Here is a 57671-nt window from a genome sequence, read left to right as displayed (position 1 = left end):
GGCGATCTGCACATCGGTGTCGCGGCGCAATTTATTGCGCGTGGTAAAGCATGATGATAGCAGCAGAAATGCGCGATGAATCGCGCCGCTACAATGCGCAGCGGCGCGACGGGTTACGCGAAATTACAGAATCGATTTCGCGGTTTTCACCACGTTGGCCACGGTGAAGCCGAACTCTTCGAACAGCTTCTCAGCTGGCGCTGACTCACCGAAGGTGGTCATGCCAACGATGGCACCGTGCAGGCCGGTGTATTTGAACCAGTAATCCGCAATACCGGCTTCGATAGCAACGCGTGCGCCAACTGCTTTCGGCAGCACAGACTCACGATAAGCCGCATCCTGCTTATCAAACGCATCGGTAGACGGCATGGACACCACGCGCACCTTACGACCTTCCGCGCTCAGCTGCTCGTAAGCGCCGACCGCCAGCTCAACTTCAGAACCGGTCGCAATCAGAATCAGCTCCGGCGTGCCGTCGCAATCTTTCAGCACGTAACCACCGCGCGCCACGTTAGCCAGCTGCTCAGCGCTACGATCCTGCTGCGCCAGGTTCTGACGCGAGAAGATCAGGGCTGATGGACCGTCAACGCGCTCGATAGCGTATTTCCACGCCACCGCAGATTCCACCTGGTCACATGGACGCCACAGGCTCATGTTCGGGGTGGTGCGCAGGCTGGCCATCTGCTCAACCGGCTGGTGCGTCGGGCCATCTTCACCCAGACCGATAGAGTCGTGGGTATAAACCATCACCTGACGGATTTTCATCAGCGCCGCCATACGTGCCGCGTTACGCGCGTACTCGACGAACATCAGGAAGGTTGCGGTGTACGGCAGGAAGCCACCGTGCAGCGCAATACCGTTGGCGATGGCAGTCATACCAAACTCACGCACGCCGTAATGAATGTAGTTGCCTGCGGCATCTTCATTGATCGGCTTCGAGCCAGACCACATGGTCAGGTTGCTTGGCGCCAGGTCAGCCGAGCCGCCCAGATATTCCGGCAGCAGCTTACCGAAGGCTTCGATGGCATTCTGCGACGCTTTACGGCTGGCGATTTTTGCCGGATTAGCCTGCAGCTGCTCGATGAACTTCTGCGATTCCGCCTGCCAGTTAGCGGGCAGCTCGTTGTTCACGCGGCGTTTGAACTCTGTGGCCAGTTCCGGATGCGCAGCGGCGTAAGCAGCAAACTTCTCGTCCCAGGCTTTCTCTTTCGCCTGGCCGGCTTCTTTGGCATCCCACTGTGCGTAGATATCAGAAGGAATTTCAAATGGCGCGTAGTTCCAGCCCAGCTGTTTACGGGTCAGTGCGATTTCGTCGTCACCCAGCGGGGCACCGTGCGAATCGTGCGTACCGGCTTTGTTCGGGGAACCGAAACCGATGATGGTTTTGCACATCAGCAGCGATGGCTTGTCGGTGACCGCTTTGGCTTCTTCTACCGCTTTTTTGATCGCGTCGGCGTCGTGACCGTCTACGCCACGCACCACGTGCCAGCCGTACGCTTCGAAGCGTTTGGCGGTGTCGTCGGTGAACCAGCCATCCACGTGACCGTCGATAGAGATGCCGTTGTCGTCATAGAACGCCACCAGCTTGCCGAGTTTCAGGGTACCGGCGATGGAGCACACTTCGTGCGAGATGCCTTCCATCATGCAGCCGTCGCCCATGAACACGTAAGTGTGATGGTCTACGATGTCATGGCCCGGACGGTTGAACTGCGCCGCCAGCGTGCGCTCAGCAATGGCGAAGCCCACGGCGTTCGCGATGCCCTGACCCAGTGGGCCGGTAGTGGTTTCCACGCCTGCGGTGTAGCCGTATTCCGGGTGGCCTGGGGTTTTAGAGTGCAGCTGACGGAAGTTCTGCAGCTCGCTCATCGGCAGGTCATAGCCGGTGAGGTGCAGCAGGCTGTAAATCAGCATCGAGCCGTGGCCGTTGGACAGCACGAAACGGTCGCGATCTGCCCACAGCGGGTTAGTTGGATTGTGGTTCAGGAAATCACGCCACAGCACTTCAGCGATATCGGCCATGCCCATTGGGGCACCCGGATGTCCCGATTTCGCTTTCTGTACTGCATCCATACTTAACGCGCGAATGGCGTTGGCAAGCTCTTTACGAGAGGGCATCTTCTACTCCAGGTCGGATTAATGCTCCGCCACGCTTAACTGATTGTAATTAATGAGTTATAAGGCGAAGCGAGAAAAAAGTCGCACATCAATGTACATGAAAATCGGGGCAAAAGTACATGTATCAGGATGCTAAATCTGCGGTTCAGGGTTGCATTTCGGGGCCTGTCTGCTAGCCAATCCGCCCCTGGCACGCTATAACCAATGCGTTTAAACACCTGCGTGGTTTTTCAGGTGTTTGTTTTCTCTACTTGTTACTCAAAGGATGCTGATATGAAAATTCGCGCCATGGTTGTCGCGCTGGGAATGGTTTCGCTGCTGAGCGGCTGCGAAGGAATGGATAATAACGCACTGTTGCAGTCTGGCGCGCAGGCGTTTCAGGCTTACTCGCTGAATGATGCCCAGGTTAAAGAGCTGAGCGATCAGTCATGTGCCCAGATGGATAAAGAGAACCAGCTGGCGCCAGCCAACAGCAGCTATCAGCAGCGGCTGAACAAAATCGCCGCCGCGCTGGGCGATAACATCAACGGCGTACCGGCCAACTACAAGGTGTATCTGACCAAAGACGTCAACGCCTGGGCGATGGCCAATGGCTGTATCCGCGTTTATAGCGGTCTAATGGATATGATGAGCGACAACGAAGTGGAAGGCGTGCTCGGCCATGAAATGGGCCACGTCGCGCTCGGCCATACGCGCAAAGCGATGCAGGTGGCTTTCGCGACCACGGCGGCACGCAACGCTGCGGCGTCGGTGGGCGGCGTGATTGGTTCGCTGTCGCAGTCACAGCTGGGCGAGATGGGCGAGAAACTGGTTAATGCGCAGTTCTCACAGACTCAGGAGTCGCAGGCGGATGACTATTCGTACGATCTGCTGAAGAAGCGCGGCATTAATCCGCTTGGTCTGGCGACCAGCTTCGAGAAGCTGGCGAAGCTGGATCAGGGCCGCCAGAGTTCGATGTTTGACTCGCATCCGGATTCTGAGTCGCGCGCACAGCATATTCGCGACCGCATCGCGGCGGATGGGAAGTAGTCGCCGGTCTTCCCCTCACCCCAGCCCTCTCCCGCTCGCGGGAGAGGGAGCAGTCCGTGCTGTTCTCACCTCCCGCTCGATTGGTTCCCTCTCCCGCATGCGGGAGAGGAAGCGGTCCGTGCTGTTCTCACCGCCCGCTCGATCGGTTCCCTCTCCCGCACGCGGGAGGGGGAGCAGTCCGTGCTGTTCTCACCGCCCGCTCGATCGGTTCCCTCTCCTGGGGGAGAGGGTCAGGGTGAGGGCAGCCGCCCGCACCGCCGCTTAACCTTTATTCGCCGCCTGCACGTGCAGCATATCCAGCGCCAGCGTCGCAGCGGCCAGTGAGGTCAGGTCGGCGTGATCGTAGCCCGGTGCCACTTCCACCAGATCCATCCCCACAATGTTCATGCCCTGCAGGCCGCGGATCAGCTTGGTGGCTTTATCGCTGGTCAGGCCGCCAATCACGGGCGTACCGGTGCCTGGCGCATGGGCCGGATCGAGGCAGTCGATATCAAACGTCAGGTACACCGGCAAATCGCCCACGGTGCGCTTCACTTCGGCCAGGATGTCGTCCACGCTGCGGTCATTAACCTGCGCGGCGTCCAGCACGTTGAAGCCCAGGCTCTTATCGAACTCGGTACGGATACCAATCTGCACCGAATGCTGCGGATCGATCAGCCCTTCCTGCGGCGCAGTGTAGAACATGGTGCCGTGGTCAAAAGTCGGGCCGTTGGAGTAGGTATCGGTATGCGCATCGAAGTGCACCAGCGCCATCTTGCCGAAGTGTTTGGCGTGCGCGCGCAGCAGCGGCAGCGTGACGTAGTGATCACCGCCAAAAGTCAGCATGCGCTTGCCGTTCGCCAGCAGCTTTTCCGCGTGCGCCTGCAGCTTATCGGACAGATCCTGTGAATCGCCGAAGGCGTACACCAGATCGCCACAGTCCACCACATTGAGGCGCTGACGCAGATCGAAATCCCACGGCCAGCGGCAGCCTTCCCACGCCAGGTTAGTAGAGATCTGACGGATCGCGCCCGGCCCTAAACGGCTGCCCGGCCGGCCTGACGTTGCGGCATCAAACGGCACACCGGTAATCACCCACTCGGCGTCGCTGTCGTAAGGCTGGAAGTTCAGCGGAAAGCGCATGAAACCGAAGGCGTTAGAAACCAGGGAGTTGTCGTACTGATTGCCCAGCGTGTTGTACATAACGAGTCCTCTTAAATCCTTAAATCGGTTAGCCAGTTAAGGTATAGATGAAAAAAATCCCCTCCGCGTCGTTAGGCCCGACGAGGAAGGGATTGATGGGCGTGATTATCGCCGAGATTGCCGCGCATCGCAATTAGCGCTCGCGCATCGCCTCTTTGGCCTTGTTAAACGGTTTGACCAGATAATCCATGATGCTCTTCTCGCCGGTTTTGATATCCACGGTGGATACCATGCCCGGGCTGATGGCAAAGCGCCGGCCAGCCTTGTTCTGCACATAGTCGTTATCAGTACGAATAAACACGCGGTAGTAGTAAATCTCCGGTTTGACTTCGTCCTGGATGGTATCCGGCGAAATGCTTTCCACCACGCCGTTCAGGCCGCCGTAGATGGCGTAATCGTAAGCGGAGATTTTTACCACCGCGCGCTGGCCGGGATGGATAAAAGCAATATCGCGCGGCGACAGGCGCGCTTCAATCAGCAGCCGATCGTTCATCGGTACGATGTTCATCAACTCACCGTTGGGCGGAATCACCCCGCCCACCGTCGAGACTTTGATGTTTTTCACGATGCCGCGCATCGGCGCGCGGATGGTCAGACGCGTTACGGTATCTTCGCGTCCTTTAATCACCTGCGCCAGGCTGTCGGCTTCGGCGCTGGCCTTCGCCAGCTCTTCGCGCGCCTGCACGTAATACTGCGAGCGCATATCGGTGAGCTTCAGCTCCAGGTCGGACTTATCGCGCTGTAAGCGCAGCACTTCCACGCTGCTGGCGGCACCGGTTTTCGCCAGCCGCTGGGTGATCGCCAGTTCGCGATTAGCCAGCGCCAGCGACTCTTTAAACTGCCGGGTTGCATCATTGAGCTGGGCGCGTTTAGTGTTATACAGCCGGGTTTCCGCCGCGATAAGATCCGGGTAGCCCTTCAGCTCGGCGGGAAACGTGAGCGGATCATCGTTCACTTCCGCACGCAGGCGCGAAGCCGCTGCCAGTGCGGCCCGGTAGCGCGCCGCGCTCTCGCCGACGCTGGACTGCGAGCGTGTGGCATCCAGTTTCGCCACGATCTGCCCGGCCTGCACGCGATCGCCCTCATGCACGTACAGTTCCGTGAGAATGCCGCCCTCCAGCGACTGCAGCACCTGCTCGCGCGAACTGGGGATCACCTTCCCGGTGCCGGTTGAGACCTCATCCAGCATGCCAAACCACGCCCACACCAGCGCCACCACGATCAGCGCGGTGCTGATGACGATCAGCCGCACTGCGCCGGTGTAGTGGCTTTCCGATTTCAGTTCACCGAGCAGATCGTCGGACGAATCCACTTCCGCGGCGGTCACCAGCCGCAGTTTTGCCGGCAATTGTTTCATCATGCCTGTCCCTCCCCCGCCGCTCCGCTGGCGCGCGGTGCCGGCAGCGCGTTCTCTTTCGGGCTGTCCATTACCAGCTGCCCCTCTTTCAGCACCAGTATGCGATCCACCAGCGACAGAATCGCCGCGCGGTGCGTCGCCACGATCAGCGTGCGGCCATTCAGCCAGGCGCCCAGCCGCTCAATAAAATCTTTCTCGGTATGATCGTCGAGCGAAGCCGTCGGCTCATCCAGCAGCACGATATTAGGATCGCGCAGCAGCATGCGCGCCAGCAGCAGCGACTGGCGCTGGCCGCCGGACAGCCCGACGCCGCCCTCCATTACCGGATGATCGAGCCCGAGCGGCAGACGACGAATAAAATCGGCCCCGCCACTGACCGTCAGCGCGGCAAAAATCGCTTCGTCGGTGGCGTGCGCCGCGCCCATGGTGAGGTTTTCCCGCAGCGTACCGTGGAACAGCCGCGCGTTTTGCGTCAGCAGCCCGACGTTGCGCCGCACGTCCGCGACATCAATATGCGGCAGGCTGAGGTTATCCAGCCGCAGCTCGCCGCCCACCAGATCCATGCCGCCGGCCATCGCCTGCAGCAGCGTGGATTTGCCGGAGCCGTTGCGCCCCAGCACGGCGATGCGCTCGCCTGGCTTGATGGTCAGCGTCCTGATGCGCAGCGCCACGGTCAGCGAATCGCTGTAGTAGCGGAACATGGCATCGGTGAACTGATAGTGACCAAACAGCACCGGACAGTGAATGCGCGTTTCGTCTTTACTGTTCTCCACCGGCAGATTCATCAGCGCATCGAGGCTGCTCTTCGCCGCTTTTACCTGCTGCCAGCGCGCCAGCACGCCACACAGCGTCGCCATCGGCGCAATCATGCGTGAGGACAGCAGCGACGCGGCGACAATCGCCCCGGTGGTGATATCGCCGTTGATCACCATCGGCGCACCGACCACGATCACGCTGGCGTACACCAGCCCCTGAATGGTGACGCCCCAGCTGATCAGCGCATGCATCACTTTGCGCATCTCGACGCCCGACTGCGCGGTGATGCGGATATAGCTGTTCCACTGCTGCAGAAAGCGATCCTCCGCCTGCATCAGCTTGATATCTTCCAGCCCCTGCACGCTCTCCACCAGCACCGCGTTGCGCAGCGTCGACTCCTTCAGGTTTTGCTGCGCCAGCTTCGCCAGTTTTTTCTGGCTCAGCACGCCGGGCAGGATCATCAGCAGCACTGCCACCGGCGCGATCCACGCCAGCTGCGGCGCGATGATCGCCATCACCAGCATAAACAGCAGGAAGAACGGCATATCGACGATCGCCGTCACCGTGGTCGACGTCACCATTTCGCGCACCGCTTCCAGCTCGCGCAGCTGCGAGATAAAGGTGCCGGTCGATCGCGGCACCGCGCTGTTACGCAGCCGCAGCGCGTGGCCGAACACGCGATCGGAGACGCGCATATCGGCGCGCTTGCCGAGCAGATCGGTGACGTGATCGCGACCGACGCGCAGAATATAGGTGAACACCACCGAGAGGATCACCCCGATATATAGCACGTACAGCGTGGGGTACGACTGCGCCGGGATCACCCGATCGTACACCTGCATCGAGAAGATGATGCCGACCAGCGCCAGCAGGTTGATCAGGAACGATCCCAGCATCACGTAGCCGTAAGGACGCATGTCGTGCAGCACCAGACGGCGCAGCCAGTCGGGTCTGACCGTGGCGAGATAGCGATCGACACGGCTATCTTTGGCGGCCGTCACCGGGCGCAGCGCCGCGGCGTAGCGGATCTGCGGCAGCAGCGTGTTCAGCGCGATCGGCGCCGGTTGTTCATCGCCGGCCAGGTGCACGCGCACCGTGTCATCGCCATCAAAGCTGGTGATGACGCCAACCTGGCCGTCGCTCAGTTCCACCGCCAGCGGCAAGCGCCAGCTGCTGATCTCCCACTGATGCTCTTCATACAGCTGCAGCGACAGTCCGGCCTGACGCGCCAGATGGCGCAGCGCTTTATCACGTGACTGTTTGCCCTGCCATTCGCTGGCAGCCATGATCATGCCCGGCGAGCACGGCAGGCGATAATGGGTCGCGATGAGAATAATGGCGGTGGCCCAGCCGTGTAGCGGCACCTCGCCACCGGCGGCGCTGGCGGGATTGCCATTGGGTGCGTCCGGAATCTGTAATTGCGTCATGGCTGGATCTCCACGGACTGGATGCGCTGGTTATTCAGCGCAAACGCTGACCGCATCTGCCCGGTGCTGTATAAGCAGTCGAGCTGCAGTGAACGTAACTGACTAATGGTTTGCTGCATGGCGAAGCGCGTCTGAAACACTTCCTGTTCGGCGTTGAGCACGTCCAGCAGCGGACGGGTGCCAAGCTGCAGATACTGATCCTGATACAGCTGCTGCGTCTTCTCGCCCAGCGTCTGCTGACGGGACATGATCGCCAGGCTCTGCGACAGGCTCAGCGCTTCGGTTTGCGATTCGCTGAGCTGCTGCTGCGCTTTGAGGCGCGCCGAGTTCACCGCCGCATTGGCCGCCTGCAGCGCGCTGGCCGCCGCATCGCGCGCCGCGGTAATGCCGCCGCCCTGATACAGCGGCATCTCAACTTTGACGAACGCGGAATACTGGGTGCGGTCGAGCGTTTCGCTGCCGGAGTAGTGATTGTTGAGGTAATGCGTGACCTGCGGTTCCAGCGAAATGGTGGGTAAATTCTGCGCGTTGGCGTTATCCAGTTTGGCCTGCGCCTGCCGCGCCTGCGCCCACGCCGCCAGCACCGCCGGATTGGATTTGTCGTCAGCTTTGCCCACCGCGCAGGCGCGCGTCAGGCTGGGCGGAAACGCATCGCTGACCTTTTTCACCAGTGGCCAGCCGAGATAGCTGGCCAGCGTGGCACGCCAGCGGTTGAGGCTGGCCTGATACTGGGTCAGCGTGGTGCGCGCGCCTTCGATACGCGCGTCGGTCTGGGTGGCGTCCGAGAGCGATGCCGCCCCCTCTTCATTGCGCTGACGCGCCAGATCGCCAATCTTACTCAGCGCAGTCAGCTGATCCTGGGCGATCTTCACCAGCTGCTGATAGCCCTGCACCTGCACCAGCGCGGCGGCGGTGTCGTGCGCGACGGTATCGATACTCACCAGCACGCTGGCCTGCTCCTGCGCCACCCCGGCTTCGGCGGAGCGCACCGAACTGCTGACTTTGCCGAAGTCATACAGCATCTGTGATACCGACAGCACAAATGACGGGCTGAAGCCTTTCTCGCTGTAGGCGTTGCTGTAGCCGTTGTTCATGCCGGCGCTGATTTGCGGGTAGTATTTGGCCTGCGCCACATCGACCTGGCTGGCCTGCTCCAGCATTTTGCCAATTGCCTGGGCGATGTCCGGATGCCACTGGATGGCGCGCTGTACGGCCTGGTTAAGGGTTAAGGTATCCGGCACGTTAGCCAGCGCGGGTTCGGCCACCTGACCGGTTAAGGAGGGAAGATCCTGCTGCTGCGCCAGACCGGCTGAGGTTATGCGCCCCGCCTGCGTCACGGCATCACTGGCAGCCATAAGATGAGAACTGTGAAAAAACACAATGCCAGCACACAGGGCGCTGAGCTTACAGGTACGGCGAGTTGTTGCGCCTGATTGCATCAGATCCATCGATTGTTCACCAGTAAAAGAGAGAAAGGGGCACCTCCCTGTGCCCGTTATGCTTCCCTGCGTTACACCCACTAAGCCGTGTGGTTTTGATGCGGTTGCTGCAGCAACTCCTCCAGTGAGACGTTTACGCCTTCCAGGGTAATCAGCTGCGTACTGCTGTACCCCGTGCCGCTGCCGTCACGGTCAATCGACAACACCGTATTGCCGTCCGCGGTATGATCCACTTTCACAAAGTCATTGATATTACTGGTGGAATCATTCCAGCCGATCAGCAGACTGCTGACGTCGATCTTGTCACCCTGCGCGACGCTGAAGTCGGTCCAGGTGTCGTGACCGTTGCCGCCGGTGGCATCTGCGCTGCTCAGCAGGTGATAAACCAGCGTATCTGCGCCGGCACCGCTGGTGATGGTGTCGTCGTAGGCGCTGCTGGTGAGGCTGTCAGCCGCGGCGCTGCCCGTGATGGTCGGGTGAAGCTCAATGGTAAAGGTGTTGCTGGTGATGGTGCCGTCGGACGACGCCAGGGTGTAGGTAAACACCTCCTTATGCGTGATGTTCTGGATATTCACATCCGCGTTCAGGGTATAGGTATAGCTGCCGTTGGCGGCGATGGTCAGCACACCAAAGTCCCCGGCCACCGCCGTGCTGCCCACGCTGCTCACGGTGGTGAGATCGCCGTGCTCATTGAGGATGCTCAGCGTGCCGCTGTGGCTGACGTTGCTGTCTCCCCAGATGCTGCCGCTGGCATCATGCTCGCTGCTGGTGGTGGTTTCCGCCGCCAGACTAGTGGTGGCGAACAGCGCGGTGGCCGCACCGTTATGCAACGTCACCGTCAGCGTCGCCGAGGTCACTGCACCGCTGGCATCCCGCACCGAGTAGGTGAAGGTGTCTGCGGATGGCAGGGTATCGATATCCAGCCCGGCCTTCAGCGTGTAGGTGTAGTTACCCTTCGCATCAATGGTCAGCGTACCGTAGGTGGTGTTGATCACCGTATTGCCGCTGGACGCCACCGCGCTGCTGCCCACCGACGCCACTGCCGTGCCGGACGGAATCGTCCCGGCGATGGAGCTGGTGTCGTTGGTCAGCAGGTTACCGGTGACCGTCGCGGCGGTGGTGACCGCCAGCGTGGTGAAATCCGACACCGTACTTACCGTGGTGGTTGGCAACACACTAATGTTGGTGGTGGCTGCGACCACCACCGCATAGTTGCCGGTCCCCAGTCCGGTATAGGTGACGTTTGCCCCTTTCAGCGTACCGATCGTCAGCAGCGCGTTAATGTAGTTGGTCTTGATACTGATCAACTGCCACGAGCCGTTCGCCTGCTGTTCGTACAGGTTTAACGAATAGTTGGCGGCCACGCCGAGACTGGTCACCGAACCGTTGAGCGTCACGTTACGGCTGTCATCGTTACCCACGCTGAACAGGTAAGCATTACCGTTGTTCAGTACGCTGGCATTGAGCACCGTACCCAGCCCCACGGTCAGCAGCGCGGTGTGCGACGAGCTGACCGTACCGTTGTTCACCGTTGCCTGCGTGCTGGTGTAATCCACCTCGTTGCTGTCGTTGGTCGCCACGATGCGAATCGCACCGGTCAGCGAGGCCCCCGGCGAGACGTTACCGGCGCGATCCGTCTGGATCACCGAGAGCGGCGCACCGGTGATCTGCGCGGTAGTGAGCGTCACCGACCAGTTGCCGCCGCTGCCGACCGTGGTGGTGCCGAGCGCGTTGCCGCTGGCATCGCGCACCGTCACCGTGGCCCCCACTTCACCGCTACCGGTGACAAGGGTACCGGCGCTGTTGATCGCCAGCCCGCTTACCGCCGCCGGAGGCAGGGTATCAACGTTCACCGTCGCCGTGATGTTGCCGGTGCTGACGTTACCTGCCGCATCGGTCACCGTGGTGCTCAGCGTGTGCGCGCCGTTCGCCAGCGTGGCGGTGGTGAAGCTCCAGCTGCCATCACTCCCCGCGGTCACAGAACCAATGGCGCTGGCACCGTCGTAGATAGTGACCACGGCACCTGCTTCGGTGGTGCCGCGCAGCGTTGGCGTGGTATCGCGCGTAAAGGCACCGTTCGCCAGCGTCACCGGCGTACCGCTGATGTCATCAATGATGGTCAGCGTACTGGCGACCGGCACCACGGTATCGACGATCAGCGTGGTCGACACCTGCGGGCTGACGTTGCCCGCCGGGTCGGTCTGCGTCACGTTCAGCGTGTGGCTGCCGTTGCTCAGCGCGTTGCCCACCACGAAGCTCCAGCTGCCGTTGCTGCCCACCGTGGTGCTGCCCAGCAATGTGGTGCCGTCGTACACCGTGATGCGCGCGCCCGCCTCACCGTTGCCGCTCAGCAGCGGCGTGCTGTCGTTGGTGACGCCGTTATTCGGAATGGTCACCGCCGTGCTGCCGTTGTTGTTGAGCGCCAGCAGATTGGTGATGGCCGCCGGTGCCGTGGTATCGATGATCACCGTGGCCGCGGTGGTGCCGCTGACGTTACCTGCCGCATCCGTTACCGTCACCGTGATCGGGTGCGGCCCGGCGCTCAGCGCCGCCAGTGGCGTGAAGCTCCAGCTGCCGTCCGCCTGCACGATCGCCGTGCCCAGTGCCAGACCGTTGTCCAGAATGGTGACGCGTGCCCCGGCCTCCGCCGCGCTGACGCTGCCGCGCAGCGTTGGCGTGGTGTCGTTGGTCGCGCCGCCGTTGACGATGGTGGCACCGGTCGCATCATTAATAATGGTGAGACTGGTGTTCGCTGGCGCCACCGTATCCACGGTGAGGTTAATCACCTCGGAACGGGGACTGACGTTGCCCGCGCCGTCGGTCACCGTCACGCTCAGCGCATGGGCGGCATTGCTCAGCGTCGGCGAGACGAAGCTCCAGTTACCGCTGGCGTTAGCCTGCACCGTTCCGAGCAGCGTGTTGCCATCGTAAACCGTGACAATCGCGTTCGCTTCCGCCGTGCCCTGCAGCGTCGGCGTGCTGTCGTTGGTGACTCCGTTATTAACGATAGCCACACCGGTGACGTCGTTGGTCAGCGTCAGCCCGGTTGCCGCCAGCGGCGGTGCGGTGTCGACGGTCAGCGCAAGGGACGCTGCGGGACCGGTATTGCCTGCCGCATCGGTGGCCGTCACGCTGAAGGTGTGTAAACCGTCAGACAAGGTGGCGGTGACGAAGCTCCAGCTGCCGTTGCTGGCCGCGGTAACCGAACCCAGCACCGTATCACCATCGCGGATGGTCACGATGCTGTTGGCTTCCGCCGTGCCGCTCAGGCGTGGCGTGCTGTCATTAGTGACGCCCCCCGCCGCAATCGCCACCGGCGTGCTGCCGTTGTTGTTCACCGCTGCCAGCCCGGTGATGGCTACCGGCGGCGTGGCGTCGATCACCAGCGTGGCGCTGGTGGTGGCACTGACGTTACCGGCCGCATCGGTGACCGTGACGTTGAGCGTATGGAGCGTTTCGCTCAGCGCCGTGGCTGGCGTCAGCGTCCAGTTGCCGTCACTGCCCACCAGCGCGGAACCGACCAGCGTGGTGCCATCCAGCACGGTGACGATGCTGCCCGCCTCCGCCCGACCGCTCAGCACCGGCGTGGTATCGCTGGTGACGCCGCCATTCGGGATGACGCTGCCGCTGACGTCGTTGGTGACCACCAGCGTGGCCGCGCCCGGCGCAACGGTATCGACGGTGATGGTCACCGGCGTGGTGCGCGGGCCGGTATTGCCCGCCGCATCGGTGACCGCCACGCTCAGCGCATGCGCGCCGTTACCCAGTGTCGGTGAGACAAAGCTCCATGCGCCGCTGCCGTTCACGAGCGCTGTGCCGAGCAGCGTGTTGCCGTCATACACGCTAACCGTGGCGTTGGCCTCGGCGCTGCCGCTCAGCGTTGGCGTGGTGTCGTTAGTCGCGCCGCCAGCCGGTATGCTGACGCCGGTAACATCGTTAGTGATGGTCAGGTTGGTGGCCACCAGCGGTGGCGTCGCATCAACGATCAGCGTCACGCTGAGCGCCTCGCCGGTGTTACCCGCCGCGTCCGTTTCCGTGACGCTGAAGGTATGGCTGCCGTCGCTCAGTGCCGCAGAGGTGTAACTCCAGTTACCGCTGCTGCCGACCGTCAGCGAGGCCACCACATCGCCATCGAGGCGAATGGTCACCACGCTGCCCGCCTCTGCCACACCGCGTAACAGCGGCGTGTTGTCATTAGTGGTATCGCCGTCAGCAATCGTCACCGGCGTGCTGCCGTTGTTGTTGCTGGCCGTCAGCGTCAGATCGTCCGGCGCCAGGGTATCAACGATCACCGTCGCGCTGGTGCTGGTGCTGACGTTGCCCGCCGCATCGGTCACCGAAACGCTCAGGGTGTGCGATCCTTCACTCAGCGCTGTCGCTGGCGTGTAGCTCCAGTTGCCGCTGGACGGCACGGTCAGCGTGGTCAGCACATCACCATTATTAAGGATGGTGACCGTGCTGCCCGCTTCCGCTACGCCGCTCAGGGTTGGCGTGGCATCGCTGCTGTAGCCGCCGTTGAGCACCGGCTGCGCGGTATCATCGTTGGTGATGACCAGCGTCGAAGCGTTCGGTGCGATGCTGTCCACAGTGAAGCTAAGCGCCGGGGTGCGGTCGCTGCTGTTACCTGCCGCATCGCTGACGCCCACGCTCAGCGCGTGCGCCCCTTCGCTCAATGCAGGCGTGGTCAGCGTCCAGCTTCCCCCTGCGCCCACCACCACCGACGCGATAGCGGTGTTGCCATCGTACACCGTGACCAGGCTGCCCACATCGGCGCTGCCACTGAGTACCGGCGTGTTGTCATTGATGACGCTGCCGTCGCTAATCGGCACCGCCGTGCCGCTGCGATCGTTGCTGATCACCACATCAGCGGCCACCGCCGGCGCGGTGGTATCCACGGTGAAGCTGAGGGTAGCCGAGGGCGTCCCCTCATCACCGCCAGGGTTTTGCGCGGTAATGTAGTATGCGTAGCTGCCTTCAGCCAGCGTCGGCGTAAAGCTCCACTGGCCGTTAGCATCCGCCGTAACGCTGCCGATCACCGTATCCGTGGCATCATCATAGATACGGATGAGTTGACCGGCTAAGGCAGAGCCGCTGAACGTTGGCGTGGTGTCGCGGGTTACCGCGTTGTTTGCCAGCGTAACAGGCATAGGCCCGCTGTCATCTGTGATTTGCAGCGTCGAGGTGGCCGGCGGCAAATCAGCCTGTATGTTCAGGTTGAACACTGGAGTAGCCGCACTGACGTTGCCCGCAGGGTCTGACACGGTGACGGTGAAATTGTGCTCACCGTTACGCAATATACTCGGTGTAAAACTCCAGGCCCCGCCCGAGCCGGCCAGCGCAGTGCCCAGCAGCGTGGTGCCATCGTAGATGCTCACCGTGCTGCCGGCTTCTGCCGTGCCGCTCAGGGTTGGCGTGTTGTCATCGGTCGACGCGCCGTCATCCAGCGGGCCCGTCGTGCCGCCCACGTTATCGGCGACCACCAGGTCAGGAACCGCGTCTGGCACCAGCGTATCGATGGTGACATTCACCGGACCCACCGGCTCGCTGACGTTGCCAGCGGCATCCACCACCTGCACCGAGAAGGCGTAGCTGCCATCCTGTAGCGCGCTGGTTTCAAAGCGCCATACGCCATTGGCATCGGCGACCACCGAGCCAATCACCGTATCGTCCTGCAGCAGATTGATGATGGCACCGGCCTGCGCCGTTCCGCTCAGCACCGGCGTGGTGTCGTTGGTAAAGCTGCCATCCACCAGCGGCAGTGCGGTCGGACCGTTATTGGCGTTGACCTCAAACGACAGCACCGGATCCGGCCCGACGGTGTTAACCGTCACGCCAATGCTCACCGGGTCGCTGACGTTACCCGCGTTGTCACTGACGACGACCGTCAGCGTGTAGTTGCCGTTATCCAGCGGCGACGTATTCAGGCTCCAGTTGCCCTCAGTATCCACCGTCGCCGACCCCACCAGCACGTTGCCGTTGTACACGTTGACGAGAGCACCCGGCTCACCGCTGCCGCTCAGCAGCGGCGTGTTGTCGTTGGTGGCGCCACCGTTGGCGATGGTGACTGGATTATCCGGATCGTTGTCATTCTGCAGCAGCACGGCGCTGACCGGCTGCGGCGGCGTGGCATCAACCTGAACGGTGAAGCTGGAAGACGGCGCACTGACGTTGCCGAGGCTGTCCGTCACCGTGGCCGTCAGGGTGTGCTGACCATCGGTGAGCACGGGCGACAGGAACACCCATTCGCCGGCCGCATTGGCGGTGGTCGAACCCAGCACCACATTGCCATCGTAAATGGTCACCAGGCTGTCAGCCTCCGCCGTACCGCTCAGGCGTGGCGTGTTGTCATTGGTAAAGGTGCCATCGGGCACCAGTACCAGATCGGTACCGTTGTCGTTATTCACTTCCAGCGTGGCCTGGGCCGGAGCCTGGTTATCCACGGTAAAGGTAATCGGTGCCGACGCCGGTCCGGTGTTACCGGCCGCATCGGTGACGGTCACCGTCAGGCTGTGCGCCGCGTTGGTGAGGGTTGGCACGTTGAAACTCCACGCGCCGTCACTGCCCGCAATCGCCGTACCAATCGGCGCGCCATTATCCAGAATGTTCACCGTGCTGCCCGGCTCAGCAACGCCCGCCAGCAACGGCGTGGTATCGCTGGTGGTCGATCCCGACGGAATATCCACCAGCGCACTGCCGTTGTCATTGGAGAGACTGATTTCCGTCACCTGATCCGGTGCGGTGGCGTCAATCACCAGCTGTGCCGTGACCGGCGCGCTGACGTTGCCCGCCGCGTCGCGCGCCACAACGGTTAAGGTGTAACTGCCGTCACTCAGCGCACTGGCCGGTGTGAAGCTCCAGCTGCCGCTGCTGCCGACAGTGACGCTGCCCACCGGACCGTTCTGCGAGGTAATCACAATCAGGCTGCCCGGATCGCCGCTGCCGCTCAGCACCGGCGTGTTGTCACTGGTTAAGCCGCCGTTCGGGATGGTGACCGGATCGCCGTTGCCATTGTCGCTGGCGACGCTCAACTGGGTGACCGCCGACGGTGCTACGGTATCGACGGTGATCGCCACGCTGGCGCTCGGTGCGCTGACATTGCCGGCGACGTCGGTGACCGTCACGCTGAGGCTGTGCGAGCCATCGGTCAGTTCAGGTGAGAAGGTCCATGCGCCGTCGTTATCTGCCGTCGCCGTGCCGATAGGCGTCTGTCCGTCATAGACGATGATGGTGCTGTTCGGCTCCGCCGTTCCGCTGAGCAGCGGCGTGCTGTCATTGGTGTTGCTGCCTGAGGCGATCGGCGTGGCCGGGTCGACGTTGTTGTTCACCAGCAGCAGATCGACGACCGCGTCCGGCGCCGTGGTATCCACGGTAAAGCTAATCGGCGCGGAAGGATCGCTGACGTTACCCGCCGCATCAGTCACCGTTACCGTCAGGCTGTGATCGCCCTCGTCCAGCGTACCGGTAACAAACTGCCAGCTGCCATCGGCGCCCACGGTCACCGAACCGATCGGCGTCGTGCTGTCGCCATCGTAGACAGTGATGATACTGCCCGCCGTGGCGCTGCCGGAGAGCTGCGGCGTAGTGTCGTTGGTCGCGCCATTGGCGGCAATCGCCACCAGCGTGCTGCCATCGTTATTGCTCAGCACCACGTCCACTGGCGCTGCCGGTGGCGTAAGATCAACGGTGAAGGTGTACGGCGCGGACTCCGGCCCGACGTTGCCTGCCGGATCGGTGACGCTGGCCGTCAGGCTGTGACTGCCCGCTTCCAGGGCGGTATCTGGCGTGAAGCGCCAGCTGCCGTCATTGCCGGCGGTAGCCGAGCCGATGATCACGCCGTTGTCACGCACGATCACCACGCTGTCAGGCTCGGCGCTACCGCTCAACACTGGTGTGGTGTCGTTGGTCGCCCCGCCAGAGGCCACCGGTACGGCCGGATCAACCTCATCGTTCACCAGCAGCAGGCCGGTCGGCTCGGCCGGTGCCGTGGTATCCACGGTAAAATCAATTGCCGCTGACGGTGCGCTAACGTTGCCCGCCGCGCTCGTAACCGTGGTGGTCAGGCTATGTTCGCCCTGGCTCAGCGTCGGTACCGCGAAGGTCCATGTGCCACCGGCACCCACCAGCACGCTGCCCAGCACCGTATTGCCATCGAGGATGGTGACGGTACTGCCGGCATCGGCGGTGCCACTCAGCTGCGGTGTGGTGTCGTTGGTCGCGGTGCCGCTGTTAATCGGCTGCGGCGTCTCGCCGTTGTCGTTGTTCAGCACGACATCAGCGGCGGCAGTCGGCGTGGTGAGATCGATAGTGAAATCAAACGCATCAGACGCCGGCCCGCTGTTGCCCGCCGTGTCGGTGACAATGGTGGTCAGGCTATGCGTGCCCGCCTCCAGTGCCGTATCCGGCGTGAAGCTCCAGTTGCCGTTTGCATCGGCCTGCGCCGAGCCAATCACGCTGCCATTGTCGTAAATCGCGACGAGGCTGCCCGGCTCCGCGCTGCCGCTGAACAGCGGCGTGGTGTCATTAGTGACGCCATCCGCCGCGATCGGCAGCGGCGTTGCGCCCTGATCGTTAACCAGCAGCAAGTCTGCGGCGGGCGCCGGATCGGTGAGATCAATGTTCACCTCCAGCGGAGCAGAAGGTGTGCTGGTATTGCCAGCCGGACTGGTTTCGGTCGCCGTCAGGCTGTGCGGCCCCTCGCCCAGCGCAGTGGCTGGCGTGAAGCTCCAGCTGCCGTCGTCGTTGACCGTGGTGGTGCCCAGTACGGTATTGCCATCCGAGACGGTGATGGTGCTGCCGGCGGTGCCGCTGCCGCTCAGGACCGGCGTGGTGTCGTTAGTGGCACCGCTGGTGATCAGCACCGGCGTGCCGCTCTGATCATCACTGAGCTGCACATTGCCCGGCGCGGCTGGCGTGGTGGTATCGATGGTAAAGCTGAGGGCGGCCGAGGGTTCGCTGGTATTGCCAGCGGTATCGGTCACCGTCGCCGTCAGGCTATGGTCGCCCGCTGCCAGCACCGGTGCAGTGAAGCTCCAGCTGCCGTCGTTGCCGACGGTGGCGGTGCCCAGTACCGTATCGCCATCGGAAATGGTCACGGTGCTGCCCGGTTCCGCGCGGCCACTGAGCACCGGCGTAGTGTCATTGGTGAGGCCATTGCTGACCGGCACCGGTGTACCGCTCTGGTCGTTGCTGAGCAGCAGCTCGCTGGCCACAGCAGGGGAGCTGGTATCGACGATGACAATCACCGCCGTGCTGCCCGGCCCGGTATTGCCCGCCGTGTCGGTAACGGTGGACGTCAGGTTGTGCTGCCCTTCGCTCAGCGGATCGGTCGGGGTGAAGCTCCAGCTGCCGTCGCTGCCTGCCGTCGCCGTGCCCAGCACCGTATCGCCGTCGCTGACGGTCACGGTGCTGCCAGGTTCAGCGGTACCGCTCAGGGTTGGCATGGTGTCATTGGTGCTGCCGCCCGCGGCAACCGGTGTGCCGTCGCCATTGCTGAGCTGCAGATTACCTGCCGCCGCCGGTGCCTGCGTATCGACGGTGACGGTTACCGGTGTTGACGCCGGTCCGGTATTGCCGGCCGCATCGGTCACGGTGCTGGTCAGGCTGTGGCTGCCATCGCTGAGGGGCGGCGTGATAAAGCTCCAGTTGCCATCATTGCCCACCGTGGTGCTGCCAATCACCGTACCGCCATCGGAGATAATCACCACACCGCCGGCTTCGCCGCTGCCGCTCAGGGTTGGCGCAGAGACGTTAGTGCTGCCTGTGCCCAGCGGATCGCCGTCATCGTTGGTCAGCTGGATGCCTGTCGGTGCCGCGGGCGCGACGGTGTCGATGGTGATGGTGATCACCGGCGAATCCGTCACCGTGCCGCTGCCGTTATCGGCGCTGGCGCGGAACGCGTAAGTGCCGTCGGCCAGCGCCGCTGGCGTGAAGCTCCACTGTCCATTGCTGCCCGCGACCACGCTGCCCAATACCGTGCTGCCGTTGTACAGGGTGACGAGATCGCCCGCCCCGGCCTGGCCGCTGAGAATCGGCGTGCTGTCGGTGGTGCTGTCGTTATTGGCCAGTTCGACCAGCGTGCTGCCGTTATCATCGGTGACAATCAGCAGGCTGCTGGTGGCCGGCACGCCCGCCTCAATGTTGACCGTGAACACCGGCGATGCCGGACTGACGTTGCCGGCCGCGTCAGTCACCGTGGTGGTCAGGCTGTGCTGCCCGTTGGTGAGCGCATCTGGCGTAAAGCTCCAGCTGCCGTTGCTGCCGGCGGTAACGCTACCGAGCAGCGTGGTGCCGTCATAGATACGCACCACCGCGCCCGCTTCTGCCGAACCGCTCAGGGTTGGCGTGCGATCGTCGGTGGTCTGGCCGGAAGCCAGCGCGCCGGTGGCGCTGCCCGCGTTATCCGTCACCTGCAGGCCGCTGACGGCGGCAGGCGCGGTGGTGTCAACGCTAAAGGCGATCGGCGTTGATGCCGGGCTGACGTTGCCGGCGGCATCGGTCACCGTGGTGCTCAGGCTGTGATTGCCCTCGCCCAGCGCTGGCCTGGTGAAGCTCCAGCTGCCGTTACTGCCCACGCTGACGCTGCCGAGAACGGTGTTGCCGTCGCGAATCGTGACAATACTGCCGGCTTCCGCTGTGCCGCTCAGCAGCGGTGTCGCATCGTTGATCGCGCTGCCGCCCGTAACCGGCTGTGCGGTACTGCCGGCATCGTTCAGCAGTGCCAGATCGCTGGCTGCCGCCGGTGGCGTGGTATCAACCGTGATGTTCAGGGTGACGGTGTCAATCACATTGCCGTCAACGTCGGTAATGGTGGCGCTGAACGCGTGGCCGCCCTCACTCAGGTTGCTCAGGGCAAAGCTCCACTGCCCATTGCCGTCGGCTGTGGTGCTGCCGAGCAGATCGCCGCCGTCAAAGATGCGGACGAGGCTGCCCGCCCGGGTCAGGCCGGCGAGGGTCGGGCTGTCGTCATTGGTGACGGCGCCGTTTTGCAGTGAGACGAGGGTATTGCCGCTGTCGCCCACCAGCTCAATGCTGGCGCTGGCGGGTGGCAGCGCAGCGTCCACATTGACCACAAATTCCGCGGTCGCGCTGCTGACGTTACCCGCCGCATCAGTTTGCGTAACGGTCAGGCTGTGGCTGCCGTTGCTGAGCGCTGGCGTGGTAAAGCTCCAGCTGCCGTTGGCCCCGACAAGGGTATTGCCCAGGAGCGTACTGCCGTCGTAAATGCTGATCAGCGCACCGGCTTCGCCGCTGCCGCTCAGGGTAGGTGTGTTGTCATCGGTGGTAGCGCCCGACGTCAGCGGGCCCTGGCTGGCACCCACGTTGTCGATCACCTGCAGATCGCCGATCGCCGCCGGTGCGGTGGTATCGACGGTGACCACAATAGCCGCTGACGCCGGACCGGTGTTGCCAGCGCTGTCGGTTACCGTGGTAGTCAGGCTGTGATTGCCGTCGCTGAGCGCTGGTGTGGTGAAGCTCCAGCTGCCGTTACTGGCGACGATAGCCGTGCCGAGCACGACGTTGCCATCGCGTACCGTAACGGTGCTGCCGGCCTCTGCTGTGCCGCTCAGCACCAGCGTGTTGTCATTGCTGCTGCCGCCGGCGGCAATCGGCGTCACGCTGCCATTGCTGTCACCGGTCAGCAGCAGATCGCCTGCCGCGCCGGGTGCCACGGTATCAATGGTGACCGTCAGGGTGACGGAGGTGGTGACGTTACCGGCGGCGTCGGTGGCAACCGCGCGGAACGCGTAAGTGCCATCTGCCAGCGTGGCGGGAGTGAAGCGCCACTGACCGCTGCCGTCGGCAATAGTACTGCCCAGCAGCGTGGTGCCGTTGTACAGCGTGATGACGGCGTTAGCGCTCGCCAGGCCGCTCAGCACCGGCGTGCTGTCTTTGGTACTGGCGCCATCGCTCAGCGTGCGCAGCGTGGCATCGCTATCGTCGGTAATTTGCAGCGAACTGCTGGTTGACGGCAGGCCCGCCTGAATCGTCACCACAAACGGCGAGGACGCAGCGCTGACGTTGCCGGCAGCGTCCGTCAGCGTCACGGTCAGGCTGTGGCTGCCATTGCTCAGCGCTGGCGTGGTAAAACTCCAGTTGCCGTTCGCGCCCACCAGCGCCGTGCCGAGCAGCGTCTGACCATCGTAAACGCTGACCACAGCGCCCGCTTCACCGCGGCCGCTCAGGGTCGGCGTGTTGTCATCGCTGCTCGATCCGTTTGGTACCGGCGTGGTGCTGCCGCCGCTGTTGTTGGTCAGGGACACGTCCGTGGCCACTGCCGGTGGCTGCGTATCGACAGTGAAATCAACCGGGCTGGTGGCCGGACTGGTGTTGCCGGCAGCATCGGTGACGGTAACCGTCAGGCTGTGCTGCCCTTCACCCAGAGCGGGTGTCGTGAAGCTCCAGCGGCCATCGGCACCGACGGTGACCGTACCCAGCAGCGTGGTGCCGTCGTAAATACTGACAATGGTCCCCGCTTCGGCCGTGCCGCTTAACGTAGGCGTGTTGTCATCGGTGCTGGTGCCGCCCGTGATAGCGCCCTGCACGCTGCCCGCGTTATCCGTGATCAGCAGATCGCTGACTGCCGCCGGTGCCGTGGTATCACCGCCGCCGCCATTGTCGCCGCCGCCGTTATCCCCACCGCCGCCGCCGCCACCGCCGTTGTTACCGGCGATCAGCGCACCGATACCGGCCAGCGCGGCGCCGGCGATACCAAAGGCGGTCAGTGTTCCGTCACCCGTGACGTTTTCCGCTAACAGCCCTTCCGTGCTGTCGATAGAGACAAACTGGAAGCCTTCTGTGCCGGGATCTTCCACCCACCACAGCGCGCCTTTGTCGTCCTGCAGCACCAGATCGCTGTCGCCGTTAGCATCGTAGAATTTATGAATAACAACGACTTCACCGGATTTAGTGGTGACCACTAAATCACTACCATTGCGTGTGAAAGACTTAATATCAGCCTGATTAAGGTTGAGCTTAACCACACTGGGAGCAGTCAAATTAACCTGATTACCGCTCACTTCAGTAACAATCGTTCCGCCTTTAGGCGTTACAGAGATATTGTTCATTTTATCGATATCCCGCGCAGTTATAAGCTTAATGGCATCCATAAAAACGCCCGGTATCGCCAGACACCGGTATTCTTCGCGAATAATTCAATGAATTACTCACATCCTCTCCAGGCCGGTTTCATCTGCCAGAGGCACAGTGAAAACGCGCTGAGTCGTTATTTGCCGCCCGTGCGAAAAACAGCTCTGCCGAACTCTTTTCAGACTTGCGCCAACAAATCAGTGAGATAGACGCTCTTCCAGTGGTAGCCTTGCATGCCGTAAATTGATTTTTGCGACAGCAAATCAACCTGACGTTGATGTTCAACGCCCTCAATAATCACGCCGCGACATAATTGATTGAGGTGGTCGAGCAGAATGTCGAAAGTGCGATCTTCGCCAAATTGCCAAAAAAATTTTTTATCAATCTTGACGATGTCGAATATTCCGCTATCGAGCATGGTCAGGTTGGAATAACCCGGACCAAAGTCATCGAGCCATAACGGGGCCGGCGTGATTTTGGCTACGCCTTTCAGGATCAGCAGGTCGGCACTATTAAAACGTGCGGTGAAGAAGGCAGAGATTTCCAGCCGTAATCGCGTCAGCGCGGCCAGTTTTCTTTGTATTTCAGCATCTTTGAAAATGCCTGAAACAATATCTCTGTCTACATTAACGCTGATGACCTGCTCAAACCCCGCATGGTAAAGCTGAATAAGTTTTTCGACCTGGTGGAGGAATAACTGCCATTTTTCGTCAGCAGAAAGCCGACTGAAGAACCCTGCATCCCTGTCAGGGTTACGCTTATTATTGGTATCTGCATCATCTGCGAAACGCGTCAACAATTCCCATGCCACCACTTCACCGGAAATAGCGTGAACCGGCTCCAGCATCAGAATGTAGTCGGATTTGCAGCGCATTTTTATGATCCTTACACTGGCTGAAAGCGCGTTAAACCGTCAGCTTTTCTCATGTGATTCGTAAGGGAAACATCGATAAAACTTAACACCTTAACTGAAGGTTAACTTACAACTTACATTTTGAAAAATAGATTTCAGTGAACAACAGCGTGAACTTTAATCGTTTAAACCAATCAATAAAGCTCCATTTTCACTGCATGTTTCATATAAAGATCAGATAATTCTTAGATTTCAGATTTTACTTATCGGCACTGACAAAAAAATAAAACCAATAATCAATTGATTAATAAGCAATTAATTATAAAGAATTGGTATAAATTCTGGCTTTGTGCTTAAGATGGGATATTGCACTGCTTAAAGCGGGATTCCAGAAAGCGTCAAAAAACCGACAGTCTGCACATCGCTCACCCACCGCCTTATGCTTAAATTTTTATTATAGATAGCCAGAAACTCATAAAAGAAAGATTGGTCATTTGCGGGCAGGTACAACACTAAGCCACAGATTTAAAAAACGTTTTTTTCGCTGCCGATGCGCTTTCGCTGCTGAATTAAGCAGATAGCTTTTGTTAATAAACGGTTTGAATTTGCTGTTTCGGCCGGGATAATTTCAGAGTGATAGCGATCACGAATTAAATAAATGGCGGGAAGGATTGTCAGGGAAGGTGATAATAACGGGCTCCAGCCGGAGCCCGTTGCGGGAAATACACTTACTCGTCTTCGAGATAGGTGTAGCCGTAAAGCCCACTCTCAAACTCTTCAAGGAACTGCGCCCGCAGCTCTTCGTCAATATCCTGCTGCTGTTTTACCTGATCGCGGAATAACGTCATCAAATCGTTAGGATTGAGCTGCACGTATTGCAGCATATCCGCCACGGTATCCCCTTCATCAGACAGCTGCACTTCTACGCTGCCATCCGGGAAGGCGAAGACGTCAACCGCTTCGGTATCGCCAAACAGGTTGTGCATATTGCCGAGGATTTCCTGATACGCCCCGACCATAAAGAAGCCCAGCATCGGTGGATTATCCACATCGTATTCCGGCATTGGCATGGTGGTGGCAATACCGTCGCCGTCAACGTAGTGATCGATGGTGCCATCGGAATCACAGGTGATATCCAGCAGTACCGCACGACGCTGCGGGGTTTTGTTCAGCCCTTCCAGCGGCAGTACCGGGAACAGCTGATCGATGCCCCACGCATCCGGCATCGACTGGAACAGCGAGAAGTTGACGTAAATCTTGTCCGCCATGCGCTCCTGCAGCTCATCAATGATCGGCCGATGGGCGCGGTTGCTCGGATCAAGGTGCTGCTGAATATAGTGGCAGATGCTGAGATACAGCTGCTCTGCCCAGGCACGCTGACCGAGATCGTAGGTGCCTGACGAATAACCGGTGTGGATGTCGAATAGGTCCATCTGGCTGTCATGCAGCCATTCGCGCAGCGAACGGCGTACGCTTGGCTCGTGCATCTCCTGCCAGGTATCCCACAGGCTCTGAATCGGGCGCGGTGAGTCGGCATCCGGTGCGACCGGCGTGCTGAATTCATTGCGCTCAACGCCGATGATGTTGGAGACCAGCACGGTATGGTGCGCGGTCACCGCACGCCCCGATTCCGTAATCACGGTCGGATGCTCCAGACCGTGCTCTTCACAGGCGTCACCGATGGCCCAGATCACGTTGTTGGCGTATTCGTTCAGGCCGTAGTTGACCGAGCAGTCTGACTGCGAACGCGTGCCTTCGTAGTCAACCCCAAGCCCGCCGCCGACGTCAAAGCACTTGATGTTGACGCCCAGCTTCGCCAGCTCAACATAGAAGCGCGCCGATTCACGCACGCCGGTGGCGATATCGCGAATATTGGACATCTGCGAGCCGAGGTGGAAATGCAGCAGCTGCAGGCTGTCGAGACGACCCGCTTTGCGCATGATATCGACCAGCTGCAGCACCTGCGATGCCGCCAGACCAAATTTGGATTTCTCGCCGCCACTCGACTGCCACTTACCGGAGCCCTGCGATGCCAGACGGGCGCGAATGCCGAGACGCGGCACCACATTCAGCCGCTCGGCTTCTTCCAGCACCAGGCGCACTTCGGTCATCTTCTCAATCACCAGATAGACTTTATGGCCGAGCTTTTCACCAATCAGCGCCAGACGGATATATTCGCGGTCTTTGTAGCCGTTACACACAATCACCGAGCGGGTTTTCCCGGCGTGCGCCAGCACCGCCATCAGCTCAGCTTTGGAACCCGCCTCCAGCCCCAGCGGCTCGCCGGAGTTGACCAGCGATTCAATCACGCGCTTATGCTGGTTAACTTTGATCGGGTAAACCAGGAAGTAGTCGCCCTTATAGCCGTAGGATTCACGCGCGCGTTTAAAGGCGGCATTAATCGAACGCAGACGGTGCTGCAGAATTTGCGGGAAGCAGAACAGCGCAGGCAGGCGCTGGCCGTCGGCCTCGCGCTCTTTAACCAGCTTCGCCAGGTCAACGCGCACTTCCGGCTGATCCGGATCCGGGCAGACGCTGATGTGGCCGAGTTCGTTGACGTCGTAATAGTTGTTTCCCCACCAGGCAATGTTGTAGGTGCGCAGCATTCTGCTTGCGTCCTGATCGTTCATCGCCACCTCCTGCATCGAGCGGAGTACACCCTGTTCGCCAGCTGACGAACCCTTGATATTCTTCATGTCGTCAGACATCACGAACCTCAATTTTCCGTTGAAATATGAAAAAGTTGCCGGATTTTGCTGCTACTGCGCCGGATGGAAATTTCCTCATTCTGCTTATCTTGCCTCAGCAGGTTACCGTGCGCCTTACTGAGGTTAAGTGTAAAACACCGTGCCGGAAGCGGTGAACAACGGGGCAAAATCGTCCCGCATCACCTCACCACAGGCGAGTGAAACACAGCAGAGAAACTGGGGGAATAGCTTAGCCGGCGCTCGTGTCGGGATAATTACCGCAGCGCAGAAAACTTCGACGAGAGAAAAGAGCAGAACTGGAAATGGAAAGGCGTGCCAGCGCGCCAGAACGGCGCCGTGAACCGAAGAGAGCGAAAATGTGGTTCATTGTTTTTATCACCTCCAGCGCCTGCTAACAGCATGCGGAAACGGAGTGGATGAAAATCAGATCAACAGCCTCTGACAGCGCGACGCACGGGGGCGTCATCCATGGGACAACTGCGGCGTTTTATACAGTCTGACGCGGCAAAATGCAAAATCTTTGTCGGCGCGCTGCGGCGGGTGTCAGGAAAATATTCCAGTTGATCTGTAGCGATAAATGCGGATGGCGAAAAAGCACTGGAAAAACGCGCACTGAGTGACCTAAAATAGCCGTCCAGATGGTTTTCCATCTAAACTGATTAACATCCAGGCGGTGTGAGCCTGGTACGCTGACACTTCCTACTGCTTGCGGCTTTGCCTGAAGGGGCGTCGAGCTGGCATCATCCCGCTTACGCTATGCAGTCGAATTCAAACCATTTGCAAGGTAAAGAACAGAATGGCTAAACACCTTTTTACATCCGAGTCCGTATCAGAAGGACATCCTGATAAAATCGCCGATCAGATTTCCGATGCCGTGCTGGACGCCATCCTTGAACAGGATCCCAAAGCACGCGTCGCCTGCGAAACCTACGTAAAAACCGGTATGGTGCTGGTTGGCGGTGAGATCACCACCAGCGCCTGGGTCGATATCGAAGAGATCACCCGTAATACCGTACGTGAAATCGGCTATGTTCATTCCGATATGGGCTTTGATGCTAACTCTTGTGCGGTGCTGAGCGCGATTGGTAAACAGTCGCCGGACATCAACCAGGGCGTAGACCGTACCGATCCGCTGGAACAGGGCGCGGGCGACCAGGGCCTGATGTTTGGTTACGCGACCAATGAAACCGACGTGCTGATGCCGGCACCGGTGACCTACGCGCACCGTCTGGTGCAGCGTCAGGCTGAAGTGCGTAAAAACGGTACGCTGCCATGGCTGCGCCCGGATGCCAAAAGCCAGATTACCTTCCAGTACGACGGCGGCAAGATTGTCGGTATCGATGCGGTAGTGCTGTCAACTCAGCATTCAGAAGAGATTTCACAGGCCGATCTGCGTGAAGCGGTGATGGAAGAGATCATCAAGCCGGTACTGCCGACCGAGTGGATCAACGCCAGCACCAAATACCACATCAACCCAACCGGTCGTTTCGTGATCGGCGGCCCGATGGGCGACTGCGGCCTGACCGGTCGTAAAATCATCGTCGATACCTACGGCGGCATGGCTCGTCACGGCGGCGGCGCGTTCTCCGGTAAAGATCCGTCGAAAGTTGACCGCTCAGCGGCTTACGCTGCGCGCTACGTGGCGAAAAATATCGTTGCCGCTGGCCTGGCCGATCGCTGCGAAATCCAGGTTTCTTACGCGATTGGTGTGGCAGAACCGACCTCAATCATGGTGGAAACCTTCGGTACCGAGAAAGTTTCAACCGAACAGCTGACGCTGCTGGTGCGTGAGTTCTTCGACCTGCGTCCATACGGTCTGATCCAGATGATGGATCTGCTGAAGCCAATCTACAAAGAAACCGCTGCCTACGGTCACTTTGGTCGTGAACACTTCCCATGGGAACAGACCGACAAAGCCGCCCAGCTGCGCGAGGCCGCAGGCCTGTAATCAACGCGGGTGCGGGCGAAGGCTCTCACCCCGATCTTCTCTTAGCGGAGAAGGTAAATCGAGCCCGCGCAAGCGGGCTTTTTTATAACAGCAAACTTTTAATTTAATGCGCTGAATACACTACTTTTCGGTACGCTCTCTGGAAAACTATTAAAAAGCTATTTTTTTAGGTTTATAGTCAACTCACCCATATGCAATGAATAATAAACACTCCCAACATTTATAAAAACCGGATACTCTTTTAACAAGCATCTTTTTTCGCTTTTTATTTCTTCAAAACAAATGTAATCCTCATCACTTTCGCCAGAAAAGTCCTTTTCCGGAAACGATAAAGATTTATATCCGCCGTTAAAATTCACGACGAATATGGATTTTAAATCGTGTTGCTGCGGGTTCGGTAGCTGATCAATCATGGGCTTAAGTTTATTCACCCACCAACTCTCAAGTGCTTTACCTGATGCGGGGGGATGCTGAACAACGACCATTAATGCGCCATTCTCAAAAAAAGCATCTTTAATTTCAGGTTCAGAAGAGGCGCCCACCCAAATTAATATGGATAAAAAGATGAGACTAAAAGACAAAAAAATTATTACAATTCGGGATTTTTTATTCATGATAACTCTATTGTTGCCTCCATATTAGTGAAAAAAGGCTTGTAAGCATAATCCTTATGTCTTTGCAGGATAAACCATATGTTGAATATTCTGAGCTTGTTATAGAGTGGATGCAAGATGTCTCTATCGTCTAGTCCAAAATGATCCTGACCTTTTACTTTGATCTTAGCAGAATATCTATGCTGAGAATAACAGACGTTTTCCAGCGTGATGCTGACATGATGAATATCATGGATGCTAATACCCAGACCGTTAAAATTGTCCACTTTTCTGGAAAATTTTGGCTTAGACATTTTCATCATATCAGCTTTTAACCTCTCAGAGTCGAACTCTGAGTTGTTTAACAAGCTATCCTGTAACGCCAGTTTGATTCTGTTGAGCATGCTACTTTCTGGCGCCTGTTTTAGTAGCATTTCTTTAAATGCTGAATTGAGTAATAGTGATTGATAAGGCCTGCCAGAGTTTAACTCCATATGATTTATAATTTGAAATATTATCTCTTTATATGGGCCATAGAATGAATGAAATCTAGCCAACTCCCTGAACTCAGAAAAAAGTATTTTAGCCGCTTCATATTTATCTAGCTTTTTACGATTAAAGACTGAAGTCGGTTCAAGTGTGTAAGGATTTAACTTTGCAGAAACATTATTAAGGCCGTATTTGTTTATACATATTTCTGTTGTCAAGTCCCCACAAAGCATGTCATCTGCGCGAAAATCGTTTTCTTTCTTTTGGGATGAAAATAGCAGGATCGATTTAGTAATGTCTTCCATGAATATCTTCCTTATTAAAACGCTGAAGTATTCTCTTTGATGTTCCAGCCTGAACGCGTTTCAGCGCCTTTGCCCCCTGCAGCCGTTTGCTCCCAGTATTGGATTTTGACGATATCAGCCTGAAATTCATACTCGACTGACGCAACCACATCATTATCATTAAGCTGAGCTTCGAATACCTGCACATTTTCCAGTGTTATACGATAGTATTCCTGCTGGCCCGTTCCTGCTCTGCAAGCCGATACGATGATTTTTCTTAGCTTTCGACCACTCGACGTTAACAACAGCATTGCGGGAGTAGCCTTATCAATTTTTGCCTTGACCACCAGATTGCGATAACTGCCCATACCGGCTTCGCTGCCGGATCGCCAGGCCCCCCAGTTGTAGCTATCAATATCAATCCAGCCCATATGCGTGGCGTCTCTTGACTCCCCTGCAACACCATAAACCTGAAGAAATAAGCTACTCATTATTCGATTTCCCTTTTCGAAAGAAATTGTTCCTGGCACCGATAGTATCATAAATGAACAATAACCACTCAAATAAAGTGGTTATTTGCTATGTCTCCGAACCAATACAACGCGCCTCTGCACCATCACACTTTTTGTCTACAGCACCGCAGGCGCATTTTTCAGCGCTGTCTACACTGTTAGCACTGCGCTTACAACAAAGTGTTAACGATTACATTTTGAAATCCTTTTAATATCTTCAATTTAGAGATTTTTCAGCGTAGTAACGGTGATGAAAATGCGTTATTTTCAGCGTCGTCTGATAGCCGATATTTATAGTGATGTCAGAAACTTAAAGGGTGCTATACCTTACTGGTTATGTGACTGATTCGGGCAAAAAATGCTGGATTACAGGGTTTCAGCGTGTGTAACCGATTACATCGATGTGATCGCACTCACTTTTTCCCGCAGGCAGCTTACTTAACATTGATAAAAACAAAGATGGATAAACTTCGGAGGCAATATGCCTGGTAATACTCACAAAAGCAGAACCTCAAACAAGGCGATGACCCTGTTTGTCTGCTTTCTGGCCGCTCTGGCGGGCCTGCTGTTCGGTCTGGATATCGGCGTTATCGCCGGTGCCCTGCCCTTCATCGCGAAAGATTTCAACGTTACCGCACATCAGCAGGAGTGGATCGTCAGCTCAATGATGTTCGGTGCTGCGGTCGGTGCCGTGGGCAGCGGCTGGATGTCTTCGCGTCTCGGCCGTAAAAAGAGCCTGATGGCCGGTGCCATCCTGTTCGTTATCGGTTCACTGTGGTCGGCGATGGCGCCAAACCCGGAAATGCTGATTGCCGCACGCGTGGTGCTCGGCCTTGCCGTCGGCGTTGCCTCTTATACCGCCCCGCTGTATCTCTCGGAAATCGCACCGGAGAAGATCCGCGGCAGTATGATTTCCCTGTATCAGCTGATGATCACCATCGGTATTCTCGGCGCTTACCTGTCGGACACCGCGTTCAGTGCCTCGGGCGACTGGCGCTGGATGCTGGGCATCATCACTATTCCGGCGGTGCTGCTGCTGGTTGGCGTGGTGTTCCTGCCAAACAGCCCGCGCTGGCTGGCGGCGAAAGGTGACTTCCGCGATGCACAGCGCGTGCTGGACCGCCTGCGTGACACCAGCGAGCAGGCGAAACGCGAGCTGGATGAGATCCGCGAAAGCCTGAAGATCAAACAGTCCGGCTGGCAGCTGTTCCAGAGCAACAGCAACTTCCGCCGCGCGGTGTTCCTCGGCGTGCTGTTGCAGGTAATGCAGCAGTTCACCGGCATGAACGTCATCATGTACTACGCACCGAAAATCTTCGAAATCGCCGGCTTCGCCAATACCACGCAGCAAATGTGGGGCACCGTGATCGTGGGTCTGGTGAACGTGCTGGCGACCTTTATCGCTATCGGTCTGGTGGATCGCTGGGGCCGTAAACCCACGCTGGTGCTGGGCTTCCTGGTGATGGCGGCCGGCATGGGCATCCTCGGTACCATGCTGCACATTGGCATTAACTCTGCCGGTGAGCAGTACTTTGCCATCGCCATGCTGCTGATGTTCATTGTTGGCTTCGCGATGTCAGCCGGTCCGCTGATTTGGGTACTGTGTTCTGAAATTCAGCCGCTGAAAGGGCGTGATTTTGGTATCACCGTCTCTACCGCGACCAACTGGATTGCCAACATGATCGTTGGTGCCACCTTCCTGACCATGCTGAACTCGCTGGGCAACGCGCCGACTTTCTGGGTCTACGCCGCGCTGAACGTGTTCTTTATTCTACTGACGGTCGCGCTGATTCCGGAGACCAAAAACGTCTCGCTGGAGCACATCGAGCGCAACCTGATGTCGGGCAAAAAACTGCGCGATATCGGCCAGCAGTAAGGCCAGATGCGTTAACCGGGGCTGCCGCAGGGCGGCCCTTTTTTTATCTGCCGCCTGTGCGCATGCAGTTGCGTACCCCGCTGCAACGCCTTATGCTGCCGCACATGAAAACGCCACGTCTGCCCATCGCCCTGCAACAAGCCGTCATGCGCTCGCTGCGCCATTTTTTGCAGCTGGCTCAGCAAAAACTCGAACGTCATTTCGAAGAGCCGACGCTGGTTTATCAGCAGCGCGGCACGGCCGCAGGCACCGCTTGGCTGGAGCAGTGGCAAATTCGCCTCAACCCGGTGCTGCTGCTGGAAAACCAGCAGGCTTTTATCGATGAAGTGGTGCCGCATGAGCTGGCGCATCTGCTGGTGTGGAAAACCTTCGGCCGCGTGCCGCCGCACGGCAAAGAGTGGAAGTGGATGATGGAGGACGTGCTGGGCGTGCCCGCCCGCCGCACCCACCAGTTCGCAATCACTTCGGTGCGCAGCAATACCTTCCCCTATCGCTGTCGCTGCCAGCAACATCAGCTGACGGTACGCCGCCATAACCGCGTAATGCGTGGTGAGAGCGAATATCGCTGCGTGCATTGCGGTACGCTGCTGCAACCCGGTGAATACGCAGCGGATTAGTCCGCGATTCTCATTCCCCGCGCCCGACCATTCTGTTACCCTGCCGCCCTTTTTCGGTACCAGGTTATTTTTTGGAATATGTCTCGCAAAACGCTGTTATTACTCTCTCTGCTGGTCGCGCCGCTCAGCGCGTACAGCCTCAGTCTCACCCATTACAACCAGAACAATTTTCAGCAGGCGAAAGTGGTCGCGGCAAAGATCAACGCGGATGCGCCGGCGGATTTTTACTGCGGCTGCAAAATCAGCTGGCACGGTAAAAAAGGCGTGCCGGATCTGAACAGCTGCGGCTATAGCGTGCGCAAGAACGCCAACCGCGCGGAACGCATCGAGTGGGAACACGTCATGCCGGCATGGGAGTTTGGTCATCAGCGTCAGTGCTGGCAAAATGGCGGACGCAAAAACTGCAGCAAAGACGCAGATTACCGTCGCATCGAAAGCGATCTGCACAACCTGCAGCCAGCCATCGGCGAAGTGAACGGCGACCGCAACAACTTCCAGTACAGCCAGTGGAACGGTGGCGAGCAGCCGTACGGTCAGTGCAGCATGAAGATCGATTTTAAGCAGAAGCGCGCCGAGCCTCCCGAGCGCGCGCGCGGCGCCATCGCCCGCACCTACTTCTATATGCGCGACCAGTATCATCTGCGCCTGTCACGCCAGCAAACCCAGCTGTTCACCGCGTGGAACAAGCAGTATCCGGTCACGCCGTGGGAGTGCGAACGTGACCAGCGCATCGCCACGGTGCAGGGAAATCACAATTCCTGGGTACAGCAGGCTTGCCAGCGCTGAAAGCGCTACCCTACACTAGCTTTTTTCGATTGGGCCGCATCGCGCGATGCGGCATAACGCCGGCAGGAACCGCATGCGCATACCCCGCATTTATCACCCCGAAGCTCTAACCGTTAACAGTGAAGTTCTGCTTGATGAGGATGCCGCCAACCACGTTGGCCGCGTGCTGCGCATGAGCGCCGGACAGCAGATCGAGCTGTTTGATGGCAGTAATCTGACTTTTAGCGCCGAAATCACCCAGGCCGACAAAAAGCGTGTAAAAGTAAAGGTCCTTGCCAGCCAGCCTGACGATCGCGAATCCCCGCTGCACTTACACCTCGGTCAGGTGATGTCGCGCGGTGAAAAAATGGAATTCACTATCCAGAAATCGATCGAACTGGGCGTGAATGTGATTACGCCCTTGTTTTCTGAACGCTGTGGCGTAAAGCTGGATGCCGAACGCCTGGCGAAAAAGATTCAGCAGTGGCAGAAAATTGCCATCGCCGCCTGCGAGCAGTGCGGTCGTAATCGCGTGCCGGAAATCCGTGCCGCGATGACGCTCGAAGCCTGGTGCGCCGAAGCGGATGACGGCCTGAAGCTCAATCTGCATCCGCGCGCCAGTCACAGCATCAATACGCTGCCGCAGCCGGTTGAACGCGTACGGCTGCTGATTGGCCCGGAAGGCGGCCTGTCGGCAGAGGAAATTGCCATGACGGCGCAGCACGGCTTTACCGATATCCTGCTCGGTCCGCGCGTTTTGCGCACCGAAACCACGGCGCTCACCGCCATCACGGCACTTCAGGTGAGGTTTGGTGACCTCGGTTAAGGGATACTTTCAGCCCGAAGACACACGCAGATAACTGACCAGCACAACGCTTTCGCACGGAACGGGGTGGCTGAATTCCCCTTTGAGGAGAGAATAATGATTAAGCTTGGCATCGTTATGGACCCGATTTCGTCCATCAACATTAAAAAAGACTCCAGCTTCGCCATGTTGCTGGAAGCACAGCGCCGCGGTTATGAAATTCACTACATGGAGATGGGCGATCTGTCGCTGCGTGGTGGCGTGACTTATGCGCGCACCCGGCTACTGAGCGTCGAGCAGAACTACGAGCAGTGGTACACGTTTGGCAGCGAGCAGACTATCCCGCTGGCCGATCTTAACGTGGTGCTGATGCGTAAAGACCCGCCGTTTGATACCGAGTTTATCTACGCCACTTATCTGCTGGAGCGCGCGGAAGAGCAAGGCACGCTGATCGTTAACAAACCGCAGAGCCTGCGTGACTGCAACGAAAAACTCTACACCGCCTGGTTTGCCGACCTGACGCCAGACACGCTGGTGACGCGCAACAAAGAGCAGCTGCGCGCGTTCTGGCAGGAGCATGGCGATGTGATCTTCAAGCCGCTCGACGGCATGGGCGGCGCGTCGATTTTCCGCATCAAAAAAGATGATGCCAACTTCGGCGTGATCACTGAAACGCTGACCAACCACGGTCAGTTCTTCTGCATGGCGCAAAATTATCTGCCAGCGATCAAAGACGGTGATAAGCGCGTGCTGGTGGTCGATGGTGAACCAGTGCCATACTGCCTCGCACGCATTCCGCAGGGCGGCGAAACCCGTGGCAACCTTGCCGCCGGTGGCCGCGGCGAAGCCCGTCCGCTGAGCGACAGCGACTGGGAAATTGCCCGCCGTGTAGGTCCGACATTGAAAGCCAAAGGGCTGATTTTTGTCGGCCTCGATATTATCGGTGATAAACTGACAGAAGTTAACGTCACCAGCCCAACCTGCATCCGCGAAATCGAGGCGGCGTTCCCGGTCTCCATCACCGGCATGCTGATGGACGCGATTGAAAAACGTTTGGGCTGAGGATGCCGCAGGAGTGAGAGCTCCGTGAACCACCCAAAGCCGGTGCAGCCGTTCAGCACCGGCTATTTTTGGTAAACGAGTGAGAATGAATTTACAGCACCATTTCTTGATTGCGATGCCGTCGCTGCAGGACCCTTTCTTCAAACGCTCGGTGGTGTATATCTGCGAGCATAACGAAGAGGGTGCCATGGGTTTGATCGTTAACAAGCCGATGGACAACCTGACGGTCGAAGGCATCCTGAAAAAACTTAAGATCAGCCCATCAGAACGCGATCCTGCCATCAAACTGGACAAACCGGTGTTTGCCGGTGGTCCGCTGGCGGAAGATCGTGGCTTTATTCTGCACTCGGCCCAGCGCGTGTTCTCCTCCAGTATTCGCATTTCTGACAATACGGTGATCACCACTTCGCGCGATGTGCTGGAAGCGATCGGCACGCGTGAACAGCCAGAGAACGTGCTGGTAGCGCTGGGTTATTGCGCGTGGGAGAAGGATCAGCTGGAAAATGAGCTGCTGGAGAATGCCTGGCTGACCACGCCGGCCAATACGCAGATCCTGTTCCAGACGCCGATTGCCGAACGCTGGCGTGAAGCCGCGCGCAGCATGGGTGTGGACATCCATAACATGACCAGCGATGCAGGGCACGCCTGATGGCCAGTGAAACGCTGCTCGGTTTCGACTTCGGTACCAAAAGCATCGGCGTTGCCATCGGGCAACAGCTGACCGGCACTGCGCGCCCGCTCACCGCGCTGAAAGCGCAGGACGGCACGCCGGACTGGGAACTCATTGGTAAGCTGCTGAAAGAGTGGCAGCCGGATTACGTGGTGGTTGGCCTGCCACTCAACATGGACGGCAGCGAACAGCCGCTGACGGCGCGCGCGCGTAAGTTTGCTAACCGGCTGCACGGCCGCTTCGGCGTGCGTGTGGAGCTACAGGATGAGCGCCTGAGCACCGTTGAAGCGCGCGCCGACCTGTTCGAACGCGGCGGCTATCGCGCGCTGCAGAAAGGCCATATCGATTCGCAGTCCGCGGTGATTATCCTGCAGGACTGGTTCGAGACGCATTAAATCAGCCCGGACACGGCCGCGCGGTTTCGTGCCGCCGTGTCGACGGTTCTCAGGGCACGTCCCCGCTCAAATTAATCCCGCCTCACGCCGGGCCTGCTCGCTCTGGGCGAAAGTCTGCATCCCTGCCTGCGCGCCGGTCTGCAACACACCGGGCAGCTGATGCATTTTACCTTCGCGGATCAGGTTAGCGACCGCCGGCGTCGCCACCAGCACTTCAAACAGGCCAATGCGGCCGCCGGCTTTGGCAGCGACTAAACGCTGCGCCAGCACCGCTTTCAGGCTGCCGGCCAGCTGCGTGCGCACGAGGTTTTTCTCCTCGGCCGGAAACACATCCACCAGCCGGTCCACCGCCTGCGTCGCGCCGCGCGTATGCAGCGTGGCCAGCACCAGATGGCCGGTCTCAGCAGCGGTCAGCGCCAGCCGGATGGTTTCGCTGTCGCGCAGCTCACCCAGCAGGATCACATCCGGATCTTCACGCAGCGCCGCTTTTAATCCGAGCTGAAACGAAGCGCAGTGCGCGCCGATTTCGCGCTGCTGAATCAGCGAACGCTGGCTGTGGTGGACGAACTCGATCGGATCTTCCAGCGTGATAATGTGGCGCGCCTGCTGACGATTGAGGCTATCCACCAGCGCCGCCAGCGTGGTGGATTTGCCGCTGCCGGTCGCGCCGGTGATGAGGATAAGCCCTTCCTCCAGCTGCAGCAGCGAGCGCACCACGTCCGGCAGCTGCAGGCGCGCCATATCCGGTGGCTGGCTGGCAATCAGCCGCAGCGCCAGCGCCAGTCCGTGACGCTGGCGGAACAGATTGGCGCGCAGCCGGCTGCCGTTGCCGAGCGTGATGGCGAAATCGACGTGACCGCTACTGGCTAACTCGCTGCGCTGCACGGCGCTAAGCCACTGCTCGCTAAAGGCCTGTAGCCAGCGCTCAGGCAAGCTGTGCTGTTGCGGTATTGGCTCCAGCACGCCCTGCCGGCGCCAGTGCGGTAAATGTCCGCTGCAAAGGTGCAGATCGGCCGCATTATGCTTTACACTAAGCGCCACAACGTCATCCAAATCCATTTAACTTCTCCTGACTATGACTTCCATTGAGCACAACTTACAGCAAGTGCGCGAGCGGATCGCTGCTGCCGCCGCGCGTTGCGGCCGCGCGCCAGAAGAAATTACGCTGCTTGCAGTGAGCAAAACCAAACCTGCGAGCGCTATCGCAGAAGCCATTGCCGCCGGACAGCGCGCCTTCGGTGAAAATTACGTGCAGGAAGGGGTTGAAAAAGTTGCCGAACTGGCCGCACATCCTGATCTGCAATGGCACTTTATCGGGCCGTTACAATCCAATAAAAGCCGTCTGGTGGCGGAAAACTTTGCCTGGTGCCATACCGTTGACCGTCTGCGTATCGCGCAGCGGCTGAACGATCAGCGTCCGGCCGCGCTGCCGCCGCTCAACGTGTTAATTCAGGTAAATATCAGTGACGAGCACAGCAAATCTGGCATCATGCTGGAGGCCGTCGCCGGGCTGGCACAACAGATTGCCGCCCTGCCGCGTTTGCGCCTGCGTGGGCTGATGGCGATTCCGGCGCCCGAGCAGGATTACGCGCGCCAGCTGGCGGTATGCCAGCAGATGGCCAGCGCGTTTCGCGCCTTGCAACAGGACTATCCAGGCGTCGATACGCTTTCTCTGGGAATGAGCGACGATATGGATGCGGCGATTGCCGCAGGCAGTACGATGGTGCGCATCGGCACCGCGGTATTTGGCGCGCGGGATTATGCACGCCCTTCACAACAATAATTGAGGAACCTCATGTTAACACTGACGTTTTTAGTCAAAACGCTGATTGATCTGTACGTGATGGTGCTGCTGCTGCGCATCTGGATGCAGTGGTCACGCTGTGACTTTTACAATCCGCTGGCGCAGTTTGTCGTGAAGATCACCCAGCCGATTGTTAAACCGCTGCGCCGCATTTTGCCGGCGCTGGGACCGATTGACACCGCGTCGCTGCTGCTGGCATTCGTGCTGACCACGCTGAAATATCCGATTCTGCTGCTGATTCAGGTCGGAGTGTTCTCCGTCGATCCGACCAACCTGCTGGTGGGCCTGCTGTCACTGGTCAAATCCGCCGGCTATCTGGTGTTCTGGGTGATCATCATTCGCTCGCTGATGAGCTGGATCAGCCAGGGACGCGGCGCGATGGACTATGTGCTGATCCAGCTGACCGAACCGCTGATGGCACCGATTCGCCGTATCCTGCCGGCGATGGGCGGCATCGATTTCTCAGCGATGATCGTGATTCTGGTGCTGTATGCGCTGAACTTCCTCGGTATGGACCTGTTCCCGGGTCTCTGGTACCTGCTGTAATTCGTTAATCTGGAACTGTTATGCAAAAAGTTGTGCTCGCCACCGGTAATCCGGGCAAAGTACGTGAACTGGCCGATCTGTTAGCGGCCTTCGGCCTGGATATCGTGGCGCAAACCGAGCTGGGCGTAGAGTCTGCCGAAGAGACCGGACTGACCTTTATCGAAAACGCCATCCTGAAAGCACGTCACGCGGCGCAGATCACCGGCCTGCCGGCGATTGCTGATGACTCCGGGCTGGCGGTCGATGCGCTGGGCGGCGCGCCGGGCATTTACTCGGCGCGCTATGCCGGCGTTGATGCCAGCGACCAGCAGAATCTCGACAAACTGCTGCAGGCGCTGGAGCAGGTGCCGGACGGCGAGCGCCAGGCACAGTTCCACTGCGTACTGGTGTACGTGCGTCACGCCGCCGACCCGACGCCGCTGGTGTTCCACGGCAGCTGGGCCGGGGAGATTACCCGCGCGGCCGCCGGTGAAGGCGGTTTCGGTTATGATCCGATCTTCTACGTGCCGGCGCTGGGTAAAACCGCCGCCGAGCTGAGCAAGGATGAAAAGCGTGCCGTGTCGCACCGGGGTAAAGCATTGACGCTACTGCTGGAAGCGATGCGCAATGCCTGAGTTACCACCGTTAAGCCTTTATATCCACATCCCGTGGTGCGTGCAGAAATGTCCGTACTGCGACTTCAACTCGCACGCGCTCAAAGGCGAAGTGCCGCACAGCGAGTATGTGCAGCATCTGCTCAACGATCTTGACCAGGATCTGCCGCTGATCGCCGGGCGCGAAGTGCGCACTATCTTTATCGGCGGCGGCACGCCCAGCCTGCTGAGCAGCGAAGCGATGCAGCAGCTGATGGATGGCGTGCGCGCGCGCCTGCCGCTGGCGGCGGACGCCGAAATCACCATGGAAGCCAATCCGGGCACGGTGGAAGCCGATCGCTTCAGCGGCTATCAGCGGGCGGGCATTAACCGGATTTCGATTGGCGTGCAGAGTTTCAGTCCGCAAAAGCTGACGCGCCTGGGGCGCATCCACGGTCCGGACGAGGCGGTCCGCGCGGCACAACTGGCGGCCGGTCTCGGCCTGCGCAGCTTTAACCTCGACCTGATGCACGGCCTGCCGGATCAGTCGCTGGAAGAAGCGCTGGACGATTTGCGCCAGGCGATTGCCCTCAACCCGCCGCATCTGTCGTGGTATCAGCTGACCATTGAGCCCAACACGCTGTTTGGTTCACGCCCGCCGGTTTTGCCGGATGACGATGCGCTGTGGGATATCTTTGAGCAGGGTCATCAGCTGCTGAGCGCCGCAGGCTATCAGCAGTATGAAACCTCGGCCTACGCCAAACCGGGCTATCGCTGCGAGCATAACCTGAACTACTGGCGCTTCGGTGATTACCTCGGCATCGGCTGTGGCGCGCACGGCAAGCTGACGCAGCCGGACGGGCGCATCGTGCGCACGGTGAAAACCCGTCATCCGCGCGGTTTTATGAAGGGCAACTATCTGGATAAGCAGCATGACGTGCCGGACGAGGACAAGCCGTTCGAGTTCTTTATGAACCGTTTCCGCCTGCTGGAAGCCGCGCCGCGCGCCGATTTTCAGCGCTACACCGGGCTGGACGAGGCAGTGATTCGCCCGCAGATCGACGCAGCCATCGCCGCCGGTTATGTGCAGGAGCAGCCAGAGCACTGGCAGATCACTGAAAAAGGCAAACTGTTCCTCAATTCGCTACTGGAGCTGTTCATGTAAATTCAGCGGAGAAGGCGCGCGCCTTTTCCGCTGGCAGCCGTACTGTGCGGCACGGCTGCATCTGTTACGCTCAGGCGACCATCACCTCATTATTGATTAACAGCGTTGCGCTGTGGTCGAGACTCTCAAACACCTGCCACACTTTGCCACCGCTCTGCTGCGTCCCCTGCTGCTGCCACTGCTGATAAAATTGCGTGCTATCGCTGAGCTGCACCACGTCGCCGGCATCGCCATCAATCAGCCAGCTGCGCGTGCGCTCTGGCAGCAGCACATCCTGGTGCGCCTGCTGCAACAGCTGCTGCGCATCCAGCTGCAGCAGATTGTCCCCGGAGCCGGTGAGATCGATATGCTGCAGGCCGCTGATATGCTGCGTCAGCTGCTGATAATCAAGCTGCTGATGTTCTCCTTCCAGCACCAGCGCAGAGAAGCCCTGCAGCAGTTGTCCGCTGTGCGCCGCCAGCCACTGCTGCACATCATTCAGATGCAGCTGCGCGCCCTCCTGTTCCTGCGTTTCCGGCAGCGTATGGTGCTGTATCAGGCTCTCGTCTTTGCCCCAGCGCACAGTATCAATAATCCAGCCCACATCGCGCTTCACCAGCACGTTCCAGCACAGCACTTTTTTATAGGTATCCGGATCTTCACCTGAATGGACGTCAATATAGCCAATCTGCTGGCCCGCCGGAGCCTGCCAGCTAAAGGTGTTCAGGCCTTGCTCTGACCGACTGGCGCCACTGGGCTGCAGGTATTCGCGCCCCAGCAGTTCACCGCTGGGGGAGAAGATATCCACGTAGGTATCGCAATTGTGGAGATAGCCATAATTGAACTCCACGTAATTGGTGGCACCAAAATCAAACTGCACGACTGAATGATCCAGCATCTCAATCGCTTTGCTTTCATAGCCATCCGGCCGGTTCATGATGCCGGTATAGAAACAGTTGTTGCTGGTGCCATGTTTCAGTTCGGTGACTTTCAACCCGCCGTACTGATACACACGGCCGGTTTGCCAGCTGGTATTGGCGCGACAGTTCCAGTTCTCTTCGCCAGAACTGTGCTTTACGCCAGAGTCATGGTTAATCGCCCAGTTGGGCGCATAGTCACTGACGTTACCCGCCACATCGACCGCTTTTACCGTAAAGTTGTTGCTGCCCGGCTGCATGTCGCGGTCCGGGGTAATCTGCCAGCGCCCATCGGCCCCCACCGTCGCGCTGCCGGCTGCCACGCCGTTCTGGTACAGCGTCACCTGACTGTAAGGCTCGGCCTGTCCGGAAAAATCGAGCCGCTTATCGTCGGTGGTCTGGACCGGCAGCACCGGCTGGATGGTGCCGACGTCATCGATAGCCTGCAGGATGGTGGGCGTGTTGATACGGGTGTCGATGGTCAGCGTCCAGCTGTCGCTCCATTGACTGACGTTGCCGGCTTTATCGCTGCTGCGGCTGCGAAAACGCCAGTCGCCGTCCGGCAGCAGATCCTGCGGCGGCGTCCAGTGCCAGTGGCCGCTGCTGTCGACGGTGGCCGTACCGCCGACAACCCACTTTCCGCCCGGTGCGGCATACTGAATGCGCACCACGCTGCCGGGCTCGGCTTCGCCGTGCAGTTCCGGCCGGACATCATCGGTGGGTTTGCCGCGGCCAAACTGGCCCTGATACAGCCCGCGATTGTCGTCGTAATAGCTGAACGTCGGCGTTTCCGGGGTAAGCGTATCGAGATGAAAGGTCCACTTCGGCGACGGCTGACTGCGGTTGTCGGCGCGGTCCTCGGCCTGCGCCGTCAGGTTATAGGTTCCGTCCTGCGGCAGATCGAGCTGCGCCTGCCAGTTGCCCTGCGCATCGGCACGCACAGAGGCGAGAAGTTGGTTGCCATTATAGAGATAAACCAGCGCGTTGGCTTCCGCCTGCCCGCGTACCACCGGCTGATCATCGTTGGTATAGCCGTTACGCCTGATGCTGTTACCGTCCTCCACGCCGCCGGCAACGTGGTCTTCAATGGCTTCAATGATCGGTCTGGCGGGCCGATGGGTATCGATATTGTAATCCACGCGCGTGGGTGCGCTGTGATTGCCGGCTGCATCCACGGCGGTGAAGGTTAGCTGGTATTCACCATCGGCCATCGGCTGCGGCGGCATCCACTCGAAGTGGCCATTGATCACCGGCACGCGTAGCGGATTGCCACCGTTAACCGTCACGATGACTTCAACGGCGTCCGGCGTTTGCACCGTTCCCTGCCAGCGTTTTTGCGGATCGTTGTACCAGCCGCGTTCGGCAAAGATAACTACAGGGGGTGATAAAACCGGATGTGAACTGGAAGCAGAGGTGTCAGAAAATAACATAAAATTTCCTTAAAAATTAATAAGTTCAACAGGCTGAATGCCCGTTGATATAGTTATTAATGCGGAAATTTTGCCGTTATCAGATTCGTCCCGAATCTAAGACAATCTGTTAAATCACGGCTTAAAAGCTGCGGGGATAAAAAAAGGCACCACTGTTCAGAAGAACAATGACGCCGTGATGTTCCGTGCATTCAGCGGCAACGCGGCTGGCTTAGCCCTTTACGTTCTGCATCAGCGTCTTGCGCTGGCTCTCCAGTGCGGTCACCCGGTTACACACTTCATGACCGAAGTTCTGGAAATCCTGCTCCTGATTGTTCCATTCAGTCTGAATCGACTGCTGTAGCCCGCCGAGGTTGCCCATCAGCGCCTGCAGCGGATTGCTGCCGCTGGCGGCCTGTTTGGTACCCATCTCGTTCAGGCTATCCTGCAACACCCCGCCCAGCGTGCTCTGCACCAGCTTCTCGCCGTCGGCGCGCACCTGCTCAATGGCCTGATGGTGGAAGGTCAGGCCATCCGGGCGATGCTCGATGATGCGGTTCATCTGCTGCTTAAGCTGGCCGTTCAGCGTGGTCAGGCGATTGCGCACATTACTGTCCGCCCCGAGTTTTTCGACGATCACTTTATCCAGCGACACGCGGCCCCGCTCCAGACGGGTGGTTGCGCCGCTGTCGACCCACGGCAGATCGCGACGCAGCGCGTTCTGGTAGTCAATCGCCTGCTGGCGCGTGGCGTTATCGACGCTCACCGCCTTGCCGTTGAACTGCACATCGCCCTGCGGCGTGATTTCAAGGTTGCCGTTGCTGCCCACCACCTGCACGCTCTGGGGTTTGATGATCACATCATCCTTTGGATTGACGCTGCACTGATAGTCAGCATGCGCCTGAGCTGCCGTCAGCAGCAGCGCGGCGAGAAGAGCCTTACGAACCATGAAATCTCCTGCAGATGTGAATAGTCTGATAAGCGGTGGCATTGTGCTGCGTCTGGCGATGCGCAATAAATTGCGCCGCTACGAAAGGTGCATTGGACAAGCGAATCAACCAACACGCACTGAATGTGTAGCGGCGCGATTCATCGCGCGAAGTTATCGCCAGTGGTGATACTTAGTCCCACCAAACGTCGAAGAGTTCAGTGACCTGAATATCGGCGAGATTTTTCTTTTCCAGCCAGTTACGCACCAGCTCGCGGTGCGCGTCGGTGCATTTGCCGGTCTGCTGCAGACACACCAGCCCTTCCCACACCAGATAGCCGCTGCCGTCATAGGCCAGACCATTCGGATCGATCACCTCATTGATGAACTGATCGAGCGTGGCATCCACCTCTTCCTCACTGGTGCCTTCGGCAAAACGCCAGGCAACAGAGAAGCCCAGCTCCTGAAACTCATCAACATGCAACTTTTTACGTAAACGGCGGCTACGTTTTACAGCCATTATTTCACCCTCTCAAACATCAGATCCCATACGCCATGGCCCAGTCGCTGCCCGCGCTGCTCAAATTTGGTTAACGGACGCGTTTCCGGACGCGGCACGTAATTCTGGCTCTCCGACTGATTGCTATAGCCATCGATGCTGCTCATCACTTCCAGCATGTGCGTGGCGTATTCTTCCCAGTCGGTCGCCATGTGGAACACGCCGCCCAGCTTCAGCTTGCGCAGCACCAGCTCGGCAAACGGTACCTGGACAATGCGGCGCTTGTTGTGGCGCGCCTTATGCCATGGATCCGGGAAAAACAGCTGCACCATGCGCAGCGAATTGTCCGGCACCATGTTTTCCAGCACTTCCACCGCATCGTGACACATCACGCGCAGATTCTGCACGCCAGCCTCTTTGGCCGAGGCCAGACAGGCACCGACACCCGGCGCATGCACTTCAATGCCGAGGAAGTTCTGATGCGGATTGTTCTGCGCCATGGTCACCAGCGAGGCGCCCATGCCAAACCCGATCTCCAGCACCAGCGGCGCTTCGCGGCCAAACAGCGCGGCCATGTCGAGCGGCTGCGGCTGATACTCGACGCCCATCTCCGGCCAGTAATTGTCGAGCGCGAGCTGCTGTCCTTTCGTTAAGCGCCCCTGGCGGCGCACAAAACTGCGGATACGGCGTAAAGGCCGCCCGTTCTCATCAAATTCCGGGGTGATGACGTCATTAATCATGTTGAAACCTGCTGGTTAGCCTGTTCAGGGAAACGGGCATTATGCAAAGTTAAGTAACAGAAGCAAGCCTTTGCAATCTTCCGGTTTACACCCTGATGTCTCTGTGCTGGAATTCCTGCCTGATTGTAGAGTAAACACGGAAAATTTCCTTCTTATGATGCAGGCGCCGCAGTTCGCGCAACAGGTGCTGGAGTGGTACCAACGCTTTGGCCGTAAAACTCTGCCGTGGCAGCTGGAGAAAACGCCCTATAAGGTGTGGCTCTCCGAAGTAATGCTGCAGCAGACGCAGGTTGCCACCGTTATTCCCTATTTCGAACGCTTTATGGCGCGCTTCCCCACGGTTGCCGACCTGGCCGCCGCGCCGCTTGATGAAGTGCTGCATCTGTGGACCGGCCTCGGCTATTACGCACGGGCGCGTAACCTGCACAAGGCGGCTAAACAGGTGGTTGAGCTGCACGGCGGCGTATTCCCGCCTCATTTCGATGACGTCGCGGCGCTGCCGGGCGTCGGCCGCTCCACGGCGGGCGCGATCCTGTCGCTGTCGCTTGGCCTGCATTTCCCGATCCTCGACGGCAACGTAAAACGCGTGCTGGCACGCTGCTATGCGGTGAGCGGCTGGCCGGGCAAAAAAGAGGTGGAGAAGCGACTGTGGCAGATCAGTGAAGACGTCACGCCAGCGGAAGGCGTCAGCCAGTTCAATCAGGCGATGATGGATCTCGGCGCGTTAGTGTGTACTCGCTCCCGCCCGAAATGCGAAATCTGCCCGCTGAATAGCGGCTGCGCGGCTTATGCACAAGGCAACTGGGCTGATTATCCCGGTAAGAAACCGAAAGTCACGCTACCAGAGCGCAGCGGCTGGTTCCTGATGCTGCAGCACGGCGACGAGGTGTTTCTGGAACAGCGTCCGCCGGTGGGTTTGTGGGGCGGCCTGTTCTGCTTCCCGCAGTTCACCAGTGAGCAAGCGCTGACTGACTGGCTGGCGGCGCGCGGCATCTACGCGAAACCGCAGCAGCTTACCGCGTTTCGTCACACCTTCAGCCATTTCCACTTAGATATTGTGCCTATGTGGCTGGCGTGGCCTTCCTCCGGGTCGCTGATGGATGAAGCCGGCGGTCTCTGGTATAACTTAGCGCAACCACCGTCAGTGGGGCTGGCCGCGCCGGTAGAGCGCCTGCTGCATGAGCTGCGCCATCCCCGGCAGCTTCAACTGCGAACCAGTTTGACCGAAGAGGAAGAGTAATGAGCCGCACCATTTTTTGTTCTTATCTGCAACGCGAAGCTGAAGGCCAGGACTTTCAGCTCTATCCTGGCGAACTGGGTAAGCGCATCTACAATGAGATTTCCAAAGAAGCCTGGCAGCAGTGGATGTCCAAGCAGACCATGTTGATCAACGAGAAGAAGCTCAACATGATGAACCCGGAAGATCGCAAAGTGCTGGAGAAGGAGATGGTGAATTTCCTGTTCGAAGGCAAAGATGTGCACATTGAAGGTTACACCCCGCCAGAAAAATAAACGTTCAGGGCCTCCCTTTGAGGCCCTCTTTTTCGAGTCAGGCACGCATTCACAATGAATAAAAAACTGATAGCACTGCTGGTCATCGCACCCCTGTTAGTCTCCTGCTCCGGACAAAAAAAATCGCAGTACCATGAAGAGTGGGTTAAGGACACCAACGGTTTTGACATTCTGATGGGGCAATTTGCCGCCAACATCGAGAATATCTGGGGAATCAATGAGGTTCTGATCGCCGGACCCAAGGACTACGTCAAATACAGCGATAACTATTACACCCGCAGTCACATCAACTTCGACAGCGGTAGCATCACCATTGAGACCATTTCCGGCACCGATCCGATGGCCAGCCTGCGTCAGGCCATCATCACCACGCTGTTGATTGGTGACGATCCGGGCAACGTCGATCTCTACTCCGACGCCAACGATATTCAGATCAGTAAAGAGCCGCTGCTCTACGGCCAGGTGCTGGATAATACCGGTCAGCCGATCCGCTGGCAGGGACGCGCCGGTAACTTTGCCGATTACCTGATTCAGAACAAACTGCAGAGACGCACCTCCGGGCTGCACGTTATCTGGTCGGTGACCATTCCGATGGTGCCCAACCACCTCGACAAACGTGCGCATAAATATCTGCCGCTGGTGCGCAAAGCCGCCGAACAGTATGGCGTTGATGCCTCGCTGATTCTGGCGATCATGCAGACCGAATCGAGCTTCAACCCTTATGCGGTAAGCAACGCCGATGCGCTGGGTCTGATGCAGGTGGTGCAGCATACTGCCGGGGTCGATGTGTTCCGCATGAAGGGCAAATGGGGTAAACCGAGCCGCAGCTATCTGCTCGATCCGGCCAATAACATTGATGCCGGTACCGCTTATCTGTCGCTGCTGCAGAAGAGCTATCTCGGCGGGATTCAGGATCCGCTATCGCGCCGTTACGCAGTGATCACCGCTTATAACGGCGGGGCGGGCAGCGTGCTGCGCGTGTTCTCCAGCGATAAAGACCGCGCCTTCGCCACCATCAACGGCATGTCACCGAGCCAGGTGTATCAGACGCTGACCACCAACCATCCGTCGGCCGAGTCGCGCCGCTATCTGTACAAAGTGAGCCAGGCACAGCGCAGCTACCACCGTTATTGATTAGCGCTCATCGCCACCTTCTCCCGCCTGCGGGAGAAGGTGGCGTGCGGTGGGGGAACAGCCCCCTCCTACAACATCATATTCGCCACTAACCGCTTGTGCCCGCTGTCATCCTCCTCGGTGTAAACCCCCTGCAACTCCGGTGAAAAGCCCGGCAGCAGATTGATACCCGCTTCCAGCGCGAGGAAATAGCGCTGCACTGCCCCGCCCCAGGTTTCGCCTGGCACCACGCACAGCACACCCGGCGGATACGGCAGCGCCCCCTCGGCGGCAATGCGCCCTTCGGCACTGGCGATCGGCACCAGCTCAACGTCACCGCGAATATACGCCTGATGCGCATCCTGCGGATTGACCTCGACTTTCGGGAAACACGCCTGGCGGAACATGTCGCGCTGCAGATCCTTAACGTCGTAGCTGACGTACAAATCGTGCATCTCCTGGCACAGGCGACGCAGCGTGTAGCCCTGATAGCGCTCGACGTGCCTGCGATACACGCTCGGCAGCACTTCGGCCAGCAGCGCATCTTCCCGCACGTGCTGTTCAAACTGCTCCAGCATCGCCACCAGATGCGCCATTTTTTCCGGCGTTTCCGCTGGGGTCAGCAGGAACAGGATTGAGTTGAGATCGCACTTCTCCGGCACGATACCGTTCTCGCGCAGATAGTTGGCGAGAATGGTGGCCGGAATGCCAAAGCGGGTGTATTCGCCGCTGGTGGCATCGATGCCTGGCGTGGTGAGCAGCAGCTTGCACGGGTCCACCAGATACTGTCCGGCATCGTAACCGGCAAAACCGTGCCACTTCGCGCCCGGTTCGAAGCTGAAATACGCCGGATCGGCGGCGATGGTGGCGGTTTCTGCCGCCTGCCATGCCTTGCCGTGCACCTGCTCCGGCAGGAAGGGCTGAATCAGGCTGCAGCGCTCAAGGATCGCTTTGCGTGCCTCAATGCCCAGCGTGACGCAGTCGTGCCACATGCTGCGCCCCGCTTCGCCCTGATGCATTCTGGCGTTGATATCCAGCGCAGCGAACAGCGGATAGAACGGGCTGGTTGAGGCGTGCAGCATAAACGCGTTGTTCAGCCGCTTGTGTGGGCAGAAGCGTTTCTGGCCGCGAATATGGTTATCTTTCTTGTGAATCTGCGAAGTCTGCGAGAAGCCCGCCAGCTGCTTATGCACCGACTGGGTGACAAAAATTCCCGGATCGTTCTCATTGAGCTCCAGCGTCAGCGGCGAGCAGCCGGCCATCAGCGGAATAAACTGCTCATAACCCAGCCATGCCGAATCAAACAGAATGTAGTCACACAGATGCCCGATGCGATCCACCACCTGGCGCGCGTTGTATACCGTGCCATCGTAGGTACCAAGCTGGATGATCGCCAGCCGGAACGGGCGCGGCTGATCCGCGCGCTGTGGCGTGACCTGGCGCACCTGCTCGCGCAGATACGTCTCGTCGAAACAGTGCGCATCGATGCCGCCAATAAAACCAAACGGATTACGCGCCGCTTCCAGATAAACCGGCGTGGCGCCTGCCTGGATCAGCGCACCGTGGTGGTTAGATTTATGGTTATTGCGGTCAAACAGCACCAGATCGCCGCGCGTCAGCAGCGCATTGGTCACCACTTTGTTGGCGCTGGAGGTGCCGTTCAGCACGAAGTAGGTTTTATCGGCGTTGAACACGCGCGCGGCATATTTCTGCGCATCCTTGGCCGAGCCTTCGTGGATCAGTAAATCGCCCAGCTTGACGTCCGCGTTACACATATCGGAGCGAAAGACGTTCTCGCCGTAGAACTCATAAAACTGACGTCCGGCCGGATGGCGGCGGAAAAACGCCCCGCCCTGATGGCCCGGACAGGCAAAGGTGCTGTTCTGCATATCGACATAGCGCGTCAGGGTGTCGAAAAACGGCGGCAGCAGTTCCGCCTCGTACGCCTGCGCCGCCTGCTCCAGCGCCTGCCACTCTTCCGCTGCGCCGTTGATCTCTCCGGTCACGCCCGGCAGCGTCAGCACCGCGTCATCAAAGGCGTTCGCGACAAACACCGGCAGATTGAAGCCAGTCTGGCGCAGCAGCGTCAGCACGCCGCTGCGTGTATCGGCCAGCGAGACCACTACCGCGGCCACGTCGGTGAAATCGGTATTATCCAGCGTCACCACGTCGCGCGCGGTGTTGAGACTCAGGCTTGGCGCTACCGCTACGCTGGCAGCAATTTTCAATGGGTTCATAACACAAATCCCCGTAATGAAGGATGAGTGGGTGCCAGTGGCACAGCAATGAGGAAATTTCCCCGGCGAATAACGTCCGGCGGCCGCAACCGATAGACATCAGTAAAGCCAGATCGCGTCTGTCTTTACTCATATCCAACAGCGAACGGGGCGTAGCCTCACCGCATGGTGAGCGGGAAATGCGAACAACAGATGACAGAGGCGCGCTTGTCATGAAGCGCACGGCGACAAGTGCAGATGTGCATTGTACCGGACATGGCGGCGTCCTCAGCGATGAAGATGGGGAATAAATTCGGGCGACATGATGGCATCTTTTTTTCCCGCGAACAACCAATCAGGGCGGAATTTTGATGCAGAACGCCAATGCGCTACTTCATTGATTTACATGAATAATAGTTAAGGCGTCTATTTTTAACTGCCTGAATAGTCGAAGATTACGCAAAGTTATGCAGAATGTAACACCGGTGCGATAGCGACCGCCTGCCGCGCCCATCCGCCTGGCACTCCCTGCGGCAGAAGCGTACTATGGAGCGCACTTCTCCCAACCAGCCGGAGGCTGCATGTTCAAGGCACTGGTCATTGAAAATGATGAACAGGGATACCGCACATCCCTGCAGGATCTGTCAGAGCAACAATTGCCCGATCAGGATGTTACCCTCGAAGTAAGCTACTCCACCCTCAACTACAAAGACGCGCTGGCCATCTGTAATAAAGGGCCGATTGTGCGCCAGTTTCCCATGGTGCCGGGCATCGATTTTGTTGGCCGGGTGATCCACAGCCGTCATCCGGAGTGGCAGCAGGACGATGTTGCGCTGCTCACCGGCTGGGGCGTGGGTGAAAAACACTGGGGCGGGCTGGCGCAGAAAGCCAGCGTCTCCGGCGACTGGCTGGTCAAGGTCCCGGCGGCGCTCAGCCCGCTGCAAACCATGGCGATTGGCACCGCCGGCTTTACCGCGATGCTGTGCGTGCTGGCGCTGGAAAAACAGGGCATCACACCGCAGCACGGTCCGGTGCTGGTTACCGGTGCCAGCGGCGGCGTGGGCAGCTTCAGCGTGAGCCTGCTGGCACGTCTCGGCTATGAGGTCGTGGCATCCAGCGGCCGCGCCAGCGACAGCGCCTACCTGCTCGATACGCTCGGCGCCTCCGCGATTATCGACCGTAACGAACTGAGCGCGCCCGGCAAACCGCTGGCGAAAGAGCGCTGGGCCGCCGCGATCGATAGCGTCGGCAGCCACACGCTGGCCAATGTGTTAGCCGGGATCCAGCGCGACGGCGTGGTCGCCGCCTGCGGCATGGCGCAGGGCCTCGATCTGCCCACCAGCGTTGCGCCGTTTATTCTGCGCGGCGTTACGCTGGCCGGCGTGGACAGCGTGATGTGCGCCAAACCGCTGCGTCAGCAGGCGTGGCAGCGTCTGGCGGAACTGGTTGACGGCGCGCTGCTGGAGCAAATGACCAAAGTGATTCCACTGAGCGAGGCGCGCGCAGGCGCAGAACAGCTGCTGGCAGGCCAGGTGCGTGGGCGGCTGATTGTCGATTGCCGCCAGGCGCCCTGACCCGGTGCAGGATGCCGTTATGGCCGCAGCTGTATCTGCGGCCGATCCTGCGCTGGCGGCGTAACCACCTGCAGGTCGGCCTGATACCAGCGCGTCAGGATCGGTTCGGTCATCACCGCGTGCGGCGCGCCCTGCGCCACCAGCTGGCCGTGGTGTAACAACAACACCCGATCCGACCACAGTGAGGCCAGATTCAAATCGTGCAGCACCGCGCAGACGCTGAAGCGGCCATTGCGCGTCAGCTGGTGCAGCAGGCGCAGAGTGGACTGCTGCCAGTAGAGATCGAGCGCGGAGGTGGGTTCATCCAGCAACAGCCAGCCGCGCGGACCGTCGTCATGCCACAGCTGCGCCAGCACCCGGGCCAGCTGCACGCGCTGCTGCTCCCCGCCCGACAGCGAGCGATAGTCGCGCTGCGCCAGCGGCGCGCTGCCGGTTAACTGCATCACCTCCTGCACCACCGCCTGGCAGTTACCGGCCGGCCAGGGTGCGCGCCCCATCGCCACCACGTCGGCAGCCGGCAGCGGAAAGGTGACGCTGTTTTGCTGGCGCATCACCGCGCGGCGCTGCGCCAGCGGTTCGCGCGGCCAGGCCGCCAGTGGACGATCGCCCAGCCAGCATTCACCGGCGTCCGCGTGCAGAAAGCCGGTCAGCAGCCGCAGCAGCGTCGACTTACCGGCACCGTTAGGACCGATCAGGGCAACCATTTCGCCCGGCGGCAGCGTCAGGGAGACATCATCGATTAAGGTACGCGTTCCCCGGCAAAACCGCAGTCCGCGCGCCTGCAACTGCTCACTCATTCAGCCCCCTTTGCTGGCGCAGAATCTGCCACAGGAACCACGGCCCGCCCAGCAGACTGGTTAGCAGCCCGACCGGCATTTCGGCCGGAATCACCACGGTGCGCGCCAGCGTATCCGCCAGCAACAGCAGAATCGCTCCCGCCAGCGCCGCGCCCGGCAGCAGCCAGCGGTGGTCACTGCCGAGACAAAAACGCATCACGTGCGGCACCACCAGCCCGACAAAACCGATAATGCCGCTGACCGCCACCGCCGTGCCCACCAGCAGCGCACTCAGCACCAGCAGCTGGCGCTGCGTGCGTTTAACATCGACGCCCATATAGTGCGCGTCCTCTTCGCCCAGCTGCAGCAGATTGAGGCGACGCGCGCGCGTCTGTACCAGCAGCAGCGCCGGAACAATCAGCAGCGCGCACACCAGCAGGCTCGGCCACTGGGCACCCGTCAGGCTGCCCATGCCCCACAGCGACAGCTGACGCAGCTGCTGGTCGTTGCTCAGCCACGACAGCACGCCAACCGCCGCGCCGCATAGCGCATTAATCGCAATGCCCACCAGCAGCAGGCGCGCCAGCTGGCCCTGCGCCAGCCGGCTAAAGCTGAAGATCAGCAGCGTTACTACCAGGCTGCCGGCAAACGCTGCCAGCGAGGGCAGCCAGAGCGCCAGCAGCGGCGGCAGGCTGACCGGCAACACCACTGAGAGCGCCACCGCCAGCCCGGCACCGCTGCTGATACCCAGCAGTCCGGGATCGGCCAGCGGATTACGAAACAGCCCCTGCATCACCGCGCCGGACACCGCCAGCGCCATGCCAGTCAGCACCGCCAGCAATACGCGCGGCAGGCGAATTGTGAGCCAGATTTGCCAGGCCAGATCGCTGAGCGGCGCCTGCCACAGCGTGCGCAGCGACAGCGGCATCGCGCCGAGGTTGGCCGCCAGCAGCATGCACACCAGCATGCTGATACTCATTAACATCAGCCAGCGCATCATCAGGCGGTTAATCATGCTGCACGGCTTCCGCCGCATGGCGCAGGCGCAAAATCGCGTCCGGCGTATCGAGGCCGAAACTCAGCAGCGCCATCTCATCAATCACCAGCAGCGCGTGATGCTGGCCGGCCGGCGTCAACTGCAGGCCCGGCAGCGCCCACACCGCCTGTTCGCCACCCAGCGTGCGCAGCCCCTCTTCGCCGACCACCACCAAATCCGGTGCCGCCGCCACGACGCCCTCCTGCGACAGCTGCTGATAGTGCGGCACCGCGCCCATGGCATTGACCAGGCCGGCAGCGCGAATTGCGCCGTCAGCGCCGGTCTGCGCACCAGCCGCCTGGGTACGTAATCCACCGTGCGCCATGATAAACAGCACTTTCACCGGCAGCGGCCGCTGCGGTAGCTGCGCACGCTGTTTGTTGACCTTGTCGATCAACGCGCGGGCCGCCTGTTCACGCTGCAGCGCTTTGCCAATGGTGGCGATTTTGTCCGTGATGGCGTCGAGGCGGTTATCCCCACTGACCTCCACCACCGTTACCCCGGCGTCCGCCACCTGCTGCAACACCAGCGACGGTTTAGCCAGCGCGCTGGCCAGTACCAGCGTCGGTTTCTGTGCCAGAATGCCTTCCGCGTTGAGCTGGCGCATATAACCGATATCCGGCAGCCTGGTGGCCGCCGCCGGATGCTGGCTGGTGCTGTCGCGCGCCACTAGCTGCGCCTGCGCATCCAGCGCGTAGACGATCTGCGTTACATCGCCTCCGATAGTAATGATGCGCTGCGCCGCCCACGCCGGCAGCGTCAGCAGAGCAAGCAGTGTCAGGATCAGCGCTTTCATGCGGCGGCTCCTGTCGGCGTCAGCGCCATCACCTGCTCGCGCCAGCGTGCCTGTTCCGGCGTGCCCTCGCTGCGCTGGCCGTACAGCTGGGCAATCTGCGTGCCATCGGCAGCAAACAGCTCCAGACTGGTGACGAAGCCATCGCCGCCCGGCTTGCGCGTCACCCAGCTCTCGTGAATGCGATCCGCCATCAGATGCAGCGTGAATGTGGGGTTAAAAACGTTAATCCAGTTATCCAGCGGCACCACTTTCCCGATAGTGCCGGTAAAGATCTGGGTACAGCCGCGATTGCCGACGAAGATCATGATTTCATTGCCATCCTGCTGTACCTGGCCCAGCAGCGTTGCCAGCGCGGTGTTGCTCACCTGACGCGCTAAATCATCCGGCACCGCGCGAAACGCCTGCGGCCGCGAGAGATGGTGACGCTTCAGCAGGCCAAAGAACTGATGCACATCGGTCATGGCACGCCACTCCGCTTCGACAGTGCCGGCATCCACCCTGTCGCTGAACGGCGTGGCGCTGACCGGCTGCGGCTGCAGCTGAGGCGCGTGCGCCAGCCGGAAGCGCTCAATCAATGCCTGCCACGCCGGCATCTCCGTTTGCGCGGTGGTGTAGATTTTCAGCACCGCATCAGCGTGACGATCGAAAATCTGTATGCTCTGTCGTTCGCCGTGCGCGGTCTGCTCGCGCAGGAAGAAAGCACTGTGCCACTGCGCGGGAAACAGACGCTGGTCGAGCGCACGCGGATTAAGCACCAGCCCGCCATGTTCGCCGAGATGCAGATTGCTGTAGGTTCCCACCTGTTCGTGCACCGCCCAGGCATTGCGCGTAATACTTTTGGTCTCACCCACTGCCGCCAGCGCCGTCAGCAGCGCCGGAAAATCGGCGCGCAGCGGCTGCGCGTCGTGGCCCACGCGCGCTTCGCACAGCTGTGCTTCCCCTATGCCCATCAGCGCGGCTAAATCACGCGCGTACATTTTTGGATGCTGGCCTTTCAGCGCCAGATAGTGTTGATAGCGTTGATGCATTGCGCTTGCTCCCGTGAAAATGCCCTGCGCCACCGCAGGGCGAAAAGTGATTAGAAGTCGACGTTCACGCCGAGCTGCCAGGTGCGTCCCGGCATCACGGCCAGATTGATGTCGTTGCGCTCCTGCGCGCTGGCGCTGGTCAGCGTGCGGCTGCTGAGGTAATCCCAGTATTTACGATCGGTAATGTTGTAGACACCGCTGCTCAGCCTGACATTTTTCGTTAGCTGCCAGTACGCGGTGGCATCGATCAGGCCGTAGCCCGGCACGCGCATGTATTCGCTGCTGGCGTCGCTGATGGCCGCCCCGCTGTTGCTGTAGCTCTCACGGTTGGTGGCGCTGGCCTGTTTGCCTTTGACGAAGGTGGCGGTGAGCGCAGCGCCGTAACCGCGCGCTTTGTCGTCCCACGCGACGCCGACAATCGCTTTCAGCGGCGCGACGCTGTCGAGATCGATGTATTTGTCGCCCAGATAGCGGGATTTCGCTTTACCCTCGCTGTAGCCGAGCGCGAACGTGCTGCTCAGGCCATCCACGGTCGGGAACCAGCTGCCGTAGTTGACGCGGGTGCTGATCTCCGCCCCATAAATGTAGGCTTTGTCGCGGTTCTCAGCCTGATAGCTGGTGTAGATGTTGGCCGGAACATTGACGAACATCGCCGGGTTGGTGGCGCGGCGATAGCGGGTGTAGGCAATAAAGTTTTTGTAGGTGTTGTAGAACACCGAGGTATTGAGGGTGATGCCGTCGGTCGGCTGTCCTTTCAGACCCCACTCAAAATTGTTGCTGGTCTCGGTTTTCAGATCGGTATTACCAATCAGCGCATACTGCGCGCTGCCGGCGTAGCTTGAACCAAGGTTCCACGAGCCGTAAAGCTGGCTGGTGGTCGGGAACTCCACGCCGCGCTTATATTGCAGCCAGGTGGTGAGCGCCGGATTGATATCGTACTGGAAGGTCAGTGACGGCAGCACTTCGGTGTCTGAATTGGTCTTGCCGTACAGTTTTTCCACCTGCTCTGCGGTCAGCACCGTGCTGCCGTTGGTCAGATCGCCGAGGTTCTTCGGTTTGGTGCTTTGATGAATAACGCGCACGCCGGGAATCACCGCGAAATTGTGGCTATCGAGATCGAAATTAATTTTATCCTGCAGATAACCGGCCACGGTCCAGGAACGGCTGTCTGACTGCGGCTGGGTGATGGTGCCGAAGGTGCCCGGGTTCGGCTCCTGGCGGAACGGACGCTCGCTGTTCTCCACGCGCGCGTTGACGCCGCCGCTCAGTTCGTGGCGGCCGAGGGTTTTGCTGGCGCGCGTGTCAAACCCTAAAGTATCGACGTTGTAGTCAGAGTAGACGAAACCGTACTGACTGGCGCTGGTCGGTAACCAGGTGGTGTCGTGCGCCTCGGTTTGCTGCCAGTAAACCCGCGTGGTCAGCGTATCGATCATCTCGTTGTACGGCGTCCACTCATCAGCAAGATTAATGCCCCAGCGGCGCGAATCGCTCTGCTGTTGCGCAGTGCCCCAGATAGTGTTGCCGCTGCTGCTGTCCCAGGTATCGTAGTGGGTGTGATTGGTTTTGTGGTAGTAGTCGAAGGTGGCGCTCAGCTTGTGCTGATCGTTTGGCTGCCAGATTCCCGACGTCATAAAGGCATCCGAGTGCCAGTTGGCCGGGTAGGCGTCTTTTACGCCGCTGTTGTTGCGCGTCTGCTGGCCGTCGCGGCGGCTGTAGACAAACAGGCCGCGCAGTTCATCATCCCCTGCCGCCGCGGTGATGCCATTGTGCCAGCTGCGATCTGCCGAACTGTAGTCGCTCTGATAACCGAAATAGTGGGTTTTATCGCTGCTGAGGTAGTCGTCCGGCGACTTGTTATGAAACGATACGTTACCGCCGATGGCGGTGTTAGGTTGTTCCACCGATGTAGCGCCCTTCTCAATTTCGACGCTGCCAAACATATACGGGTCGATGTAGTCGCGACCGATACCGAAGGTATTGTTACCGGCACGACTGACGTACGGACGACCGGTGGCGTCCGGTACCGGAATGCCATCAATATCCAGACCGACACGGTTACTTTCCAGCCCGCGAATGTTGTAGCCGGTGTAGCCTGCACGGTCAAAGCCGCTTTTACCGGCTGACGAACCGCCCGCCGCACCAGTGGCGCTGACCAGCGGCTCATAACGCATGATCGAACCGAAGTCATTGGCGCCGCGTTTTTGCAGATCGCTGGCGGTGAGCGTGGTTTTGCTGCCGGCCTGCTGCTTAGGCGCGGTAACGGTCATTACCGGTTCATTGCTGCTGTTGTTCTCTGCGGAACGCGCCAGCGTACTGCTGTCGCTGGCGGCATAGCTGCAGGCTGCGTGAATGGCTGAAGCAAGAACAGCGACGATAAACAGACGCTGCCGGAAATTTCCCTGAAGGTGTAAAGACATGCGCGAAATACCTGGTTAATTGTTAGTATTCGCTCACTTATTTGCTGCCAGAAAACCACGGCTTTATGCTAAAAACCGTGAAACAGCGCGTCACGCTGGCCAGATAATGTTATCGATCCCGGCACCTGTGGCACAGTGTCATGCGCGCTTCAGTGCACAGCTGCCGTGTGTCACTGGCAGCGGCGCCGAAGGGATGCCTGCGGGATTTATAGAGAGTAAAATGATGGCGAAAACAATTTAATGCAATTGGTAATCATTATCAATATCATTTGCATCAGGATGTATCTTTGTGCGCACAATTTGTTAACCCATGATTAATCAAGCACTAACAGGAGGGATAGGATGTCAGATAAACCGGCAGTAACCATTCACTACTGTACCCAATGTAACTGGCTGCTGCGTTCGGCGTGGATGGCGCAGGAGCTGCTGCATACCTTTGCCGGCGATCTCAGCGCGGTCACGCTCCAGCCCGGCAGCGGCGGCGTATTCGAGATTAGCATTGATGGTCAGGTAATTTGGGAACGCAAACAGGAAGGCGGCTTTCCCGATGCGGCAGCACTGAAGCAGCGGGTGCGCGATGTCTGCTGGCCGGATCGCGAACTGGGGCATGTGGACAAGAAGAAACCGTAACGCGCTTAGCTGTTGGCGATCTTCTCTGCCGCGTCCTGCAACGCCG

At 59.3% G+C, this 57671-nt stretch carries 41 protein-coding genes (1 of these 41 only partly in view); 18 read left to right on the top strand and 23 right to left on the bottom strand.

The genetic code is table 11. The features are described from left to right. Positions 1-123: 123 nt before the first annotated feature. A complete protein-coding gene (gene tkt / locus H7K56_RS20165; RefSeq protein WP_058771542.1) occupies positions 124-2115 on the bottom strand; it encodes a transketolase in 1992 nt (663 codons plus the stop codon). Between the two features lie 273 nt (positions 2116-2388). On the opposite strand from tkt, the gene loiP reads away from it, so the two are divergent. Next, positions 2389-3144 (top strand): metalloprotease LoiP, encoded by a 756-nt coding sequence (gene loiP, locus H7K56_RS20160; RefSeq protein WP_021506645.1) that lies wholly within the window; start codon positions 2389-2391, stop codon positions 3142-3144. Positions 3145-3405: 261 nt separating this feature from the next. On the opposite strand, the gene speB is transcribed toward loiP, so the two are convergent. From speB to speA, 7 genes are all read right to left on the bottom strand, one after another. Beyond that, complete coding sequence (speB, locus tag H7K56_RS20155) at positions 3406-4326, bottom strand: agmatinase (protein ID WP_021506644.1); 921 nt, start codon at positions 4324-4326, stop codon at positions 3406-3408. A gap of 133 nt (positions 4327-4459) precedes the next feature. Continuing rightward, entirely contained in the window at positions 4460-5683 is a 1224-nt protein-coding gene (locus H7K56_RS20150; protein ID WP_369974314.1) for an HlyD family type I secretion periplasmic adaptor subunit, read from the bottom strand. Further along, positions 5683-7866, bottom strand: coding sequence for a type I secretion system permease/ATPase (locus tag H7K56_RS20145; protein ID WP_150361154.1), 2184 nt, complete (start codon positions 7864-7866; stop codon positions 5683-5685). The genes H7K56_RS20150 and H7K56_RS20145 overlap by 1 nt, the downstream gene beginning before the upstream one ends. After that, complete coding sequence (locus H7K56_RS20140) at positions 7863-9314, bottom strand: TolC family outer membrane protein (RefSeq protein WP_031279469.1); 1452 nt, start codon at positions 9312-9314, stop codon at positions 7863-7865. Before H7K56_RS20140 ends, H7K56_RS20145 begins: the two co-directional genes overlap by 4 nt. A gap of 71 nt (positions 9315-9385) precedes the next feature. Continuing rightward, positions 9386-22369 (bottom strand): Ig-like domain-containing protein, encoded by a 12984-nt coding sequence (locus H7K56_RS20135; RefSeq protein WP_150361156.1) that lies wholly within the window; start codon positions 22367-22369, stop codon positions 9386-9388. Between the two features lie 200 nt (positions 22370-22569). Next, positions 22570-23265, bottom strand: a complete 696-nt coding sequence (locus tag H7K56_RS20130) for an EAL domain-containing protein (RefSeq protein ID WP_058776232.1) — start codon at positions 23263-23265, stop codon at positions 22570-22572. A gap of 707 nt (positions 23266-23972) precedes the next feature. Further along, on the bottom strand, positions 23973-25952 hold the full coding sequence (speA, locus tag H7K56_RS20125; RefSeq protein ID WP_071813582.1) for a biosynthetic arginine decarboxylase: 1980 nt from the start codon (positions 25950-25952) through the stop codon (positions 23973-23975). 796 nt (positions 25953-26748) lie between these two features. Here speA and metK point away from each other — a divergent pair. Further along, positions 26749-27900 carry a methionine adenosyltransferase gene (gene metK / locus H7K56_RS20120; protein ID WP_021506636.1) on the top strand — a complete coding sequence of 384 codons (1152 nt, stop codon included), beginning with the start codon at positions 26749-26751 and terminating at the stop codon, positions 27898-27900. Between the two features lie 158 nt (positions 27901-28058). Here metK and H7K56_RS20115 read toward each other — a convergent pair whose 3' ends face one another. The 3 genes from H7K56_RS20115 to H7K56_RS20105 are packed head-to-tail and all read right to left on the bottom strand — an operon-like array spanning position 28059 to position 29760. Then, a complete protein-coding gene (locus H7K56_RS20115) occupies positions 28059-28514 on the bottom strand; it encodes a DUF943 family protein (RefSeq protein ID WP_150361158.1) in 456 nt (151 codons plus the stop codon). Next, on the bottom strand, positions 28511-29287 hold the full coding sequence (locus tag H7K56_RS20110) for a DUF3289 family protein (protein WP_150361160.1): 777 nt from the start codon (positions 29285-29287) through the stop codon (positions 28511-28513). Before H7K56_RS20110 ends, H7K56_RS20115 begins: the two co-directional genes overlap by 4 nt. A 14-nt stretch (positions 29288-29301) precedes the next feature. Further along, positions 29302-29760, bottom strand: coding sequence for an Hcp family type VI secretion system effector (locus tag H7K56_RS20105; RefSeq protein ID WP_150361175.1), 459 nt, complete (start codon positions 29758-29760; stop codon positions 29302-29304). 499 nt (positions 29761-30259) lie between these two features. On the opposite strand from H7K56_RS20105, the gene H7K56_RS20100 reads away from it, so the two are divergent. The 7 genes from H7K56_RS20100 (at position 30260) to ruvX (ending at position 35968) form a co-directional block, all read left to right on the top strand. After that, positions 30260-31654 carry a sugar porter family MFS transporter gene (locus H7K56_RS20100; RefSeq protein WP_031279461.1) on the top strand — a complete coding sequence of 465 codons (1395 nt, stop codon included), beginning with the start codon at positions 30260-30262 and terminating at the stop codon, positions 31652-31654. A gap of 104 nt (positions 31655-31758) precedes the next feature. Next, positions 31759-32271 (top strand): SprT family zinc-dependent metalloprotease, encoded by a 513-nt coding sequence (locus H7K56_RS20095; RefSeq protein WP_150361162.1) that lies wholly within the window; start codon positions 31759-31761, stop codon positions 32269-32271. Positions 32272-32349: 78 nt separating this feature from the next. Then, a complete protein-coding gene (gene endA, locus H7K56_RS20090; protein WP_150361164.1) occupies positions 32350-33057 on the top strand; it encodes a deoxyribonuclease I in 708 nt (235 codons plus the stop codon). Between the two features lie 73 nt (positions 33058-33130). After that, positions 33131-33862 carry a 16S rRNA (uracil(1498)-N(3))-methyltransferase gene (gene rsmE / locus H7K56_RS20085; RefSeq protein WP_021506632.1) on the top strand — a complete coding sequence of 244 codons (732 nt, stop codon included), beginning with the start codon at positions 33131-33133 and terminating at the stop codon, positions 33860-33862. A gap of 96 nt (positions 33863-33958) precedes the next feature. Further along, positions 33959-34903 (top strand): glutathione synthase, encoded by a 945-nt coding sequence (gene gshB / locus H7K56_RS20080; RefSeq protein WP_058781622.1) that lies wholly within the window; start codon positions 33959-33961, stop codon positions 34901-34903. Between the two features lie 85 nt (positions 34904-34988). Then, entirely contained in the window at positions 34989-35552 is a 564-nt protein-coding gene (locus H7K56_RS20075; protein ID WP_021506630.1) for a YqgE/AlgH family protein, read from the top strand. Then, positions 35552-35968: a Holliday junction resolvase RuvX gene (gene ruvX / locus H7K56_RS20070; RefSeq protein WP_058757113.1), complete on the top strand. Its 417-nt coding sequence runs from the start codon at positions 35552-35554 to the stop codon at positions 35966-35968. Before H7K56_RS20075 ends, ruvX begins: the two co-directional genes overlap by 1 nt. A 66-nt stretch (positions 35969-36034) precedes the next feature. Here the strand turns inward: ruvX and H7K56_RS20065 are convergent, their stop codons facing one another. Continuing rightward, positions 36035-37027: a type IV pilus twitching motility protein PilT gene (locus H7K56_RS20065; RefSeq protein WP_150361166.1), complete on the bottom strand. Its 993-nt coding sequence runs from the start codon at positions 37025-37027 to the stop codon at positions 36035-36037. Positions 37028-37043: 16 nt separating this feature from the next. Here H7K56_RS20065 and H7K56_RS20060 point away from each other — a divergent pair, with 16 nt between their 5' ends. The 4 genes from H7K56_RS20060 to hemW are packed head-to-tail and all read left to right on the top strand — an operon-like array spanning position 37044 to position 40055. Then, positions 37044-37751: a YggS family pyridoxal phosphate-dependent enzyme gene (locus H7K56_RS20060; RefSeq protein ID WP_021506627.1), complete on the top strand. Its 708-nt coding sequence runs from the start codon at positions 37044-37046 to the stop codon at positions 37749-37751. A 12-nt stretch (positions 37752-37763) separates the two neighbouring features. After that, complete coding sequence (locus H7K56_RS20055) at positions 37764-38318, top strand: YggT family protein (RefSeq protein WP_021506626.1); 555 nt, start codon at positions 37764-37766, stop codon at positions 38316-38318. A 20-nt stretch (positions 38319-38338) separates the two neighbouring features. Further along, on the top strand, positions 38339-38932 hold the full coding sequence (locus tag H7K56_RS20050; protein ID WP_059011651.1) for an XTP/dITP diphosphatase: 594 nt from the start codon (positions 38339-38341) through the stop codon (positions 38930-38932). Next, entirely contained in the window at positions 38925-40055 is a 1131-nt protein-coding gene (gene hemW / locus H7K56_RS20045) for a radical SAM family heme chaperone HemW (RefSeq protein ID WP_150361168.1), read from the top strand. The genes H7K56_RS20050 and hemW overlap by 8 nt, the downstream gene beginning before the upstream one ends. Positions 40056-40125: 70 nt before the next feature. On the opposite strand, the gene H7K56_RS20040 is transcribed toward hemW, so the two are convergent. From H7K56_RS20040 to trmB, 4 genes are all read right to left on the bottom strand, one after another. Then, entirely contained in the window at positions 40126-42381 is a 2256-nt protein-coding gene (locus H7K56_RS20040; protein WP_150361170.1) for an Ig-like domain-containing protein, read from the bottom strand. A 211-nt stretch (positions 42382-42592) separates the two neighbouring features. Continuing rightward, a complete protein-coding gene (locus tag H7K56_RS20035) occupies positions 42593-43309 on the bottom strand; it encodes a YggN family protein (RefSeq protein WP_059011659.1) in 717 nt (238 codons plus the stop codon). 172 nt (positions 43310-43481) lie between these two features. Continuing rightward, complete coding sequence (locus H7K56_RS20030) at positions 43482-43808, bottom strand: YggL family protein (protein ID WP_021313105.1); 327 nt, start codon at positions 43806-43808, stop codon at positions 43482-43484. After that, positions 43808-44527 carry a tRNA (guanosine(46)-N7)-methyltransferase TrmB gene (gene trmB / locus H7K56_RS20025; protein WP_059011661.1) on the bottom strand — a complete coding sequence of 240 codons (720 nt, stop codon included), beginning with the start codon at positions 44525-44527 and terminating at the stop codon, positions 43808-43810. The genes H7K56_RS20030 and trmB overlap by 1 nt, the downstream gene beginning before the upstream one ends. A 154-nt stretch (positions 44528-44681) precedes the next feature. Here trmB and mutY point away from each other — a divergent pair, with 154 nt between their 5' ends. The 3 genes from mutY to mltC are packed head-to-tail and all read left to right on the top strand — an operon-like array spanning position 44682 to position 47173. Next, on the top strand, positions 44682-45767 hold the full coding sequence (gene mutY, locus H7K56_RS20020; RefSeq protein WP_150361171.1) for an A/G-specific adenine glycosylase: 1086 nt from the start codon (positions 44682-44684) through the stop codon (positions 45765-45767). Continuing rightward, entirely contained in the window at positions 45767-46039 is a 273-nt protein-coding gene (locus tag H7K56_RS20015; protein WP_059011805.1) for an oxidative damage protection protein, read from the top strand. The genes mutY and H7K56_RS20015 overlap by 1 nt, the downstream gene beginning before the upstream one ends. 54 nt (positions 46040-46093) lie before the next feature. Next, the gene (mltC, locus tag H7K56_RS20010; protein ID WP_059011803.1) at positions 46094-47173 is read left to right on the top strand and encodes a membrane-bound lytic murein transglycosylase MltC; all 1080 of its coding nucleotides are present in this window, start codon (positions 46094-46096) and stop codon (positions 47171-47173) included. Positions 47174-47241: 68 nt separating this feature from the next. Here the strand turns inward: mltC and H7K56_RS20005 are convergent, their stop codons facing one another. Next, positions 47242-49389, bottom strand: coding sequence for an ornithine decarboxylase (locus tag H7K56_RS20005; RefSeq protein ID WP_058776225.1), 2148 nt, complete (start codon positions 49387-49389; stop codon positions 47242-47244). A 560-nt stretch (positions 49390-49949) separates the two neighbouring features. Between H7K56_RS20005 and acuI the strand changes: the two genes are divergently transcribed. Further along, positions 49950-50942 (top strand): acrylyl-CoA reductase (NADPH), encoded by a 993-nt coding sequence (gene acuI / locus H7K56_RS20000; protein WP_059011800.1) that lies wholly within the window; start codon positions 49950-49952, stop codon positions 50940-50942. Between the two features lie 17 nt (positions 50943-50959). Here acuI and H7K56_RS19995 read toward each other — a convergent pair whose 3' ends face one another. From H7K56_RS19995 to H7K56_RS19975, 5 genes are read right to left on the bottom strand one after another with little or no spacing between them, the layout of a single operon-like run. After that, positions 50960-51739 (bottom strand): heme ABC transporter ATP-binding protein, encoded by a 780-nt coding sequence (locus tag H7K56_RS19995; protein WP_059011798.1) that lies wholly within the window; start codon positions 51737-51739, stop codon positions 50960-50962. Then, positions 51732-52733, bottom strand: a complete 1002-nt coding sequence (locus H7K56_RS19990; RefSeq protein ID WP_127834537.1) for a FecCD family ABC transporter permease — start codon at positions 52731-52733, stop codon at positions 51732-51734. The genes H7K56_RS19995 and H7K56_RS19990 overlap by 8 nt, the downstream gene beginning before the upstream one ends. Further along, the gene (locus H7K56_RS19985; protein ID WP_104188371.1) at positions 52726-53550 is read right to left on the bottom strand and encodes a heme/hemin ABC transporter substrate-binding protein; all 825 of its coding nucleotides are present in this window, start codon (positions 53548-53550) and stop codon (positions 52726-52728) included. The genes H7K56_RS19990 and H7K56_RS19985 overlap by 8 nt, the downstream gene beginning before the upstream one ends. Further along, positions 53547-54578, bottom strand: coding sequence for a hemin-degrading factor (locus H7K56_RS19980; RefSeq protein WP_150361803.1), 1032 nt, complete (start codon positions 54576-54578; stop codon positions 53547-53549). The genes H7K56_RS19985 and H7K56_RS19980 overlap by 4 nt, the downstream gene beginning before the upstream one ends. Before the next feature lie 50 nt (positions 54579-54628). Beyond that, complete coding sequence (locus H7K56_RS19975) at positions 54629-56995, bottom strand: TonB-dependent receptor domain-containing protein (protein WP_104188367.1); 2367 nt, start codon at positions 56993-56995, stop codon at positions 54629-54631. A gap of 342 nt (positions 56996-57337) precedes the next feature. Here H7K56_RS19975 and H7K56_RS19970 point away from each other — a divergent pair, with 342 nt between their 5' ends. Continuing rightward, positions 57338-57625, top strand: coding sequence for an Rdx family protein (locus H7K56_RS19970; protein ID WP_104188365.1), 288 nt, complete (start codon positions 57338-57340; stop codon positions 57623-57625). 5 nt (positions 57626-57630) lie between these two features. On the opposite strand, the gene H7K56_RS19965 is transcribed toward H7K56_RS19970, so the two are convergent. Beyond that, positions 57631-57671 carry the 3' end of a PadR family transcriptional regulator gene (locus tag H7K56_RS19965; RefSeq protein WP_021314062.1) on the bottom strand. It continues 499 nt past the right edge of the window, so only the last 41 of its 540 coding nucleotides appear in the window; its start codon lies beyond the right edge, outside the window; it ends in the stop codon at positions 57631-57633.

The sequence above is a fragment of the Pantoea dispersa genome (genome assembly GCF_014155765.1).
GTDB lineage: Bacteria > Pseudomonadota > Gammaproteobacteria > Enterobacterales > Enterobacteriaceae > Pantoea > Pantoea dispersa.
The sequence above is the reverse complement of the archived record's forward strand: the minus strand, read 5'-3'. Positions and strand labels throughout refer to the sequence as shown.

Excerpts from the sequence above, each read along its gene's own strand:
- speA (WP_071813582.1), bottom strand. The coding sequence starts at position 25,952 with ATGTCTGACGACATGAAGAATATCAAGGGTTCGTCAGCTGGCGAACAG.
- hemW (WP_150361168.1), top strand. The coding sequence starts at position 38,925 with ATGCCTGAGTTACCACCGTTAAGCCTTTATATCCACATCCCGTGGTGC.
- mltC (WP_059011803.1), top strand. The coding sequence starts at position 46,094 with ATGAATAAAAAACTGATAGCACTGCTGGTCATCGCACCCCTGTTAGTC.
- ruvX (WP_058757113.1), top strand. The coding sequence starts at position 35,552 with ATGGCCAGTGAAACGCTGCTCGGTTTCGACTTCGGTACCAAAAGCATC.
- H7K56_RS20150 (WP_369974314.1), bottom strand. The coding sequence starts at position 5,683 with ATGAAACAATTGCCGGCAAAACTGCGGCTGGTGACCGCCGCGGAAGTG.
- H7K56_RS20050 (WP_059011651.1), top strand. The coding sequence starts at position 38,339 with ATGCAAAAAGTTGTGCTCGCCACCGGTAATCCGGGCAAAGTACGTGAA.
- H7K56_RS20005 (WP_058776225.1), bottom strand. The coding sequence starts at position 49,389 with ATGAACCCATTGAAAATTGCTGCCAGCGTAGCGGTAGCGCCAAGCCTG.
- H7K56_RS20095 (WP_150361162.1), top strand. The coding sequence starts at position 31,759 with ATGAAAACGCCACGTCTGCCCATCGCCCTGCAACAAGCCGTCATGCGC.
- H7K56_RS20015 (WP_059011805.1), top strand. The coding sequence starts at position 45,767 with ATGAGCCGCACCATTTTTTGTTCTTATCTGCAACGCGAAGCTGAAGGC.
- metK (WP_021506636.1), top strand. The coding sequence starts at position 26,749 with ATGGCTAAACACCTTTTTACATCCGAGTCCGTATCAGAAGGACATCCT.
- H7K56_RS20130 (WP_058776232.1), bottom strand. The coding sequence starts at position 23,265 with ATGCGCTGCAAATCCGACTACATTCTGATGCTGGAGCCGGTTCACGCT.
- H7K56_RS20055 (WP_021506626.1), top strand. The coding sequence starts at position 37,764 with ATGTTAACACTGACGTTTTTAGTCAAAACGCTGATTGATCTGTACGTG.
- H7K56_RS19975 (WP_104188367.1), bottom strand. The coding sequence starts at position 56,995 with ATGTCTTTACACCTTCAGGGAAATTTCCGGCAGCGTCTGTTTATCGTC.
- H7K56_RS20035 (WP_059011659.1), bottom strand. The coding sequence starts at position 43,309 with ATGGTTCGTAAGGCTCTTCTCGCCGCGCTGCTGCTGACGGCAGCTCAG.
- H7K56_RS20060 (WP_021506627.1), top strand. The coding sequence starts at position 37,044 with ATGACTTCCATTGAGCACAACTTACAGCAAGTGCGCGAGCGGATCGCT.
- H7K56_RS20100 (WP_031279461.1), top strand. The coding sequence starts at position 30,260 with ATGCCTGGTAATACTCACAAAAGCAGAACCTCAAACAAGGCGATGACC.
- mutY (WP_150361171.1), top strand. The coding sequence starts at position 44,682 with ATGATGCAGGCGCCGCAGTTCGCGCAACAGGTGCTGGAGTGGTACCAA.
- rsmE (WP_021506632.1), top strand. The coding sequence starts at position 33,131 with ATGCGCATACCCCGCATTTATCACCCCGAAGCTCTAACCGTTAACAGT.
- H7K56_RS19970 (WP_104188365.1), top strand. The coding sequence starts at position 57,338 with ATGTCAGATAAACCGGCAGTAACCATTCACTACTGTACCCAATGTAAC.
- H7K56_RS19995 (WP_059011798.1), bottom strand. The coding sequence starts at position 51,739 with ATGAGTGAGCAGTTGCAGGCGCGCGGACTGCGGTTTTGCCGGGGAACG.
- loiP (WP_021506645.1), top strand. The coding sequence starts at position 2,389 with ATGAAAATTCGCGCCATGGTTGTCGCGCTGGGAATGGTTTCGCTGCTG.
- H7K56_RS19985 (WP_104188371.1), bottom strand. The coding sequence starts at position 53,550 with ATGAAAGCGCTGATCCTGACACTGCTTGCTCTGCTGACGCTGCCGGCG.
- H7K56_RS20145 (WP_150361154.1), bottom strand. The coding sequence starts at position 7,866 with ATGACGCAATTACAGATTCCGGACGCACCCAATGGCAATCCCGCCAGC.
- trmB (WP_059011661.1), bottom strand. The coding sequence starts at position 44,527 with ATGATTAATGACGTCATCACCCCGGAATTTGATGAGAACGGGCGGCCT.
- H7K56_RS20030 (WP_021313105.1), bottom strand. The coding sequence starts at position 43,808 with ATGGCTGTAAAACGTAGCCGCCGTTTACGTAAAAAGTTGCATGTTGAT.
- gshB (WP_058781622.1), top strand. The coding sequence starts at position 33,959 with ATGATTAAGCTTGGCATCGTTATGGACCCGATTTCGTCCATCAACATT.
- H7K56_RS20040 (WP_150361170.1), bottom strand. The coding sequence starts at position 42,381 with ATGTTATTTTCTGACACCTCTGCTTCCAGTTCACATCCGGTTTTATCA.
- H7K56_RS19980 (WP_150361803.1), bottom strand. The coding sequence starts at position 54,578 with ATGCATCAACGCTATCAACACTATCTGGCGCTGAAAGGCCAGCATCCA.
- acuI (WP_059011800.1), top strand. The coding sequence starts at position 49,950 with ATGTTCAAGGCACTGGTCATTGAAAATGATGAACAGGGATACCGCACA.
- endA (WP_150361164.1), top strand. The coding sequence starts at position 32,350 with ATGTCTCGCAAAACGCTGTTATTACTCTCTCTGCTGGTCGCGCCGCTC.
- H7K56_RS20075 (WP_021506630.1), top strand. The coding sequence starts at position 34,989 with ATGAATTTACAGCACCATTTCTTGATTGCGATGCCGTCGCTGCAGGAC.
- H7K56_RS20140 (WP_031279469.1), bottom strand. The coding sequence starts at position 9,314 with ATGGATCTGATGCAATCAGGCGCAACAACTCGCCGTACCTGTAAGCTC.
- H7K56_RS20135 (WP_150361156.1), bottom strand. The coding sequence starts at position 22,369 with ATGAACAATATCTCTGTAACGCCTAAAGGCGGAACGATTGTTACTGAA.
- H7K56_RS20110 (WP_150361160.1), bottom strand. The coding sequence starts at position 29,287 with ATGGAAGACATTACTAAATCGATCCTGCTATTTTCATCCCAAAAGAAA.
- H7K56_RS20115 (WP_150361158.1), bottom strand. The coding sequence starts at position 28,514 with ATGAATAAAAAATCCCGAATTGTAATAATTTTTTTGTCTTTTAGTCTC.
- H7K56_RS20065 (WP_150361166.1), bottom strand. The coding sequence starts at position 37,027 with ATGGATTTGGATGACGTTGTGGCGCTTAGTGTAAAGCATAATGCGGCC.
- H7K56_RS19990 (WP_127834537.1), bottom strand. The coding sequence starts at position 52,733 with ATGATTAACCGCCTGATGATGCGCTGGCTGATGTTAATGAGTATCAGC.
- tkt (WP_058771542.1), bottom strand. The coding sequence starts at position 2,115 with ATGCCCTCTCGTAAAGAGCTTGCCAACGCCATTCGCGCGTTAAGTATG.
- speB (WP_021506644.1), bottom strand. The coding sequence starts at position 4,326 with ATGTACAACACGCTGGGCAATCAGTACGACAACTCCCTGGTTTCTAAC.